Genomic DNA, 57,671 nt, shown 5'->3' with positions numbered 1-57,671 from the left:
CATCACGTAATCCTCGAAGGTGTCGGTCGCTGCTTGCGCGTGACCAGAAAAGAGGACGGTTTCAATAAACAGGGAGCACAACAATAATGACAACTTACTCTACCCGTTCGCGCGTACTGCTGAGTGTTGGCGGCATGACGCTGATGTTTCCGATGCTCGGCATGGCCGAAGGTTTCGTGGACGACACCAAGGCCACGCTGACCCTGCGTAATGCGTACTTCAATCGTAACTTCACCAACCCGTCGTTCCCCAGCAGCGCTGCGCCGCAGAGCAAGGCTGAAGAGTGGACACAAAGCTTCATTCTCGACGCCAAGTCGGGCTTTACCCAAGGCGTGGTCGGTTTCGGGGTGGATGTACTGGGCCTGTATTCGGTCAAGCTCGATGGCGGCAAAGGCACCGGAGGCACGCAGTTGCTGCCGATTCACAGCGACGGTCGCCCGGCGGATGATTTCGGACGCCTGGGCGTGGCGGGCAAGGCACGGTTTTCCAAGACCGAGCTGAAAGTCGGCGAATGGATGCCGGTGCTACCGATACTGCGCTCCGATGACGGACGTTCATTGCCGCAGACGTTTCGCGGCGGCCAGGTGACGTCCAAGGAGATCGACGGCCTGACGCTGTATGGCGGGCAGTTCCGTGGCAACAGCCCGCGCAATGACGCCAGCATGGAAGACATGTCGTTGAACGGACGAGGCGCATTCACGTCCGATCGTTTCAACTTCGGCGGCGGCGAATACGTCTTCAATGAAAAGCGCACTCAGGTCGGCGTCTGGTACTCGGAGTTGCAGGACATCTACCAGCAGCAGTTCTTCAATGTGCTGCACAGCCAGCCCATCGGCGACTGGACCCTGGGCGCCAATCTGGGTTTCTTCACCGGCAAGGAAGATGGCAACAAACTGGCTGGCGATCTGGACAACAAAACCACCTACGCACTGCTCTCGGCCCGCTACGGTGGCAGCACGTTCTATGTCGGCCTGCAAAAGCTCACCGGCGACACGGCGTGGATGCGCGTCAACGGCACCAGCGGCGGCACACTGGCCAACGACAGTTACAACGCCAGCTACGACAACGCCAAAGAGAAATCCTGGCAGCTGCGTCATGACTACAATTTTGCGGTGCTCGGCGTACCCGGCCTGACCATGATGAACCGCTATATCAGTGGCGATAACGTCCACACCGGCACCATCACGGACGGCAAGGAATGGGGGCGCGAGTCGGAACTGGCGTACACGGTACAAAGCGGCACGCTCAAGAACCTGAACGTCAAATGGCGCAACTCAAGCATCCGTCGCGATTTCAGCGCCAATGAATTCGATGAGAACCGCGTGTTCGTCAGCTACCCGATTTCGTTGCTCTGACCCCTGAGGCAAGGTCTGGCAGGCAGTCCAGACTTTGTCTTGCAACGCCCTGTACCGAGGTGTACGCGGTGGCCCGATATAGACGTTGGCCGCGTTGACAATAAGCGCAGGCGATGTTGATAATCGGGCAAGTCATACGACAACAGATGACAACAATAACAAATCAGGACTTTTCTCATGGCATCGGCTCATATCACCCAGACTCCCTTCAATCGCCTCCTGCTGACAGGTGCGGCAGGTGGCCTTGGAAAAGTATTGCGCGAGACTTTGCGCCCATACGCGAAGGTCCTGCGACTTTCCGACATTGCCGAGATGGCACCGCCTGTCGACGAGCATGAAGAAGTGCAGGTGTGCGATCTTTCCGACAAGAACGCGGTTCATCAACTGGTAAAAGATGTGGACGCCATCCTGCATTTTGGTGGCGTCTCGGTTGAAAGACCTTTCGAGGAAATCCTTGGCGCCAATATCTGCGGCGTTTTCCACATCTACGAAGCCGCTCGCCGGCATGGCGTGAAGCGAGTGATCTTCGCCAGTTCCAACCATGTGATCGGTTTCTACAAGCAGAACGAAACCATTGATGCACACTTCCCTCGCCGCCCGGACAGCTACTACGGCCTGTCCAAGTCCTACGGCGAAGACATGGCCAGCTTCTACTTTGATCGCTACGGCATCGAAACCGTCAGCATCCGCATCGGCTCGTCGTTCCAGGAGCCGCAGAATCGCAGAATGATGAGCACCTGGCTGAGCTTCGGCGACCTGACGCAACTGATCGAACGCGCCCTGTATACGCCGGATGTCGGCCACACCGTGGTGTATGGCGTCTCGGACAACAAGACAGTCTGGTGGGACAACCGGTTTGCCAGCAAACTGGATTACGCCCCCAAGGACAGCTCCGAAATCTTCCGCGAAGTGATCGAGGCCCAACTGATGCCGGCAGACGATGACCCGGCAATGGTTTATCAGGGCGGCGCATTTGTGGCGGCAGGGCCGTTCGACGATCAGTAAGGACCGCTTACTCCTCTCAGAAATCCGGAGACACGAATAGTCATGGACGCCGAACTGATTGCAGATGCACAGAACGCCACGGGCGAAAGTCCGGTCTGGAGCGTGCGTGACCAGGCGCTCTACTGGGTAGACATCCCGGCAGGCCGGCTGCACCGCTGGAACTGCGCGGACAGTACGACCGACAGTTGGGACGCCCCGCAAATGCTCGCCTGTATCGCTGCCGACAGTCGTGGCGGCTGGATTGCGGGCATGGAAACAGGGATTTTTCACCTGCAACCCTGTGACGACAACAGCCTGATCAGCACGCTTCTGGTCAGCGTTGAACACGCGCAGTCGGGTATGCGCTTCAATGATGGCCGCTGCGACCGACAAGGTCGTTTTTGGGCCGGCACCATGCTGATGGACATGGCGGCGGGCGCCGTGGTCGGCGCGGTGTATCGCTACAGCGCAGGCCAGAAAACCCTGGATGCGCAACTCAAGGACTTCATCGTCCCCAACGGTCTGGCCTTCAGCCCGGACGGCAAGACGATGTACCTGTCTGACTCGCACCCCAGCGTTCAGAAAATCTGGGCCTTCGACTACGACACCGACAACGGCACACCACACAATCGCCGTCTGTTCGTGGACATGAACAATCACCTGGGCCGTCCCGACGGCGCGGCAATCGACACCGATGGCTGTTACTGGATCTGCGGCAATGACGCTGGCCTGATCCATCGCTTCACACCCCAAGGCAAGCTCGACCGTTCGCTGGTCGTGCCGGTGAAAAAGCCGGCCATGTGTGCGTTTGGCGGCCCCGATCTGGACACCCTGTTCGTGACCTCCATTCGTCCGGGCGGCGATCTTGCCGACCAACCACTCGCTGGCGGTGTGTTCGCTTTGCGACCTGGCGTCAAAGGCCTGGAGGAACCCGCTTTTAAAGGCTGATTGCGCCTACCGAAAACCCCATAGCTCGACCAAAAATAACAATATTGGAGATATCCATGGATTTCAAACGCACGCTTCTCATCGCTGCACTTCCGTTGGCATTCTGCGTGTCGGGCCTGGCCCAGGCAGAAGTCAAAATCAAGTTCGCCGAAGTTCACCCAGCAGGCTACGCGCCGGTCGTGGCTGAGCAGAACATGGGCAAAAAACTCGAAGAGCAATCCAAGGGCGAGATCAGTTTCAAGATGTACGCGGGTGGCGTGCTCGGCTCCGAGAAGGAAGTCGTCGAGCAAGTCCAGAGTGGCGCGGTGCAGATGACTCGCGTCAGCCTGGGCATCGTCGGCCCGGTGGTGCCGGACGTCAATGTCTTCAACTTGCCGTTCGTGTTCCGCGATCAGGCGCACATGCGCACGATCATCGATGGCAAAATCGGTCAGGAAATTCTCGACAAGATCACCAACTCGCAATTCAACATGGTCGCGCTGGCCTGGATGGATGGCGGCACCCGCAACCTGTACACCAAGAAACCCGTGCGGCAGATCTCCGACCTCAAAGGCATGAAAATCCGCGTTCAGGGCAACCCGGTGTTCATCGAAACCATCAACGACATGGGCGGTAACGGCATCGCCATGGCCACCGGCGAAATTTTCAGCGCCCTGCAGACCGGCGTGATCGACGGTGCTGAAAACAACCCGCCTACTTATTTCCAGCACAACCACTATCAGAACGCCAAGTTCTTCACGATAACCGAGCACTTGATCCTGCCCGAGCCGATCGTGATGGCAAAAACCACCTGGAACAAGCTCAACCCCGATCAACAGGCACTGGTGAAAAAGCTCGCGCGCGAAGCCCAGATGGAAGAACGCGTGCTGTGGGACAAGTCGTCAGCCGACGCTGAAACCAAGCTCAAGGCTGCCGGCGTGGAGTTCATCACGCTGACGCCGGAGCAGAAGAAAGCCTTCTACGACGCGACCCAGCCGGTACGTGACAAGTTCGGCGCGCCTTACAAGGATCTAATCAGCCGTATCGAAGCGGTTAAGACCGATCCGGCGCTGGCTGCGGCCAGTACCCAAGCGGCCCAATAAGCCTGTCTGATTAGCGGCGGAAACGGGCGCAAGCCCGTTCGCCGTCGCAGTGGTGAGCCTTCATGAAAAATACGCTTTTGCGCATCAACGACACGGTCTATCGGATCTGTATCGGTATCGCGGGTCTGTCGGTGCTGATCATGACCCTGATCATTCCCTGGGGCATCTTCGCCCGCTACATGCTCGGCAGCGGCTCGAGCTGGCCGGAACCCACGGCCATTCTGCTGATGGTGGTGTTTACCTTCTTCGGGGCCGCCGCCAGTTACCGCGCCGGGGCGCACATGGCGGTTTCGATGGCTGTGGACCGCATGCCGCAGCGAGTACGCCGCATTACGGCTGTCGTGGTGCAGATTCTGATGGCGACAGTGGCCCTGTTCATGATTTTCAAGGGTTTCAAGCTGTGCGCCACCACCTGGAACCAATTTGTCGGCGAATTGCCGTTTCTGCGCGTCGGGATCTCTTACCTGCCGATTCCCGTTGGCGGCATCGTGACCCTGATTTTCGTGCTCGAAAGGCTGTTTCTGGGCGACCAGAGTCATCGCGCAGTGATGCGCTTCGACGTCATTGAAGAAAGCGAAGGTGCCGCATAAATGGACGCTTTTATACTGTTGGGCAGCTTCATCGCATTGATCCTAATCGGCATGCCGGTGGCTTACGCGCTGGGCCTGTCAGCCTTGATCGGCGCCTGGTGGATCGATATTCCCGCCGACGCCCTGATGATCCAGATCGCAGGCGGCGTGAACAAGTTCTCGCTGCTGGCGATCCCGTTCTTCGTGCTCGCCGGGGCAATCATGGCCGAAGGTGGCATGTCACGACGCCTGGTCGCGTTCGCGGCAGTACTGGTCGGTTTCGTGCGCGGCGGCCTGTCGCTGGTCAACATCGTGGCGTCGACCTTCTTCGGTGCAATCTCGGGCTCATCGGTGGCCGATACCGCCTCGGTCGGTTCGGTATTGATCCCGGAAATGGAGCGCAACGGCTACCCTCGGGACTTCTCGACCGCCGTGACCGTCAGCGGCTCGGTTCAGGCCCTGCTGACGCCTCCCAGCCACAACTCGGTGCTCTACTCGCTGGCGGCAGGCGGCACCGTATCGATCGCGTCCCTGTTCATGGCCGGCATCCTGCCAGGGCTGTTGCTCAGCGCCGTGATGATGGGCCTGTGCATGATCTTCGCGCGCAAGCGCAATTATCCCAAGGGTGAAGTGATCCCGCTGCGTCAGGCGCTTAAAATCGCCGGTGAAGCGCTTTGGGGCATGATGGCGATGGTCATCATTCTCGGCGGCATCCTGTCGGGCATCTTCACCGCCACCGAGTCGGCCGCCATCGCCGTACTCTGGGCGTTCTTCGTCACCATGTTTATCTACCGCGACTACAAATGGCGCGATCTGCCCAAACTGATGCACCGGGCCGCCCGCACCATTTCCATCGTGATGATTCTGATCGGGTTCGCCGCCAGCTTCGGTTACATCCTGACGCTGATGGAAATCCCGATGAAGATCACGACAGCGTTCCTCACGCTCTCGGACAACCGTTACGTGATCCTGATGTGCATCAACGTCATGTTGCTGCTGCTGGGCACCGTCATGGACATGGCGCCGCTGATTCTGATCCTGACCCCGATCCTGCTGCCGGTCATCGTCGGCGTCGGCATCGACCCGGTTCACTTCGGCATGATCATGCTGGTCAATCTGGGGATCGGACTGATCACACCACCCGTGGGCGCAGTGCTGTTCGTCGGTGCAGCGGTGGGTAAAGTCACCATCGAAGCCACCGTGAAAGCGCTGGTGCCGTTCTACGTCGCCCTCTTCCTGGTGCTGATGCTGGTCACCTACGTTCCGGCCATCTCGCTGTGGCTGCCGAGCGTCGTGCTTTAAGCCTGTCGTTGTAACGCTGCCGGCGCCTCTACTTGAGGCGCCGGCATGCGATCCCGCTGTTCCAGCCAAGGAGGCTGGTTGTGTATGCCCACCCCTGCTCTGTTTCCCCGTCACATCGCGGTGATGATTCTGGCGCTGCTGGCGTGTTCGTTTGCCGGCAACCATATTGCGGCGCGCATTGCCTTCGATCATGACACCGGCCTGCTGCTGGCCATTCTCTGTCGCTCCGGCGTGACCCTGCTGGTGCTGATCAGCCTGGTGTTATGGCAACGCGAAACGCTCAGTCTTCCCGCCAGCACCTGGCGCTGGCAACTGCTGCTCGGGCTGCTGATCGCGACCCAGAGTTTTTGCATTTATTCAGCGGTGGCACGTATCCCGGTGGCCCTGGCGCTTCTGGTGGTCAACGTTTCGCCGATTTTGCTCGCGCTGCTGACCTGGGCACTGGGCGGCGCCAGGCCCACGCGGCGTGCAGCGGGCCTGATGGGGCTGATTCTGATCGGCCTGACCCTGGCCCTGGACGTGCCGCAGAGACTGTCGAACCCCGGCAGCAGCGAGCCGCAGTGGCTGGAAGGCATCGCCTACGCTTTTACCGCCGCCGTGGTGTTTGCCTTTGCGCTGTGGATCACCGATAACAAGCTGGCCAGCATGCGCGGTACGGTGCGCAGCATGTTGACGATGGCCGTGGTCTTCATCGCCGCGGCAGTGGCAGGTGCCAGCGGCCTGCTGCCCGGCGGCGTGGACCTGCCGGCAAGCCGTATCGGCTGGACCGCACTGGCCAGCCTGGTGCTGCTGTACGGGCTGGGGTTTTCGCTGCTGTTCATCTGCATGGCGCGTCTGGACATCAGCCGCAATGCACCGGTGATGAACATAGAGCCGGTCGCCAGCCTGCTGTTCGGCTGGTTGATTCTGGATCAACTGCTCAGCAGTGGCCAGGTCATCGGTGGGTTGATCGTGGTCAGCGGGATTGTCCTGTTGACCTGGCGACGCGCGGCCCCGCCTGCCCCTCAACCGTTCAGCCAATCATCCAACAAGGTCCTGCACCATGCCCGCGAACGTTCTGACCCTTGAAGATGGCCTGACCCGATTGACGCTGGCGCCCGACATCGGCGGAAGTATCGTCAACTGGACCGCCCTGGCCAGCGGCCATCCACTGCTGCGCCCCAGCAGCGAAGAAACACTGGCCACCGGCATGCCTCGGCGACTGGCCTGCTACCCGCTGGCCCCTTGGTCAAACCGGATCGGCAACGGCGGTTTCGACACACCGGATGGCTGGCTGGCCCTGGCGCCCAACAGCGCTAACGACCCGCTGCCTATTCATGGCAGCGCCTGGCAGCAAGCCTGGACCGTCATCGAGCAGACGCCGCAACAGGCCTGCCTGCAACTCGATAGCCAGATACCCTTCGCCTATCGCGCTGAACTGCGCTACACCCTGCACGGCGGCAAGCTGAGCATCGAGCTGACCACCACTCACCGGGACAACCGCGCCGCCTGGCACGGCCTGGGCTTGCACCCTTACTTGCCGCGCACGGCCCACACACGCTTGCAGGCGAAGGCCGCACAGGTGTGGCTGTGCGACGAGGCAGGTTTACCCGACGTCTTGCAGGACCTGCCCGCTGAATGGGACTTTCGGCACAGCAGCACCCTGCCCGATACCCGCCTCGACAACGGGTTTACCGGTTGGGACGGCCACAGCATCATCAGCCAGCCTGACCTGGGCTATGAGTTGCACTGCCACGCCACCGGCAGCGAGTACTGTCTGGTGTTCTGCCCGCCGGGGCTGGACTTCTTCTGTTTCGAGCCGGTCAGCCACCCGGTCAACGCCCATCATTTGCCCGGTCATCCCGGGTTGAAGCTGCTGCGGCAAGGCGAGTCGGTGACGATGAAACTCACATTGCACTACCTGCCCGACTGAGGCAGCCGGGCTCAGCCGACGTCTACCGACCCCACCTCCTCGAACGGTGCAGACCCTAAGTGATCAAGATGCGCCTCAGGCCTTGCTGGATAAGTAATGCTAAAGGCACGGTGATATCATCCTCCATCCGTCTCGATATTGATCATGACGGTGATCCACGCCCTCTCCCTCTGCGTAACACTTCTGCACCGCGAACCAATACCGGACAACGGTGATCAGAAGGTGGATCATGCGCATAACTGCCAGTCTCAGGACCTTCTGTCACTTGTCCAGCCCGAACAGCGATTCGACGATAAACCGACTTTGGATTGATGAAGTCGCTGCCGTGGCCCGACAACGGGACCGCGACAGCTTCATGCGCATCTACGATCACTTCGCGCCGCGTTTATTACGCTACCTGACGGGGCTGAATGTGCCTGAAGGACAAGCGGAAGAGTTGGTTCAGGAAGTGCTGCTCAAGCTGTGGAACAAGGCTGAATCCTTTGATCCGGCCAAAGCCAGCCTGGGAACATGGCTGTTCCGCATCGCGCGCAATCTGTACATCGACAGCGTGCGCAAGGACCGGGGCTGGGTGCAGGTGCAAGACTCATTGGAACAACTCGAGCGTCTGGAGGCCCCGGCAGACAGAACGCTTGATTACAGCCAGCGCCAGGAGCAACAACTGAACATCGCCATTCAGAACCTTCCCGTTGATCAAGCCAAAGTGCTGCGAATGTCCTATTTCGAAGCGCTCAGCCACCGGGAAATTTCCGAACGCCTGGACATGCCGCTGGGCACGGTGAAGTCTTGCCTGCGACTGGCTTTTCAAAAGTTGCGCTCGCGGATCGAGGAGTCATGATGGGCCCACTGCATCACCCGGACGATGCAACCCTGGTCAGCTATGCATCAGGGGCGCTGTCGCAGGTTATCTCTCTGGTCACCGCCGCCCACCTGGAGCGCTGCGCTACATGCAGAGCACGCCTCAGGATGGCGGAGCAGATCGGCGGTGTGTTGATCGAGCAGCACACCAGTTCGGTGATCCCCCTGAAAGGTCGATCCGCCATGCTGGCGCGCCTGGATGAGCAGGAAAAGGGCTCGGCGCCCGACATGCACTCCATGCCAGCGGCCAATCAGGACCCGGACGTGCTGCCGATGTGCATGCAGGCGCATTTTGGCCAGCACCTGAGCACGCTGAAATGGAAGACCCTGCTCCCCGGCGTGCAACGGGTGCGCGCCACGGGCATCGAAGAGGGCAACCTCATGCTGCTGAAAATCGCCCCTGGCGTCAGCATGCCGGTCCACAGCCATGAAAGCAGCGAAATGACCATGGTCCTCAAGGGCGCCTATCACGATGTACAAGGCGCATTCGAGTTGGGTGATGTGGCCGACCTGGACAGCCATATCCAACATCAGCCGATTGCCTACCCGGACCGGGAATGCATCTGTGTGCTGGCAACCGATTCAAAGCTGCGCTTCCACGGCCTGTTCGCGCGGATGATGCAGCCGTTTTTCGGAATTTGAAAAACGGCCGCGACACGTTCTGTCAGCGCTGGATACTGACACCCAGCGAAGCCAGCGCATCCCAGTAGCCCGGGTAGGTCTTGCCGACGCAATCCGGGTCCTGGATGTGAATGCCTTTGATCTTCAGCCCGGCCAGTGCAAAGCACATGGCGATGCGGTGGTCGGCGTGGGTGTCTATCAGAGCATCGACGGTGGTGCCTGCCAAAGCAGGGTTGGCGTATACCACCAGATCGTCACCTTCTTCGACCGCCAGGCCCGGTGCGATGGCGCACAGGCCTTGGCACAGCGCTGAAATACGGTCGCATTCCTTGACCCGCAGATTGGCGATGCCGACAAAACGCACCGGCTGACGGTTGAATGCCGCCAGCACCGCCAGGGTTGGAATCGCGTCCTGCATTTGCGAGCCGTCGATTACTGCGGGCATGTTCGGAAAGCGGTCGATGATCTGGCTGGCAAGGGCATCAGGCTGAGTGAACGCATCGCTGGCCACGCCGAGGTCGATCTTACCGCCGGTCAAGGCTTGCGCGGCCCAAAGATAGGTGGCCGCCGATGCATCGGGCTCGATGTGGAAATCCGTGGCGCGGTAGCCTGTTGCCGAGACTTTCCAGGCAGCGTCGCCAATGGCCTGAACTTCAGCCCCGAACGCCTGCATGGCTGCCAGTGTCAGGTCGACATAACCCCGTGCGCCGATCTCGCTGCCGGTCAGTGCGACTTCGACCGGCCCTTTGCCGCAAGCCCCTGCCATCAGCAACGCCGATACGTACTGGCTGGACAGATTGCCGTCGATCTCGATACGGCCTGCTTCCAGCCCGCCCTTGCCTTTGATCGCCACGGGAGGGCAACCGCCGGTAGCGCTGACCTCAACGCCCATGCGCTGCAAGGCGTCGACCAGCGGGCCGATCGGGCGCTTGCGCATGTACTCGTCGCCATCCACCACGAAGTTGCCTTCGAAATTGGCCAGCGCAGCGGTCAGAAAGCGCGTTGCGGTTCCGGCATTGCCCAGAAACAGCGCTTGCTGCGGCGCTTGCCAGTGGCCGCTGCTGGTCACGACGAACGTGCTGTCGTCCGGTTCGTCGACCTGCACCCCCATCAGACGCAAGGCTTCGGACATCACGCGGGTGTCGTCGCTTTTCAGGGCGCCGGTCAGGCGGCTGGTGCCTTTGGCCAGCCCCGCCAGCAACAGCGCACGATTGGTGATCGACTTGGAACCCGGCGGGCTGACGCGCCCGACCAGCGGACGCTCGACAGGCAAAACAGTGAGAGTGGCTTGAGATCGCATGATGTCCCTGAGTGTCAGCGGAAAAATCGCGATCCTAGCACGAGGACGATCAAGCCCGCAGGGCGCTTTTGCCGGGAAAATACCCCGGCAGGCAGATTACGTTTGCTGGGCGTCGGACAGTTGCTGCAGCTTGTCGTTGGCGGCCAGCAACTGATTGCGGTTGGCCGCCACGTCGGTGACGTCGTAGATCACCAGGCACACGTGGCTGATTGCCCCGGTGGTCGAGCGCAGCGGGAACAGCGTGGTGTTCTGGTACATGAATTCTTCGTGCCCGGTGATCGGCTGGTAATTCTTGAAACGCACCAGGTACGGCCGCTGCTCCCATATCGTGAAAGCCGGCGTGCCAAGGGTGACGACGTTATCGACCTTCTTGCTGAACCACTTCGCGTTGACCTCGGGGAAAATCTCGAAGAAAGTCTTGTCGACGGCGACGTAAGGCACCACGCCTGAACGGTTCTCCATGAACGTGTTCCAGACCGTCACCCGGTAGTTCAGGTCCAGCACCACAATGCCCACGTCGATGTTCTGCGTGACGGCCAGCAACCAATGAAGTTCGTTGATCTCGATAGCGTTGCTCATGGGTCAGCTCATCATGTAGGCGAGTTTTTTGGTAAGCAGCTCGACCGAGTCTTCGGTGAACAGCATCAGCAGATCGAAGTGAATATTGTGGCCTTCCACGCTGTAACTGATCTCGACCGCCAGGGTCTTTTTCCAGCGTTGCTGATTGACGCGAATGAGCTCGTCGATCCCACCCTGCGCACCCAGCAACTGCGGATGGCCTTGCGAAAAGGCGATGTCTATCTGTTCGGCAATGCCGCTCAGGCAAGCGCCGATGAGAATCGTGGACAGGTCCAGCAGCATTTCCATGTTGGAGCTGTCGGAATGATCGCCGCCCATCAACTGTGACATGCCGGAAATTTCCGAATCATGAAAAATCAGCAGCGCTTCACCGGCGATACCGCCGCCGATGTAGCCCTGACAGACGGCCGTCAGCCGCTGGTCGCTGTGGGCGTCGGCCAGCGCCATGTGCAGCTCGCCGACTTCGAGCATGTTGACGTTGGGCACCGGCAACTGCACGAACACCCCTAGCACCTTGGCCAGCAACGCAGCGGCGCGGCCCATCGCGACGTTGATGGTTTCGCGGAATGCGTCCTGAAAGCTGATGACCCCGCCCTTGTTGTTGAGGGCCGGCAACGAAACAGGTGCTGCCGAAGGCTTGCCCAGCAGGCCAAGACGCTCCAGCGTGCTTTTGAGCTCGTCCGGATCGGCAGGTTTTTTCAGAAACGCCAGCGCGCCCAGCTCCATGACCCGGCGCACCGCCTCGTCCTGCACGTCGCCGGACACCACAATAACCTTGGCGTCCAGATTTTCCGCGCGGATTGCCGCGAGGGTCTGGTAACCGTCCATCACCGGCATGGTCAGGTCGAGCAGAACGATCTCACCCTGACCTTTGCGAATCGCCTCCAGGCCTTCCTGCCCCTGAGTGGCCAAGGTCACCGAGACATCCCAATCGGCAGGCAAGGCACGCAGCAACTGCTTTCGCGCCATGTTCGAGTCGTCGCATATCAATAGCGCAAGCGTGGACATCGTGTGGTTCTCACTACAGAAAAATCAGGCGGACAGTGGCGGACAGCACGTACAGGTTCGGCGGTTCTACAGAAGAAGCCTGATCCGAGACTAAACGCTCGATGCGCAGCATTCAAAGCGAAACTATAGCCTTAGTCGGCGATGTTTGAAGTTTCTGTAATTTATGTCGTTTTCTGTTGCTGCAGATCACTACCGCTGCCGCTCAAACACGCCTATTATCAAGTGATAGATTTAATAGCGATCACTCGATAGAGAGGTGTGACATGTCTCTGCCCATAGGCGACTACCATCCAGCCCTGCCACGGCAGGACGATTTCTGGCAGCACCTGGGCATTCCAGCGCGTGGTACCCGCCTCTATACGGCACTGCACAGCGGCCTGCCCTACGAAGTGTTCGAGCGACTGGCGAATTACACCGACCTGAACCGCTCGACGCTGGCCGAGCATCTGGGCATCGCACCGGCCACCTTGCAGCGTCGTCTCAAGGTGCGCCGTTTCAACGCCGAAGAAAGTGACCGTTTGTTTCGTCTGGCAGCCGTCTACAAGGCAGCGCTTGACCTGTTCGAGGGCGATACCGAGGCAACCCGGCTCTGGCTGGCGAATCCGGTCCACGGGCTGGGCAATCGCAGGCCACTGGAAATGCTCGCCACCTCAGCCGAAGCTCAGGCGGTGCTGGACCTGATCGGTCGGCTGGAGCACGGAGTCGTGGCGTGATCCTGGTCTACCGCCTGGTCAAACGCAAATGGCTGGCCCAAGCGTTCGATGGTGAGGGCGCCAAACTCTACGGCGGACGCTGGAACAGCAAAGGCAACGCCTGTGTGTATTGCGCCGGCAGTGAATCCCTTGCGTTACTGGAAATACTGGTCCACCTGAACAACAGCGGCGTGGCCCGGCATTACGCGATGCTGGAGTTGCAGATTGCCGAAGAACACATCCTCAACGCCCGCCCCGACACCCTGCCCCCTGACTGGCGCGAAGAACCTGCGCCACCGGCCACAGCCTCGTTCGGCGACGCCTGGCTGGCCTCCGGTCAGAGCCTGGCGCTGGCCGTGCCCAGCGTGATCATTCCGCGCGAGTGCAACTATTTGCTCAACGTCAGGCATCCGGCATTCGGGGCCGTTGTGGCAACCGCCAGAGAACTGGAATTCGAGGTAGACCCGCGCTTGAAATGAGCGGGCTGAATGGACAGCGCTATACCTGATACCGATAAGGCATAGCGCTGTTGGCAAAAAAACATCCGGCGTTTCGTCAGTGAGTGGCCGGCGCCTGGGCTGTTTCCACGGCCTGAGGCAACGCCATCCCCTTGGGCCACAACAGCCAGATATTGCCTTTCTGCTTCATGTCGCCCGCCAGTTTGCCAGCCTCTTCGCCGGTGCCCCAGAACAGGTCGGCGCGCACTTCACCGGCAATCGCGCCGCCGGTGTCCTGGGCTGCGACCGGGCGCACCACACTGCTGCCGTCCGGGCGCGTGGTGGACAGCCAGAGCAGACTGCCCAGTGGAATGACCTTGCGATCAATGGCTACGCTGTAGCCCGGTGTCAACGGCACGTTCAGCGAACCGCGAGGGCCTTCATTGCTGTCCGGATTGCGGGCGAAAAACACATAACTGGGGTTGCTGGCCAGCAAGTCGCTGACTCGCTCAGGATGAGCCTTGGCCCAGGCAGCAATGCTGCCCATCGTCACGTCTTCCTTCTTCAACTCGCCCTGCTCCACCAGCCAGCGGCCAATGGCACGATACGGGCGACCGTTCTGATCGGCATAGCCCAGACGCAGTTGCGAACCGTCCTCCAGGCTGACTCGCCCAGAACCCTGAATTTGCAGGAACTGCACATCCATCGGGTCGGTCAGCCAGGCAATGACCGGCGCATTCAGACCCTTTGCATTGATCGTTGCCGCATCGTCATAGGGCTTGAGCACACGCCCTTCAAGCCGGCCGCGCAAGCGCTTGCCTTTGAGCTCGGGATAAATGCTGTCCAGGCTGACCACGATCAGATCATCCGGAATGCCATACACCGGCACATTGGCGGTCGCTGTCCGGGTCAGGCTGCCCGGGTAGACGGGTTCGTAGTAACCGGTGATAAGGCCATCGGCACTGCCACCGTCGGCGCGCAGGCTGTAGACCTGCAACTGGCCCTGCAGAAACGTGCGTATCTGCGCCGCGTCGGGCGCCGCCGCCAGACTCGCCGCCGCCGCGCACGTCGGCCCCCATACCGCATCAGCCTTCAAGCGAACACACGCACTGCGCCAGGATGCAAAACCGGCCTGCAAGTCAGCGTCCGAAACCGCTGGCAAGGCTTCCCAGGTGGCCTGGGTGTAAGTGGTGTGCGGCGCCGCTGGAGGCGTCACCGGTTTATCGGACTTGTCACACGCCGTCAGCAAAACAGCCAATGGCACAGCCAGCGCCAGACTCCGGGACCATGGCTTGAAAGAGAAAATCATCAGCACCAATCCTTTAACAGCCCGCAGCAGGCTGGAGGGTAAAGGGCATCATTGTGGCTGATGCGGGCGCCGGGTCCTAGGGGTGGAATGAATTCGCCGCCCGGGCCGTGTGCGATTTTATTATTTCTGTACGCCTGCCGGAACCGCACCGTACTCAGTAGAGCGCCGCCATGCTGACAGCATCGACATATTCACCGTCCCGAAAAGCGTATTTCATGTGCATGCCCTCCACCACGAAACCATGTTTCTTATAAAGTTCGATGGCGGGCTCGTTATCACTGAAGACCGTCTGTTCCAAACGTTTGATGTTCAACCAGCGCGATGCGGTTTCCGTCAGTTCTTTCAGCATCAGCGCCCCGATACCTTGACGATGATGACTGTCGTCAACGCCCATCCAGAAGTCAGCTACGTGCTGCCTCCGGCCCTGAAACCGGTAAAGCATGGCGCATCCCACCACCACACCCTCCTGTTCAGCGACCAAAGACAATCCAGAAGATGGCCGCCCTTCCACAAGCCTCTTGATGTCGTTGGTTGACTGATAGGGCATGCGGAGCGTCCACCAACGAAACACTGGCTGCTGAAACAGCTGAGCCAGTGAAGACCAGTCACTGTCGGCCATCGCACGCACGGTCAGGCTCATTGCAAACGCCCCGGATGCGGTTCCGGGTAGTCGCGGTTGATGTCGAGGGGGTTGGCGTAGGGGCCATTCCACAGCTGTTCATGCAGTTGGCCGATGCGGCTGGCCATTGAGCTGTCGTGCATGACCACTTCGAGGTTGCGCGAGGTGTCGAGGTAGCCGCCGAGCCAGTTGCTGGTGCCGACCCAGGCAATCCGGTCGTCGATGTCCATCGTTTTGCTGTGGATCACCCGTGCGTAAGGAATGAAACCCTGAGCGGCCATTGGCAGTGTGACGATGCGCACCTGCACATTGGGCACCAGGGCCAGGCTTTTCAGGTAGGCCACTTCGGGCATGCCGGTGTTCCAGTCTGAAACCATGAGTTTGATGGAAACGCCGCGCGCCGCTGCACTGCGAATGGCGTTATCGATAACCGGGTAATACGGTCGCGTCTTGTCCGGCCCGTACGACAAGGGAGCGTAATCCAGCAACTGGATGCGGACTTCGTTTCTGGCTTCGCCCAGCAAGCGTGGCAGTTCTGCCTGAGAATCGACGACACCGGGCGGGTTGTAGCGCTGCGGGCTGGCGATCAGGTAGTTGCCATCGGGTGATGCAACGCTGCCAGTAGACGAAACAGGAACCGGGACAGGTTTGCCGTCGGCGATGGCGGCCTGCGCAAGCCAGTCCTGATCGAACACTGACTGCACCTGCTGCACGACACCCGGCTCATCGATCCGCAAGCCGGTTTCGTGAATGTGCTCCAGTGAGCGCCAGTCGAAATTCTGACTGCCGATGAAGGCCTGCTTGCCGTCCACAACGAAAAACTTGGCGTGGATGATGCCGTTGCCGGTGAGTCTGGCGTAAGGCAGCACCCTCAGCGTGAGATTGGGGATTGCCCGCAACCGCTCCAGGGTTTTGGGGTCGGACATCTTCAAGCCTTTTTCTTCCAGAAGAAAACGTATCTGCACCCCGCGTTGCCCGGCGGCTTGCAAGCTGGCAAGCACCTTGTCCATAACCGAATCTGGCTGATCGGCCACGTAGAACTGCTCGATATCGATGCGCTTGCTGGCCCCGTCGAACAGCTCGCGCCAGACATCGCCGGGCGCGCGCAGGTCCGGGGTCTGCAGGTTGGTCCCGACGGGTACGGTGTGAACCAGTTCAAAACCGGGAATAGCGAAATCCGCGTGTGCGAACGGGCTGCAAAACAGCAACGCGGCAATCACGCCGCGATAGCGCATGAACATCGGGCGAAACCGGATAGAGAAGGTCATGGAAGTCTCGTTGCCAGAACAGGCAAAAGGCGCACGTCAGAGACCTGCGCCAGTGTGTGGATCATGCCGTCCGGTAGGTGGGCTGAGGAACCATGACCGGGTGCGACATTTCATCCTGAACCCGCGCCCCGCTGGAGGCACGGATCAACAGGATCTTGAGCTGATCATTGATGCGCTCAAGGCGGTCTTGAAAGAAGTTATGAAAGACCACGCAGAACAGGGCGATTGCGATACCCAGCCCTGTCGCAAACAACGCCGTACCGATACCGGCAGAAATCTGCCCCGGATCGGACACCCCGGCGCTGGCCAGGGCTTTGAAGGTGTCGATGATGCCCAGAATCGTCCCCAGCAACCCCAGCAAGGGCGCTGCGGTGGTGATGGTCTCGATCAGCCAGAGGCTGCGGGACAGTGGCGCCCGCGTGCTCAGGTACTGGGTTTCGATGACGTCATCCAGGTCCCGGCGTGAACCGTGGGCATTTTTCTGTGCCAGCACCGGCAGCACCATGTCCAGGGGCAGGCTGGTCCGGCGGGTCAGCGCCTCCGGCAGGTCTTTTTCACTGTGTACCGAAGCATTAAGCGCAGCTTGCAGCGCCCGCGATTGGCGACGTACATAAGCGAAGTAGATGCCTCGCTCGATTGCGACAAAGAGTGCAATCGCGATGGCGGCATACATCACGTAGAACGTGATGTCGTGGAGCTGATTCATGTCCATGGCGCAGACCTCTGGTCAATGGAGGGTTAAAAATTGGCTTCCAGGGAAACCGTGACGGTACGCTCGACGCCGACGATGTAGGCCGGGTCGCCGTCGCGGAAACCGCTGTAAGTGCCTGCGTTGGTTTTGGTGGTGTACACGCCGTCCAGGTATTTCTTGTCGAACAGGTTGTCGACGTTCAGGCGCAAGGTCGCGTCCTTGACGATTTTCTTGTCCACCGGCAGATAGACACCGGCGCCCAGATTGAAGATGGTGCGCCCAGGAATGCTTTCGTCGTTGGTCAGGTCGCCATAGAGCTTGCTGGTGACCTTGCCCCCGAACGTGCCGTAATAACTGCCGTCGTCATACCCGATGTTGGCCGCCAGCATGTTCTTCGGCACGTTGGTGAACTGTTTGCCGCTGGTGGGCAACTCGATGGCTGCGCCGTTGTTGAACACGGTCAGGTCATCTTTCTGTTTGGCGCGGGTGTAGGTGTACGAGGTGTAGTAGTTGAAATGGTTGGGCAACAAGCCGCTCCACTCCAGCTCAAGACCGCTGTTGTCCACGGCGCCCGCGTTGATGTCGGCAAAGTCGCCGTTAATGTCCCGCGAGGAAACTTGTCGATTCTTGAACTGCAGATAGAACAGGGTGGCCGCCAGCGTCATGTCCTGGTCGGTGAAGCGCCAGCCCAGTTCGTGGTTCCAGCTGGTTTCCGGCTTGCTGTCGATGGAACCGGTGCCCGGGTCATACAGCACGTAGTTCTGCGGCACGCGCATGTTGCGTGACAGGCTGTAGAACAACTGGTCACGTTCATCCAGCTGATACTTGAGGCCCACGTTGGGCAGCAGCTTGTTGTAGGTCTGGCCACGCTTTTCCGGCCGCTCGGTCAGGCTGCCGTGGTTGTTACCTTCACGTTCCACGTTCATGAAGGCCAGGCCACCGACGAGCGTCCAGTCCGGAGCGAAATACCAGGTGTCCTGAGCCCAGACTTTCTGTGCCGGCGTTACGGTGTAGCGGTCCCGGCCCTGGATCTCATTGCCGTTGGCATCGACCATGTAATCCGAGTCAGGCTGGATGCTTTCCGGCTTGCCATTGCTCTTCAGACGGATGAAGGGCTGGGTCTGCAACTGACGCGCACGCTCATACCAGTAGCCGACTTGCACGCTGTGCTCGTCGTTGACATCCCAGTTCAGCTTGGTGGTGATGCCGGGACGCCAGGTCTGGGTACGCGAAGGCCGGTAGTAAACGCCCGTGGTCGATGAACCGTCAGCGTTGTAGGCCGCAGCCGTGGGCAGGTTGCTCAGGTCAAACACGCCGCCCTGATTCGAGCCGCGGTTGAGCGCGTAAGACGAGCTGTTGACCCCGCTGCCGTTACCCCAGAAGTAATAGGGGACGACTGAGAGGGCCAGATTGTCGGCCAGTTTGAATTGAGTATTGAGCACACCGGTGAAGGTCTGGAAGGGGTTCTGCGCCAGCTCGTAGTAACTGGAGAGCTTGCCGTTGCTGCCCACCGCAGGCGTCGAAGGGTAAGGGTCAAACTTGCGTCCGCCCTGCTCGAACTGGGTCTTGGTGAGCTGGCTGTAGCTGTTGTTGTCTTGTTCGTGATACTTCAGGATCAGGTTGGCGGTGTTGCCCGACCCCATGTCGAAAAAACTGTTCCATTCCACCTTGTCGGCACGCACCGCCCCATCACCGCGCCATTTCTGGCCTTCGGTGTGAGACATCGACAGCCAGTTGCTCAGCCCGTTGATCTCTCCGGTATTGAGCCGCGCGAAGGTCTTGTAAGTGCCATTGCTGCCCGCCACTTGCTTGACGAATGCGCCGGTTTCCTTGGTGGGCCGAATGGTGACAATGCCGATGTTGCCGCCGCTGGAACCGATGTGCGGGCCATCACTTTCGGCAGAACCCTGGGTCACGAAAATCTGATCGATGTTTTCCGGATCACCCAGCAGGTTGGAGTACAGCGCGTAGTTGCCGGAGTCGTTGATCGGCATGCCGTCCACCGACATCCCGACCTGATCGGAATTGAGCCCGCGCATGGTAAAGCGGAAGCCCGAAAGACCAGTGGCGTCTTCGCTGGAGATATTCAGGCCCGGTGTGTACTTGAGCTTGTCGATCGCGTTCCCGGTTGCGGTCTGCTTGTCGAGCGCCTCTTTGGTCACGGTGGAACGCGCCTTGATGCTTTCCTCCTGCACCATGTAACCACCACCGGCCGTTGCTTTGCCCTGTACGCCAATGGTGCCGACATCACTGGCAGTCTGGTCAGCCATGACCATGCCGTGGCTCATGCCAGCGGCGACCAACGCAAGGTGAATCCTGGAAAACTTCATCACATTGTTCCTTGTCAGTGCTATTGCACGCTGTAGTTGAAGGTGGCGGTGAAGCGCTGTTCGTTGCGCCCGCCGAAAGCTTGTTCGGGAAACGGTTTGACCTGTTTGAGGCGTCGCAGACTGTTGGTCGCGGCCCGGTTGAGCAGCATGCTGGAGGCCTGGGTCTGAATGCCGGAATCCAGCACTCGGCCCTGACGGTCGACCAACAACCACACCACCACTTCGCCACTCGGGCGTTCGAGCGATGCCTGACGTCCGGTTGGGTATTGTTTGTAGCCATCCAGCTCGTTACGCAGCCCTTTGAGGTAGCCGCCCTCAATGCCTTGGGTGTCCACTTTCGGCGGTGCGGGTGGCGCAGGCGGCGACGGTGGCGGAACCGGGGCACTGGCCACCGGCTTGCTGGGGGCCTGAACCGGCTCGGCAGGTTTGGCCACGGCAGGCTTGGGCATAGGTTTCGGGCGCGGCGGTGGTTTGAGCTCTGGCTTGGGTTCCGGCTTTGGCTTGGGAACGGGCTTGGGCGGCGGTGGCGGTGCAGGCTCGGCCTCTTCGCTCTCGACCACAGGTGGCGGAGGTGGCGGCTCTTCAGCCTGTACCGGAGGCGGCTCGGGTTGCGCCACGGGTTCAGGCGCGGGCGGCTCCGGCTCGATCAGTGCCAGCTCCACGGCAGATTCGTCGTAGACCGGCTCCATTTTCAGAGGACGGGTCTGCACTCCGATCACGATTGCGATCAGCGCGACCAGAGCAGGCAGGCCGCCGAGCCACTGACGCATGCGAAACAAGGCATACATGATCAGGATTTACGCGTAGCGATGGAAACGGATGTGAAGCCACCCAGACGCAACGTGTCCATAACCTCGACCAGGCGTGCGACCTCAACACCCTTGTCGCTGTTCACGATGATGGTGGTTTTGGTGTCTGGCTTTTCCAGTGCCTTCAAGGCAGGCACCAAGGCGTCCACGGTGGTGGCCTTGCCGTCGAGCTGCAATTCGCCATTGAGCCCCAGGGTCAGAATCGATTTGTTCTGCGGCTTCAGTTGCTGAGAACTGCTGGCACTGGGCAACTGGGTCTTCATGCCCAGAGCCGGAATCACGTTCAGGCTGACCAGCACGAAAAACACCAACAGGAACATCATCACGTCGATCATCGGAATCAACTCGATGTGCGCCTTGCGTTTCTTGGGTTCGTCCCACGTTCTCATGCAGCGTCTCCCTCTTCTTAGAGGCCGAGAATCTAGCAATCGAACATGACCGATCGGTTAGTTTTACAAGACCGATACATGACGGTTACATGGCTTTTACGCACACATTTCGTGGCACTTAAATGATTCTTGCACCTGTCACAGAAATGCCATCACAACGCGGCAGCGTTTGAGCATTTAACTCGATGGAAAACCCGGATGAGCCTCCCCCTGCCGACTGTCCGAACTTCGCGCCTGTTGCTCACTGCGTTGCAACCAGAACAGGCACCGACCTTGTCGCGGCTGGCCGACGAGCCGACGATTGCCGCCATGACCTCGGCGCTTCCCAGCCCCTATACGCTGGCGCATGCGCAGGCATTCATCGCGCAAGCCCATGAGCAGTTCGCAGCGGGTCAGACACTGAGCCTTGGGGTTCACGTAAAAGAAACCGGAGCGTTGGCAGGGGTCGCCTCGTTTCGCTTTTCGACATTGCATCAGCACGCAAACCTGGGCTATTGGATCGGTGTTGACTACCGAAACAACGGATACACCAGTGAGGCGGTGCGGGGGCTGATGACGTATGGCTTCACGCACATGAACTTCCACCGCATCGCCGGTCAGTGCTTCAGCGACAACCTGGCCAGCGCCAAGGTGCTGGAGAAATGCGGGTTGATGTATGAGGGCTGCATGAAAGGGGCCTTCCTGAAGAACGGTGTGTTCAAGGACATGCTGCTGTTCGGGCTGCTGCGCGCGCAGTACGAAGCGTCGGAGGCTGCGTCATGACCGACTTCAATCCAGACCGTCGGCGCATCATCACGGGTGTCGCCGGGGCAGCAATGTTGTCGATCCTCAGCCCGTTTGCCCGCAGCGCAGGTGTCGATTACCCGTTCACACTGGGCGTGGCGTCTGGTGATCCGTTGCCGGACGGCTTCGTGATCTGGACACGTCTGGCGCCGAAAGTGATCACCCCGGCAGGCGACGGTGGCTTGGGCAAACCCGTCGAAGTGCGCTGGAAAATCGCCAGCGACGCGGCCATGACGCGCATCGTTCGATCCGGCCAGGCCACCGCCCAGTCACGCTTTGCGCACTCGGTGCATGTCGAGGTCAGCGGGTTGCAGCCTGGGCGCCCCTATTGGTATCAGTTTGAAGGGCTGGGCGCACAAAGCCCTGTGGGGCAGGCCTGCACGGCACCGCCAGCAACGGCCATGACCGCGGCCCGGTTCGGCTTCGTTTCGTGTTCGCATTGGGAAGCCGGGTATTTCAGCGCCTACCGACACTTGGCTGCGGAGCGGCCGGATCTGGTGTTCTTTCTCGGTGACTACATCTATGAGATGAACGTTTCTCCCGCCAATATCCAGTTCCCACGCCGCCATGCCACATCAGACCCGATAGACCTGGCGGGTTATCGCAACCGATACGCACAGTACAAGACCGACCCTGACCTGCAAGCCTTGCATGCCTGCGCGCCGAGCATCGTTACCTGGGACGATCACGAAGTGCAGAATGACTATGCCGCGCAGTGGTCACAAGACCCGGGCGTTCCGGTAGAACGCTTTCTGCGCCGCAGAGCCGCCGCCTATCAGGCGTTTTACGAACACATGCCGTTGCGCGCCAGCAGCCTGCCCAAGGGTCCGGACATGCGCATTTACCGCAATATGGACTACGGCCGCCTGGCACGCTTCCATGTGCTGGACGGTCGGCAATACCGTTCCGAACAGCCCTGCGTGCCGGCCAGCGGCAGCCACAAAGGCCATGTCGCACGCAGCGATTGCCCAGACCTTGCCGACCCGAAACGCACCATGCTCGGCTGGGAACAGGAAGCCTGGCTGGACCGCAGCTTTGCTCAATCGCCAGGACAATGGAATGTCATTGCCCAGGATTTGCTGGTAGCGCCACTGATACAACGCAACGCGAGCACTCAGGAACTTGGCCACTGGACCGATGGCTGGGACGGCTACATGACCACCCGTGAGCGCATGCTCGGATCGTTGCAACGCCATCAGACCCGCAACCCGGTGTTCTGGGGCGGCGATATCCATTCATTCTGGACCACTGACTTGCATGCCGAGGCGGACAATCCGGATTCCAGCGTCATCGCCACCGAGTTCGTCGGCACCTCGGTCACGTCCAGTGGGCCGTCGTTCGAAGCCTTCAACAGCATTCTCGGGCTCAACCCACACGTGAAGTTCTTCGACAGTCGCCAGCGCGGCTACGTTTCTGTCGAACTGAGCGAAAAACAAATGCTCACACGCTTCCAGGTGGTGTCGGACGTGCTCGACCCTGCAGCCAGCGTGTCTACGCTCAAGCGCTTTGCAGTGGAAGCCGGAAAAGCAGGGGCTGTGGCGGGATAGCCCCTTCCTTTTCCAGACATTGTCCACCCCAAGGCGACAGTCAAACCCGTTTCAGGCGCTTTTTCCCTTTCTGGTGAGTCACTAATCTGAGCCCATGTTGCACGCCAGACCTCACCTACCAAACGAAAGGATTTGACCATGACCACCTACAACCGCCTGAACAAAGATGACGCCATCGTTCTGCTGATCGACCACCAGACAGGCCTGATCTCGCTAGTACAGGACTTCTCGCCAAACGAGTTCAAGAACAACGTGCTGGCGCTGGCCGATCTGGCCAGGTTTTTCAAGCTGCCGACCATCCTTACCACCAGTTTCGAACAAGGCCCTAACGGCCCGCTGGTTCCAGAACTCAAGGCCATGTTCCCTGATGCGCCGTACATTGCCCGCCCCGGCCAGATCAATGCCTGGGACAACGAAGACTTCGTCAAAGCGATCAAGGCGACCGGCCGCAAGCAGTTGATCATCGCCGGCGTTGTGACCGATGTGTGCGTGACCTTCCCGACCCTGTCGGCACTGGCTGAAGGTTTTGAAGTGTTCGTGGTCACCGATGCGTCCGGCACCTTCAACACCACCGTCCAGCAGGCCGCCTGGTCCCGCATGACTCAGGCAGGTGCGCAACTGATGAACTGGTTCTCGGTGGCCTGTGAGCTGCAAGGCGACTGGCGCAACGACATCGAAGGCCTGGGCAACCTGTTGTCCGAGCGCATCCCGAACTACCGCAACCTGATGAACAGCTATTCGGCGCTGACGGCTCGATAAGCTGCGCGCAGGCACATGAAGCCAGTGTCCAAAGGCTTCATGTGCCCGACATGCCTTTCCTCAAATCAACTCCCACGTCCCATTGGCCTGCCGGCAAAAGGTGTTCTCTTGCTTTTCGGCACCGCCGCTTGCGGTTTTCAAGCTGACCGTGACAGGCCGACAGGACGTCTCGGCCGCAGCTTTGCCGGAGGGCAAGGACGAGATCGAGCCGAGATCGAAGGCTTCGGTCTCTCGGCTGGCTGACACGTTCATGTCGTCAAGCCGAGCTGCAGTAAGGGTCTTTCTGGCGTCGGCCTCGGTTCTGGTCAGGACATAGTCCTTGTGAACGTAGCCCACCGTTACCCCCTTGCGCCCGACCAGAATCCAGTCACCGGTCGAGCCCACGGCAGTGAACTGCGTGTTGCCCGGCAGGCTGCCTACTTTGTCAGCGTTCATGTTCGGTGCCGAGCGCACGTTGAGGCCGGACCGGGTGACGTAAGGCTCGTTGATCAACTTCATCGACGGCACCGCCTGGATCCTGGGCAAGCGTTTGACGTCGACGGTTCGGGTCGCTCTGTATTCCTGACCCTGAGTGATCTGCGCGCTGGCATTGGAGTGGTCGGAACGCCAGGTGGCAGTGGATTGCGCCACGGTGGTAGCGGGCTGGTTCAGAATTTCCTGAGTGCGCAACGCCAACGCCTGTTGATCCCTGTCATCCAGCATCTGCCCGATACGGTTACCGATGTAGCCACCGATACCACCGACGATCAGCGCCGCAGCGATCTGGCCGTTGCCTTTGCCCATCGTCGCGCCCACTGCCAGGCCGGCGATACCCCCGATTACCGTACCCGCCTGTTCCTTGCTGATGCCCATCTGCGCGCATCCGGTGACTGAAGTGGCGAGGGTGACCGCCAGGATTGATGCAACGAATTTCTTGCGCACGGGTTTTGCTCCCTTTGAAAACGGCTCACTCCGCGTCAAGCAGAGGCTTGGTAAGGTTGTACAGCATGGATTCGGTATTCATTGCCCAATGAAAAGCCTCCGCCATAAGGGTCGGGCCTGTCTCGATGTTCTTGAAGGCTGTGCGGTAGCCTGGCGAATCAATGAGCGCGTTGCTGGCTGTCAGCGGAACGAACACGATCAAAACGAATGCCGTGATTCTGAGGCTCCACAGCCACTTTCGAATGGAAGCACGCCGCTCGATGGTCGACAGCATCAGGCCGACGATGTTGAGGGCGCCGCTGAAAAGACCGCTCAACAGCGACCAAGGCACAAACCACATGTTTTTGAGAACGCTCAGGCTTTGTTCGCCATGCATGTCAGTGATCGCCACCTCGCTGGCCATATTGCTGGCAATGCCCGGAAGGTAAGCGTTGAACTGGTCGCGGGTCGCGAGCAGGTTCATCCCCTCCACGTAGAACGGGCCAAGGACCTGACGTGCCATGTGGCGTACCTCGGGCGTGTTGGCCATCGCCCGCCGGGTGCGCAGATGTGCAGGCATTGCCAGCGCGTAGTCTTCAGCGCCCGGCAGGGTTTGCGGCTCGGCAGCACGGTCGGACGGGACCAGTGGTCTGCGTTTATGGCCCGGCGCACCAGCGCGGCGCAACGCCTCGATCCTGACGTACTCGCGGGCGATACCGTCAAAGGCTGGAATGACGTCCGTTTGCAGGCGTTGATAGATCACATCGGCATTGCGCCGGGTGTAGCCCTTGAATACAGCCTGGGCGAAACCCTGGAAGTTGCCGTCGATCTGCTCGACATAGGAACCCTGGACGCTCATCAGTACACCGAGGTTGGCGATGAAAGCCTTGCCTTCGCCTTTGTCGCGATAGTCCTCATAGGGAACGCCGGGAATCTGCACCGAGTCGTACAGCAGGCCTTTCTTCGTCACGTAGGCATACAGGCTGTAAACCCGCAGGTCGGACGGAAACTCTTCGGCAATAACGTCGGGAACCACGCCCTGAACCCACCAGGTCGTCGGCGCAAGAATCAGGGTGCTGAGCACGGTGGAGCGAATCAGGCGGTGCTGAGTGCCCCTTTTCTCATGAACCCAGACGCACAGGCGCCAGGCGATCAGGCACACGCTCACCGTTGCGAGGCTCTGCCCGTATATTTCAAGCGTCTGCAGGCTTTTGAGGGGGATGTCGGCGCCTGCCTTGTTCAACAACTCGGCGTTGAACAGCAAGCCGAAGATCAGGCAGACGGCATTGAGAACATTAAGTGCCACAGGCAGCATCCAACACATCCCTGTCAGAGAGGAACCAGCGTATCAACGCACTCCGGTGCGGCTGGAACCACTGAAAAACAAGCGGGTATTCTGCCCGGCGACCGGAAGGGATGCCAGCTATTTGGCGAAAGGCGGGTGCTCACGTGACAGGCTGATCGGGCCTTTCGAAACACCCGATCCGTTCAGCGGGCTGGCGGGTACTGCCGGTCATCCTTTACCGGCACACCCGAATCACCGCCGTACTACTTCAGTTGATTAGCAAACCGTCCAACGGCACCGACCACTTGTTTGGCCCCTTCCTGAATCTCGACAATCACCGCGCCGGCCTCGTTGGCCAGCAACAGGCCCTGCTCGGCCTGGTTGCGGCTGTTGGCCATGCCACGCACGGCTTCATCGGCCAGTGCCTGGTTCTGTTGCACCACGCTGACGATTTCTTCGGTTGCCGCGCTGGTGCGGCCCGCCAATTGACGCACCTCGTCGGCGACCACGGCAAAGCCTCTGCCCTGTTCACCGGCCCGGGCGGCTTCAATGGCGGCGTTGAGCGCCAGCAGGTTGGTCTGCTGGGCAATGCCGCCAATGGTTTGCACGATGGAGCTGATCAGCAGTGACTGCTTGCCAAGTGCTTCGATTCCGGAGGACGCCGTTTGCATCTCTTCGGAGATCTTGCGCATGGTTTGCACGGTGTTCTGCACCACATCCGCGCCGCGCTGGGCGCTGACGTCGGTCTGCTGGGAGATTTCGAACGCCACGCTGGCCGCCTGACTGACTTCATCTTCGCGCGCCACCTGATCGGTCACCAGCGTGGCGAACTTGACCACCTTGTAGAGTTTGCCCTGAGCATCGTGTACCGGGTTGTAGGTAGCTTCCAGCCAGACCTCACGGCCACTGCTGTCGATACGCTTGAAGCGCCCGGCCACGAACTCGCCACGGTTGAGCCTCGCCCAGAACTCCCGATACGGCGCCTGCGACGTTTCCTGCGGGTCACAGAACAGACTGTGGTGCTTGCCTTTGATCTGCCCCAGGTTGTACCCCATCCCGCGCAGGAACTGGTCATTGGCGGTCAGCACCTGACCACTCAGGTCGAACTCGATCACCGCCGTCGAACGCAACAGGGCCTGAATGAACGCGGAGTTTTCGGCAGCGGTCTCGACGGTCTGGGTGATGTCCGACCCGTAGCATTGCAACGTCACCAGCTTGCCCTGGTCATCCAGAACCGGCTGCCACATGGCGCGAATCCACACCAGGCTGCCGTCAGCATGCAGAAAACGGTAGTTGTCGATGACCGACTCCCCCTTCTGCACCGCCAGTTTGAGGTTACGGTAGCAATCGAGCTGTTTGACGTAAGTCGGCACCATCTGGTCCAGCTCTTTCCCCAGCAAATACTCGGCGCTATAGCCAAGTGCCCTGAGGAAGTTGTCATTGGCGTGGGCAATGCGGTTGTTGGCGTCCAGACTCAACGACACCATTCGCGCGTCTATGCCCTTCTGCATTTGCCGGTACATCGATAACTCGGCCTGCTGTGCCTGTAATTCCTTTTTCAAGCGAGTATTGAACATGTCTGCACCGATTGTGGGTTTGTACGTGGATATCGGCACAAGCGTAGACGCAGTAAAGGTATTTCGTCGGGTTGCAGGGGGACAAATGAGCGATTTTGTCCATCGTTGCTAACGGCAACCGGAAAGCCCCGAATGAGCTAGCCTGAATGGCGGAAACCATGCATCCAAGTCGATGTCTACGAGCAGCAGGCCACGCAGGCCTGGCCAACAGCGTCTGTTAAGCTCAATCGCTTGCAGCGCAGTCATTGAGGAAGCCCTGATGCATCGCATTCTGATCACTGGAGCCAACGGGTTTGTTGGCCAGAAGCTGTGCAATATGCTGCGACAGGCCGGGCACCATGTCATTGCTCTGGTTAGCGCCGAGTCGTCTCTGTCGGCCCATGCCAACGAGTCTGTGCGGTGTGATATCCGCGATGCCAGCGGTCTGGAACAGACGCTGTCGCGAACAGCGCCCTCTCACGTTGTGCATTTGGCAGCGGTCACTCACGTGCCTACCAGTTTCAAAGACCCGGTCCTGACCTGGCAAACCAACGTTATGGGCAGCGTGAACCTGTTACAGGCATTGCAGCGAAGCGCCCCCGAAGCCTTTACGTTGTTTGTGAGTTCGTCGGAGGTGTACGGCGAAAGTTTCAAACAGGGTTTTGCACTGGGCGAAGACAGCGTGTGCAAGCCCATGAACCCCTACGCAGCCAGCAAGCTCGCTGCGGAAGCGGCGTTCAACGAGTCCTTTCGCCAAGGCCTGAAAGGTGTGGTCGTACGCCCTTTCAATCATATCGGCGCCAGGCAATCGCCTGATTTTGCCACGGCCTCGTTTGCCCGGCAGATCGCCTTGATTGAAGCAGGGAAACAGGCCCCGGAGCTGAAAGTAGGCAATCTGAAGGCCGCGCGGGACTTTCTCGATGTGCATGATGTATGCGATGCCTACATCACGCTGCTGCAACGGGCCGACACGCTGGAAGACTGGCCACGGTGCCTGAACATCTGCAGCGGAGAACCCACCCGTCTCGAGACAATACTTGCGCATCTTATGGCACTGAGCACGAGCACCATCGAGGTGAAAGTCGACCCGGAGCGCATGCGTCCTTCAGACATACCCAGCGCGTTCGGCGACAACTCCGCCATACGGAACCTCACTGGCTGGAAACCCACCACACCACTGAACGAAACGCTTGCTGACCTGCTGAATGACTGGCGTCAGGCAGTGACGTCGACGGGATGACCCATCCGTCGCGCAGCCCGGGCAGGCGTCATGGTCAATGACGCCTCGAAACGCGCTTCACACTGCGCGCACGTCAGAACGAACGGCCCTGCTGATTGCGCTTCACATCAGCCTCCACCATCAACCGGCAAAGCTCCTCAAGCCCGGTTTTGGCTTCCCACCCGAGCACGTTTTTGGCTTTCTCGGGATTGCCGATCAGTAACTCGACTTCAGAGGGCCGGTAGAATCTCGGGTTGATCTGCACGAGCGCCTTGCCTGTGCTCGCATCGATACCCTGTTCATTCTCTGCACTGCCCACCCACTCAAGGTTGATGTGGACAGCCTTGAAGGCCATTGATACAAAATCACGAACTGTTTCGGATCGATGGGTTGCCAGAACGAAAGAGTCAGGCTCTTTGGCTTGCAGCATGCGCCACATGCCTTCGACGTACTCTTTGGCAAACCCCCAGTCACGGCGGGCGTCGAGGTTGCCCAGTTCCAGAACATGCGGCACGCCCAGTGAGATACGCGCGGCAGCGTCAGTGATCTTGCGGGTCACGAACTCTTTGCCGCGCAGGGGGGACTCGTGATTGAACAAAATACCGCTGGCGCCAAAGATGCCGTAGGACTCCCGATAATTTATCGTCATCCAGTGCGCATACAACTTGGCGACACCGTAAGGGCTGCGTGGATAAAACGACGTGGTTTCAACCTGCGGCACCTCCTGCACCTTGCCGAACATTTCAGAGGTGGACGCCTGATAAAAGCGTATTTTCGGATTCACGATCCGTATGGCTTCAAGCAGGTTGACCGCCCCCAGCCCGGTGATTTCGGCGGTCGTGATGGGCTGATCAAAGGAAACACCGACAAAGCTTAACGCCGCCAGGTTGTATATCTGGGTGGGATCGGCCTTTTGCAGCAAGCGAATACTGGCGCTCAAGTCGGTCAGGTCATGTTCGACCAGATGCAAATTCGAGTGGTCGGCGACACCAAGCTCTTCAAGCCGCCAGAAGTTGACGGAGCTGGTGCGACGAAAAGTACCGTAGACCTTATAGCCTTTTTCCAGCAGAAGCTGAGTAAGGTAGGCACCATCCTGGCCTGTGACACCAGTGATAATTACGGATTCTTGGGGTGTGGTCATAGTTGGATTCCGATCTGGGGCTGGCTCGGCTTATGTTTATTGTGCGGCGGTACATTCGTGAACGGCGCCATGCTCGCTTCGAAGGCAACCCACAGCGTTTGGATAGAAGCACCTGATCACTATAGATCCGGAATCTGAAGTGCAAGCAGTCAATTTCAGATACCCGTGCCTGCTTTCAGCCATCAAGGCCCGGCAATGTGGTTTCAGCGACAGACCTGGCGTCTTCAGGTCAAGGCCCCCGAGACCGCTGGTCGATATTATTAATTAGCATGCTGCAGTTTGGTGGCACTAAGACATCATACGTAATGTCTTACGTTTCTCGATGTTACTGTACCGGTGCAACATGCTCGTCTCACCCCTTGATCGCCCTAGCCCTGAAGATTCGCAAACCCTTGTCGAGGTCGAGCGAACGATTGCTTCAGGCGTAGGATCGCTGTGCTTCAGCCATGATCTCGAGCGACGCTACCAAGCGGAAACCCGGTTGGAAAGGCGTGAGTTTCTGACGGTAATGAGTATCGGCGGCAGCCTGATCTATAACCTGTTTCTGATCAGTGACTGGTTGATTTTGCGGGATGTATTTGTCTATGTAGCGCTGGGGCGTCTGTGCCTGATCACGCCGATGTTTATCATCCTGCTCGTGATGGCGCGGCGCTTCCCGTCGCGCTGGGCGATGGAAACGACCGCTGCGATCGCTACCGTGTTGTGCTCGCTCATGCCGATGGTGGTGATGATTTACAGTGAGAGCCCTTATCAGATCTTCTACCAGTTAGGCATGCTGCTGATCATGGTCTATTGCACCATGATCCAGCAGTTACCGCTGCGCCACGCCGCCGTCGCAATGTCATGCATGCTGATCATTCAACTGGTGACAACCTACATCGCCAACTTCGCAGACGCGCTCATCTGGCAGGCCAATGCCTTGTTGTTCATCTCCACGGTCATGCTGCTTTTGATGGCGTCCTATTTTCTGGAGCGAGGAAGCCGTCTGAGCTACCTTTTTGCGCTTCGCGGGCGCTTGCTGCAAGTCCAATTGCTGGAGTTTGCACGTACCGATTCGCTGACCCGCCTGTTCAACCGGCGCTATCAGGACGAAGTGCTGACCTCGGTCTGGGAGCGTGCCGGGAAAAGGCAGGCGAACGTGGCCATCATTCTGCTGGACATCGACCATTTCAAATCCTACAACGACAACTACGGCCATCCGCAGGGCGATGTCTGCCTGAAATTACTCTGCAAGGAGATCCAGCAGAGCGCAAACGACTATGGCGCAATGGCGTTCCGGTTCGGCGGTGAAGAGGTACTGGTATTGATGATTGGCGATGCAGTGCAGGCTATTAAACTGGCCGAGACGCTCAAGGCCTCGGTGGCCGCCCTCAAGCTGCCGCACCCGGCTCTGGGGGAAGGCGCACACGTCACCATCAGTCTTGGCGTCGCGTCTGCGCTTGCGCCCCTGACCACTTACGACACCTTGATCAGCGCTGCCGATAATGCGCTGTACGCCGCCAAGCGCGCCGGGCGAAATTGCGCCTGCCTGGCGCGCAATGACGCATTAGAGTGTCAGGTGTAGCTGCAGGCCGTCAGAGGGGTTCCCACAGGCAGCGTGTCTTGTGGACGTTTACTGGATAGGCCGCAGCGCTTTACCCACGCCTTCCCCCGCTTTAATCTCACCGGGCAATCACTTGGCTGGGAGCCATCGCATGGGCGTTCACATTGACATCAACACAAACCCGACTGAAGAAGATCGCCTGGCGATTCTTGAGCCGTTGAAGCGTTTCAACGCCGAGCAGGCGGGGGACGGGAAGTCCGAGAAAGTGGCGATGTTCATCCGCGATGACGAGACACAGGAGATTCTTGGGGGGCTGCACCTGCGCATTCTGTTCGAGTGGCTGTTCATCGAGTTGCTGGTCGTGCCGGAACAGGTCCGAGGCCAGGGAATGGGCTCACGCCTGATGCAGATGGCCGAAGACCTGGCCATCGAGAAAGGGTGTGTCGGGATCTGGCTGGACACGTTCGACTTCCAGGCACCCGACTTCTATCGCCGTCACGGTTACACCGAGTTTGGCCAGATCGATGACTACCCGCGTGGGCACAAGCGCTTCTTTTTCGAGAAGCGCCTGTCGAGCGGGCAGCCCTGACGCTTGCGTCAGACCTTGAATTTGCCCACCAGGTCATTGAACGAGATCGCCAGGCGCGACAGCTCCTGGCTGGAGGCGCTGGTCTGGTTCGCACCCGCGGCAGTCTGCGCCGACAGGTCCTGAATATTGACCAGGTTGCGGTCTACCTCGCGTGCGACATGGGACTGCTCTTCGGACGCAGTCGCAATCAGCATGTTGCGGTCGTTGATTTCCGCGATGCTCTTGGCAATGCGTTCCAGCGACTGGCCGGTGGCCTGCGCCAGCGTCTGGGTGTTACTCGCCAGCGTTCGGCTGTTGCCCATCGCGCGCACGGCCTGATCGGCACTGGCCTGAACGCTGCCGATCATGGTCTCGATTTCGCCCGTGGAGGCTTGGGTACGCGCAGCCAGCGCGCGCACTTCGTCGGCCACCACCGCAAAACCGCGGCCCTGCTCACCCGCTCTCGCGGCTTCAATGGCGGCGTTGAGCGCCAACAGGTTGGTCTGCTCGGCGATTCCGCGGATCACATCCAGCACTTTGCCAATGTCACGAACGCGTCCGGCGAGTTCTTCAACCATCGTGGTCGAGCTGCTGATTTCATTGCTGACGGTGTTGATGGCATTCACCGCGTCACGGGCCTGATCACGGCCGGTGGCGGCTTCGGTGCTGGTCTGCTTTGACGCATCGGAGGTGGACATGGCGTTGCGCGCCACTTCTTCGACCGCTGCGGTCATCTCGTTGACAGCGGTAGCGGCCTGCTGAATTTCATCATTCTGGCGCACTAGGCCACGGCTGCTTTCTTCAGTCACGGCATTCAGCTCTTCAGCGGCTGAGGCCAACTGGTCGGCAGCGCTGGAAATCTGCCCGATCGTGCTCTTGAGGTTATCCTGCATGCCGCTCAGCGCGGTCAGCATCAAGCCTGCTTCATCACGGTGAACACTGACAATCGGCTGGGTCAGATCGCCACCGGCAATGCGCTGCGCACTGACAAGCGCGGAAGCGATGGGCGAACTGATCACGCGGCTGATAAACAGTGCCAGAACAAAGGCGGCCACGAACGCTATGCCGATCCCGAGATACAGATTGAGATTGGCTGTTGCCTCCGTCTTTTCGGCCGCAACAGCGCCCTCGCCAATCTGACGGTTGTTGGAAGCGACCATGATGCTCAGCTCGTCCATTACCTCGAGATACGCAGCACGAACTTCGCCATCCACCAGCGCCCTTGCTGCGCCGAGATCTCCGGACATGGCAATGCCTGCGGCCCGATCAATCAGCGCCTGATAGAGCGGCCAGTCTTTGTCCATCTGATCGCCGGCAGCCCGTTCGTCATCTTCAAGCGGCGTGGCCCGATAGGTCGAGTACGCCTTTTCGGCTTCAGCACGATTTTTTCGCAGGCTGGCGACGACTTCATCTCTCACCGATTGCGGCGCATTGGCAGCCACCGTAGAAATCAGGCGGTACAAATCACGGTTCTGCTCGGCAGTGTTGGTGGTGGCCTCGTTGGTCTTGGACACCGATACCAGGTTATTGGAGAACACAAGTTTGAGATTCGTCGCAAGCTCGGTAATACCCCGGCTGGCAACCGTCCCCACCCCGAGTGTGATCACCGCGCACAAGGCGAACGAGATAAACAGCTTGGTGGACAGCTTGGCGTTATAGAACCAATTCATGAAGGCATCTCTCGTTAGAGCTACGGGCAAAGACTGACTATGGGTACACGAGGTATCGACAGTTTCAGGCTTCTTATCAGAGAAGCTATCGGCATGATCGGGAGCCTCTGAATAGGCGAGCGCCTGCGCTTCGTCCGGTTGGGACCCCGTACGCTGGCTGACAGGCTGCAACGCTTTGAAACAGCCTTGGGCCGGCGCACCCGCCGTGTAACAAGAACTTTCCAGGCCTGTTGCGTTACTATTTGCCGCCTACGGTCCACCAGAGCTTTTGATCAGGATGCCCTCTTCGTCCGCAGAACAACCTGCTTCGTTACCTTCCGTCCTCACAGGCCCGCTGTTACGTCGTCAGGAAGCCGGCCGCCTGGTGTTGTGGCTGGTGGGTTCGCGTCCATTGAGCCTCACGTTGCGCCTGCGCCATGCTGCTGCCGATAACGCCACGGACGGTTTCGTCGACTATCGGCTTGCCGATTCGCAATGCCAGGTCGTTGCGGTGGGCCGACACGCGTTTATTCATCTGATTGACCTGCAACTGGAAGCCGATCTGCCCCGAGACACCTGGATCGATTACGACCTGCAGGTAGACGGCGAGCCGGGCGGCATTGCCGATTGGGCGCCACACCTGCTGTACGAGGGCGCTCGTTACCCGAACTTCGTGGTGCGCAGCGGTATCGATCAACTGCTGCATGGCTCTTGCCGCAAGCCACATCATTGCGCCGCCGACGGTCTGCTTTGCGTGGACCGCTTGCTGGCCGAGACCCAGGACCCGCTGCAACGCCCGGCCTTGTTGATGATGAATGGCGATCAGATCTACGCCGACGACGTCGCCGGGCCGATGCTCCGCGCCGTTCATGCGCTGATCGAACGCCTGGGGCTGTTCGACGAGCAACTCGACGGCGCCGTGGTCGAGGACAGCGCCCGCCTCTACGTCCACCCGGCCAGCTATTACCAGCGTGCCGACCTGCTGCCGGCGCTGAAAAGCAACGACACCCTGCGCGAGCGATTCTTTGGCGGCGCCAGCAAGCCCGTGTTCACCAGCAGCACCGCGGACAACCATCTGGTGACGCTGGCCGAGGTCATGGCGATGTACCTGTTGGTCTGGTCGCCCGTTCCGTGGACCCTGATCGAGCCGGACAGGCCGCGTCTTGATGCCGAAGAACTCGAACGGTACGCCAAAGAACAGCACCTGATCGACGACTTCGTCGCGGGGCTTGGCGGCGTGGCGCGTGCAATGGCCCACCTGCCCTGCCTGATGATTTTCGATGACCACGACATCACCGATGACTGGAACCTGTCAGCGAACTGGGAGGAAACAGCCTACGGTCATCCGTTCTCGAAGCGCATCATCGGCAATGCCTTGCTGGCCTACCTGCTGTGCCAGGGCTGGGGCAATAACCCGGACGCGCTCAACGACCTGATCAGGCAGGCGCAATCCCTGAGCGACGAGGCTGTCCGGAACGATCACTGGCTGGACAGTCATTCCCAAAACGCCTTGATCGATCAATTGCTGAAATTTCAGCAGTGGCATTATGTGCTGCCGACCCGCCCGGCGCTGGTGGTGCTGGATACCCGGACCCGGCGCTGGCGCAGCGAGTCGAATTTCAACCACCCGTCGGGTCTGCTGGACTGGGAAGCGCTCTGCGAGCTGCAGCAAGAGCTGATAGACCACACCTCGGCGATCATCGTGTCACCTGCGCCGGTATTCGGCGTCAAGCTGATCGAAGCGATACAGCGGATTTTCAGCTGGTGCGGCTATCCGCTGCTGGTGGACGCTGAAAACTGGATGGCCCACCGGGGATCAGCCAACGTCATTCTGAACATCTTTCGCCACTCCAGAACGCCAGGCAACTACGTGATCCTGTCGGGCGACGTACATTACTCATTTGTCTACGAAATCCTGATTCGCCACCGCAGCGGCGGCCCGCATATCTGGCAGATCACCAGCAGTGGTATCAAGAATGAATTCCCCCGACGCTTACTGGATACTTTTGATCGACTGAATCGCTGGTTATACTCCCCTCGCTCACCGCTTAACTGGTTCACCAAGCGCCGCCTGATGAAGGTCATCCCGCGCACGCCCGAGCACAGCAAGGCCGGTGAACGTTTATGGAACTCGGCAGGTGTCGGTCAGGTTTTCTTCAATGAACAAGGCCAGCCGACCCTGATCAACCAACTCAATGCCAACGGTGAATCGCCTACCTGCTTCGTCGAACCGGAAGAATTCAAGGACGGAAGGCCTGGGACAGAACGCAGTTTTCTGGATAACAACCGGGAAACAAGGGATAGTCACCGCTAAACTTATCGGCGATTGCCGGGTCGATAGTTGCTAACAGTCAGGTTTGCGGCACACCCTGGCAAGCATTATTTCCTGGAGAGCGCCCCCGTGATAACCAATCAACGCATAGCCAGACTCAACGCCTGGGGCGCGCATGGCTTCACTGCCACCGGCGTGGTCCTTGCGTTCCTGGCTACGATTGCCTTGTTCAACAACGAACCCAAAGCCTGTCTGTTGTGGCTCGGTGCCGCCCTGATTGTAGATGGCGTGGACGGCTCGCTGGCGCGCAAGGTCAACACCACGTCGGTCCTGCCGCACTTCGATGGCTCGGTCCTGGACCTGGTCATCGACTACCTGACCTACGTATTCATCCCGGCACTGTTCATTTATCGATACATTCCAGTGCCAGACTACACGCTGCTGCTGAGCGTCTCGGTGATTCTGGTCTCGTCGCTGTTCTGTTTCTGCAACGTCGACATGAAAAGCAAGGACAACTACTTTCAGGGCTTCCCGGCGGCGTGGAACGTCGTTGCATTGTGCCTCTACATTCTTTCACCAGCGCCCTGGCTGACCTTCATCACCATCATTGTCCTGGCCTTGTTGACCCTGACCCGCATGAAGTTCCTGCACCCTTTCCGCGTGCGTCGCTTCATGCCGATCAACATTGCAGTGACCACCGTATGGCTGTTGTCCAGCGCCCTGCTGATCATCAACCATCCGCACAATGGCCCGATCGTCATGGGCCTGTGGCTGACGATGTCGGCTTACTTCCTCGGGATTTGCATCTGGAGAACGTCGCTGGAGTGGCTGGGCCGACTCAAAGCCTGACCAACAGCGTCAAAACAGAATTGCTCGGTCAAAACAGAATTGCTCGCTGACTGCCTTGCGCAGTCAGCGAGCTTTTTTGTGAGCGTTATTTGCTTTCGGCTTGCGCCTCGGCAGCAGGCAGGGCCTTGCCGAAGTGATAGGTCGTGAAGCAACACAGCCCCAGCCCGCTCAGGGCCAGCAGACCGCCGACGATGCCGACATTCGCCACCCCCAACTGACTGCTGACCACGCTGCCCAGCAACGCGCCGCCACCAATCCCGATGTTGAAGATGCCCGAAAACAGCGCCATTGCCACGTCAGTCGCATCCGGCGCCAGCGCCAGCACACGCGCTTGCAGCAGCAACCCGAAGCACATGATCGCCATCCCCCAGACCACGGTCAGCGTACCGAGCATGGTTGCATCGCCGGACAGCGGTAACAGCATCAGCAGGCACAAGGTCAGCGTGCCAATGGCGGTGATCAACAGCCCGTTCGGGAAGCGGTCACTGAACAGGCTGAAGATGATCGACCCCATGATCCCGGCGCCCCCAAAGACCAGCAGCAAGATCGTGGTCATTTCGCCACTGAGCCTTGAGACCATCTGCGTGAAAGGCTCGATGTAGCTGTAGGCCGTGAAATGAGCAGTCACCACGATGGCGGTCAGCAGATAAATCGCCATCAGGCGCGGACGCTTGAACAGGATCGGCAGGCTGCGCAAGGAGCCGGAGTTCTGACTGGGCAGCAACGGCAGCGCACGGGCCAGCAAAAACACGACCAGTGCAGCAACCCCGGCGATGCCCAGAAAAGTGGTGCGCCAGCCAAGGGCTTCACCCAGCACACGCCCCAGGGGAATGCCCAGGACCATCGCCAGCGAAGTGCCCGTCGCCAGCAAACCAAGTGCCTGGACCTGCTTGCCTGGCGGCGCGATGCGCACGGCCAGAGACGCGGTGACCGACCAGAACACCGCATGCGCAAACGCGATACCGACACGGCTCACCAGCAGGATCGCGAAGCTGGAGGCCATCGCCGAGATCACGTGGCTGACCACAAACAGGCCGAACACAAACATCAACAGTTTGCGCCGCTCGATATTGCGCGTCGCCAGCATCATGGGCAGCGACATCAGCGACACGACCCAGGCGTAGATGGTGAGCATCAGCCCGACCTGTGCCGGTGTCATGTCGAAACTCTGGCCGATATTGCTCAGCAGGCCAATCGGCACGAACTCGGTGGTGTTGAAAATGAAGGCCGCCAGGGCCAACGCGAATACGCCCAGCCAGCTGCCAGCGCCTTCGGTTTCAGTGGCGTTCGGAGGTGTCGTTATCAAGAATTTACAGCTCTCTAAAAATATTCCAACCCGTAGGCCGACCGCCACGCCTCACAACGTGCATGGCACCTGTACAGAAAACCACGGCTCGCCCACTGAAAAACCAACGCAAAAACGCTCCGCTCGGCTTTCAGAACCGGGCGCAGTGTGTGAGGTGGATTATTGTGAATATGGGGGATACAGCCAGATGAGGCGAATTCTACGGACCGCCAAGGTGGATCACAACCCGTGCAGGTGCATCAGACTTCACAAGTGACCGCCGGTCGTCAGCTACCCAGAAAGCGTTTCTGGTGATCAGGCGAAGGCAGCAGGCAATGATCGTAGCGGCCGAACAGACGGTAACGGTTGAGTGCGATGCGATTGTAAGCCCAGTCACGTAACACGCGCGGAAAGAAACGCAAGACGCCCAGCAGCGGCCAGGGTGCGGGCAGCAACCCCATGATGTGCAGAAAAGCATCCGAGCGGACAAACACCCGATTGTTGACGATGACCGCGATGGTATGAAAATCGTCCAGCGGCAGCCCGGCCCATTTCAGCAACGCCTGCCCCTCGTCCGATTGCACCGCCGCCAGGCGCAGGCGTCGGTGAGGATCGTGACGGATCAGAAACCTGACCACGCCATTGCATAGCTTGCAGACACCGTCGAACAGCACGACACATTCATCAGGCTTCAAATACCGTGCGGGCGTCGTCGACATGGATTCACCTGGTTTGGGAGAGTAGCCAACACCTGTTACAGCAGAACACAGGCAGGGCGCGCCCACAAACGCGAACGCCCCGTCTGTCGAGTGGCAGACGAGGCGTTCACGTTAAAGCGATTACCGACCTGGATCAAACTTTCCGGACGAACTCGGACTTCAGCTTCATCGCGCCAATGCCGTCGATCTTGCAGTCGATGTCGTGATCGCCCTCGACCAGGCGGATGTTCTTGACCTTGGTGCCGACCTTGACGACCAACGACGAGCCTTTGACTTTCAGGTCCTTGATCACAGTGACCGTATCGCCGTCCTGCAGCACGTTGCCGGTGGAGTCCTTGATGACTTTCACGTCATCAGAAGCGTCGGCGCTACCGGCGTCAGCGGACCACTCATGGGCGCATTCCGGGCAGATCAGCAGGCTGCCGTCTTCGTAGGTGTATTCGGAATTGCATTTCGGGCAGGACGGTAAGCTCACAGTGGTTCTCGCATCAGGGGGTAAAAACCATGAATTATAAAGGGCTTTTCCTGTTTCAGGGTGAGCGCAACCTGATGCGGGCTCAAACCGCAGCCCGCGACTGGACAGATGCGGGGACCTGAACTAAAAAATACAGGCGATTTACCCGATTTCCCGCCTGCCTCTCTTCACGCATTCCCGTCCTGCGCCCGGCGCTGGCGGTAGCTATTGCAGCCCTCGCCTTTCCCTCCTGCATCCCGAGAACACACCTCATGGGCATTCCTCATCACCCGACGCTCGGCTATCGTCCCGAGATCGATGGCCTGCGCGCGCTGGCGGTCATTCCCGTCATGCTGTATCACGCGGGGTTGCCGCTATTCAGCGGCGGCTTTGTCGGGGTCGATGTCTTTTTTGTGATTTCCGGCTACCTGATCACTTCGATCATCATCGCGGAGATGGCACGCGACAGCTTCTCGCTGATCAACTTCTACGAGCGCCGCGCACGACGAATCCTGCCTGCGCTGTTCGTGGTTATGCTCGTGTGTCTGCCTGTCGCCTGGATAACGCTCGATCCGCCTGACCTGAAATATTTCGCCAAGAGCCTGGTGGCTGTACCGACGTTTTCTTCCAATGTGTTGTTCTGGCTGGAGAGCGGTTACTTCGACGCGACGGCTGAACTCAAACCTCTGCTCCACACCTGGACGCTTGCGGTAGAGGAGCAGTACTACCTGTTTTTTCCGCTGTTGCTGATGCTGGGCTGGCGGATGGGCCGTAGCAGGCTCGTTTTGCTGCTGACAATCATTGCGCTGGGCAGCCTGACACTGGCGCAACTGGGCGTTCGGCATGACGCCAGCAGCACGTTTTACCTGCTGCCTGCGCGGGCTTGGGAATTACTGGCGGGGTCGTTCATTGCCTTCTACGTTGCCTGGAGGCCTCGAAAGATCGATTCCGTTGGCCTTGCGGGTCAAGCCGGAACGCTGCTGGGCGTGCTGCTGATCGCTTACGCCGTCGTGGCCTTCGACAGCAGCACACCCTTCCCCGGCGTCAATGCATTGGTGCCGGTTCTGGGCGCAGCGCTGATCATCGTTTTCGCCAGCGACAAGACTTGGGTCGGGCGTGTGCTGAGTGGTCGGGCGCTGGTCGTTGTCGGCATGATCAGCTACAGCGCTTACCTGTGGCATCAGCCGGTTTTTGCCTTCGCCCGCCAGCGCAGCCTGACGGAGCCCGGCCTGCCGCTCATGCTGGCGTTGACCCTGCTGTCGCTGGTACTGGCCTGGCTGAGCTGGCGGTTTGTCGAACAGCCGTTTCGCAGGGCGGGCGCCTTCAGCCGTCAGCAGGTATTCACCTCTGCCGGTGTGGCATCGGTGCTGTTTATCGCGCTGGGGCTGACCGGTTACCTGAATAACGGCTTTGAGCAGCGCTTTGATGTTGACCCGGCGGTCTATCAGCAGTTTGCCGACCCGCAGATACGTGACAACTGCGGCCAGAATGAAATTGAGTTCTGCCTGTTCGGCCAGCGCGACACCGCGTCACCGCCGACCATTGCCCTGTTCGGTGACAGCCACTCAGAGGCCCTGCTGTCGACCTTCGATGCCGTCGCTCGCGATCAGGGCCGCACCCTCGTCCACACGGGTCTGGGCGGCTGCCTGCCATTGCTGGGCGTGGACGTTGCCAGCGGCAACCATGCGCCGGGGGTGTGCGAGGCGTTGGCCCGTCGCGAATTTGAATACGTGAAAAGCCATCGGATCAAAAGGGTGGTACTGGTCGCACGCTGGACGCTGTACACCGATGGCGACTATGGCAAAAAGCAGACGGGCAAATACTTTCTGATTTCCGCCACCCGGCAGGCGCGTACCCGTGAAACGTCGCGGGTGGTTTTCAGGCAGGGTCTTGAGAGCACGCTTCAGGCTTATCGGGACATTGGCAGCGACGTGATTATCGTCGCGCAAGTGCCGCAACAGCTGGTCGACCCGAAAAACCTCTATTACCGGCTGGCTCGCGACAACGCTGAAAATGCAGCACAGAAGCGGCGGCTGATCAGCGAACTGTCGGTGCCTGTCGACACCCATGACCGCCTTCAGCACTTTACGCGCGCCCTGTTCGAAAATGCCCACGCACTGAACCAGATCCGCCTGATTGTGCCGGACACCGCGTTTTGCAGGAGCGGGCAGTGCCTGATAGGCGACTTGAAGTCGTACTACAAGGATTTCAATCACCTCAACGCCGAAGGCGCCGGGCTGCTTGCCGCACAGATCAGCCAGGCCATTGCCCCATGACAGGGTGGCGCGCTTCTGCATGCTTGCTTCAGCCCCCTGTTCAGGATGACCGCTCGCCTTAAGCCGCCTTTTGTTTTCGGATCATCCAGCAGATGTCACAAAGACATCACACAACTGCCCTATAAACGGCTCTCCGAGAAGGTCCGTGTGTTTATAGAGGTCGTGTGCCGTGAAAAGATTCATGCCTGGTTTTTTACGTCGGCGAACCACAACGACAACCATTCTGCGGCGCTTCAGGATCACTCCGCGCCTGGTGATCTGCTTCGGCATCACCTCCTTGCTGATGGTCGCTTTGGGCGCGTTCTGCCTGCTGCAAATGCAGGAAATCCGCAAACAGGGTGAAGCGGTCGAAAGTGGAGCACTGCCCAGTATTGCCGTGGCCGACGCCATCGCTATCGGCCTGGTCAAGCTGCGCAGCGAAACCACCCGCCTGATCGCCAATGCCGATGATCCAGGGGCGGTCATCAACAGCAAGATCAATGTCGAACAGCTCAAGAACGAGGTCGAGAAAGGTTTTTCGGACTACCTCGCACGCGTTCAATCCGGCACAGAACACGACTCCATCGTGGCGCTGCAGGAGGCCTACAAGGCCTTCATGCCGGGCCTGCAAAACCAGATCGCATTGATCGAGCAGAACAAGCTGGATGACGCCAGAATGCTGGCCAACACCATGCTCTCCCTGCAAGGCGATTTAATGGACATGCAGGTACAGCTGCTGCGGGAGTTGAACAAGCAGAGTGCCGCAACCGCAGTAGAGGCAGCCAGCGCCAGCTACGAGCAGACACGGATCATTGCCCTGAGCGCCATCGCGATTGCCCTTGCGTTGACCCTGTTGCTGGCCTGGCGCCTGAGTGTCAGCATCATTCATCCCGTTCGTCAGGCCCTGCACATCGCCAGCACCATTGCCGATGGAGACCTGACCGAGCACCCGATATCGGACGGCAAGGACGAAACCGCGCAATTGCTGATGACGCTGGCGCGCATGCGCAAAAACTTGCACAGCACGATTGATCAGATTTATGCAGCGGCGACGCAATTGTCGCACTCGGTGCAAGAGATGGGCACCATCGCCGAGGCCAGCGCGATCAACCTGCAACTGCAGAACGATGAAATCGAGCAAGCCGCTGTCGCGGTCAATCAGATGAGCCAGGCGGCCGTGGAAGTGGCAGGTAACGCCAGCAATACCGTGACCGAATCCGAGGCGTCGACTCAGGCGGCCGCGCAAGGAAAGGACAAGCTGTCGGCGACCATTATTTCGATCAAGGCCTTGACCGAAAACGTGCTCGACTCATCGCATCAGGCCGAAGGGCTGGCCGAGCGCACACAAAGCATCAGCAGCATTCTTGATGTGATTCGCGCCATCGCCAATCAGACCAACCTGCTGGCGCTCAATGCTGCCATCGAGGCTGCGCGGGCGGGCGAGGCGGGACGCGGATTTGCCGTGGTCGCCGATGAGGTGCGTTCGCTGGCGCAACGCACCAGTGCGTCCACAACGGAAATAGAGGGATTGATCAACGGCGTGCAGCAGAGCACTCAACAGACGGCGAGTTCGCTGCGGCATACCGCGACCCAGGCCAGCCTCACGCTCGAGCAGGCTGCGGCGACCGGAGAGGCGTTGAACGTCATCATCAGCTCGACGGCAGCCATCAATGATCGCAATCTGTTGATTGCCAGTGCGGCAGAACAGCAGGCGCAGGTGGCGAGTGAAGTGGACCGCAACCTGAGCAGCATTCGCGACCTGTCGAGCCAGACAGCATCGGGGGCGCAGCAAACGACTGTCGCGAGCAACGCACTGTCGATGCTGGCCAACGACCTGAACCTGATGGTGCAACGGTTCGTGCTTTGACGATCAGGCTGCCGTCAACCCGCCTGTTTGAAACAGGCGGGCTGACGGCAACGTCACGCAATGGCAGGTCGATCAGTCCTGTGGACGCAGGCGATATTGCGGCGGCAGTTGTTCAAAGCCGCTGATGGTCACGTCGAGGCTTTTCCAGCGACCATCCTTGATGCCGTAAATGCAGCCATGCACCGACAGGCTCTGCCCACGGTGCCAGGCGTTCTGCACGATGCTGGTATGGCCGACATTGGCCACCTGTTGAATGACGTTCAGTTCACACAAGCGGTCGACGCGTTCTTCTTCGGTTGGCAGCTTGGCCAGCACTTCGCGGTTTTCGTAATACAGATCTCGAATCGTACGCAGCCAGCCGTCGATCAGGCCGAACTGACGGTCCTGCATGGAGGCACGCACGCCGCCGCAGCCATAGTGGCCGGTGACCAGAATGTGTTTGACCTTCAGCACGTCTACTGCGTACTGGATCACGGACAGGCAGTTCAGGTCGGTGTGCAGCACAACATTGGCCACGTTGCGGTGTACGAACAGATCGCCAGGCAGCATGCCGACAATCTCGTTGGCCGGTACGCGTGCGTCCGAACAGCCGATCCACAGAAACTCCGGTGTTTGCTGGCGGGCCAGCTTGGCGAAAAACTCAGGGTCTTCCTGCTTTATCGCGTCGGCCCAGCGTGCATTGTTATCAATCAGGTCTTGTAGCTCGTTCATGCTTTGACGCCTCGATAATGATGCCCAGCCTTGGACTGGTGTCCGATCCTTCAAGTCACGCCTTGGTGCCACTACTTGCAATGCGCAGCCGGTCGGCAACTGTCGGTAAACAACCGTCCGTAAACAACCGCTGGTAAACAACCGCCCGTAAACAAAAGGGAATCTTCAAAGTCATGGCCGGTCCATTTTTTACGACCACCTGAAAAAGAGGACTTGTCATGACCGATTCACGCCGCCCGTTCGGAGCGACCGAACCAGAACCTATCGATGACAACGAAGACCGCATGGGCTCCATGGAAACACTCGATTTCGATGAGGAAGAACCGGCCCGTATCGGTGATCTTATCCCTGAAGGCGAACTGCAGCATGAAATTCCGGATCAACGCGTGCGAGAGGCCGGCCTGACCGGAGCATCGACGGATGACCACCACTCGACCGATGACGACCTGTCTCCGGAAATCCTGATCCGTGAAGACGGTGCGCGCTCTGCTTCCGAACAGGGCGAGGGCGACCCTGCCGACCTGGACCTGACCGTCGTTGATGAAGATGACATCGGCGGTGGCAACGGGCTGGACGAGGAAGAGTTGGCGATCATCGACCCGCTAGACGGTAATCAGCGCTGATACAGCGCTGTCAGTCCAGTAGCGTACAGGCCATGACCACCGCGTCTTCGCGGCCGCCGTCAGATGCCGGATAGTAGTCGCGACGCCGGCCTATCTCGTTGAAACCGTAGTTTTCATACAGACGATAGGCTGGCCGGTTGCTGTCGCGAAGCTCCAGAAAGCATTCCCGGGCATTGAGCTGGTAAGCGCGCTTCATCAGGTGATCCAGCAACAACAGCCCCAAGCCACGGCCCTGGTTTTCCGGTTTGACGGTGATGTTGAGCAGATGCGCTTCATCGATGATGACTTGAATCACACCGTGGCCGACCTGTTGCGCGCCTTCGAACATCAGCCAGATTTCGTAGGATTTAAGCCCGTCGAGAAAGATCCCGCGTGTCCACGGGTGGGTGAATGCCGCGTATTCGATTTTCAGCACCGCATCCATATCGGCTTCGGTCATGCGGCGGAAGGTTACGGCATCACTCATCGATCGATTTCCAGCGCGTCATCAGCCGACGCATGGCTTTCCAGAGGTCGGCCTTGCGTTGCGGCTCGTCCATCAACAGTTCAAGACCCGGAAGCGCCCAGGCAAAGCACAGACCTTCGACCTGAAGTTCTCGGTTGTACGATTCGGCATCGACTTCACCGGCGTATTTCATCGACGGTAACCCGATCAGCCACAGGCAGGCGCAGGCTTCTTCTTCCAGACGTGCGCCGACAAAGCCCTGCACAAAATCACGCGCCGCTTCCGGCCCCTGGTCCATCTGACCGCGCACCAGCAACGGCCAGCGCACCGGCTCGCCGATGATCTGCGGGCTGTCAGGCAGACCGGCGGCACGCAACATGTCCTTGAGCAACAGATAGGATGGATCGCGGCTCTGAAACGGCTGGCCGGTCGTCAGTTCGACCAGTAACAGGCAGCGCCCCGCCCGCAGCAATTGCAGGGAAAAGCGCGGTGGCGGAACGACCGGCGCTTTCGGCGGTGCCGGCTCTGTCTCTGCGGCAACCGGTGTGGCTGTGCGCGTGCTGGCCAGTGACGGACGCGGCACTTCGATTTTCGGCCGCTCGGGTTGTCGTGCAATCGGCACCACATTCGACGCTTCAGCCGGCGCGACCTGAGGTGCTGGCGCAGAGGCGGGCGCAACGCTCTGCACCTCGACCAGCGGCGGCATCGGCGCAAGCAGCTCCGGTCGCGAAGGTGCGGCGAATGGCAGTTCGGTGCGCGGCAGCCAGTTGACCACCTGCATGGCGGTCAAATAAGCGCGGCGACGGGACTCGTTGAGCAAGGGTCAGCCACCTGTGGATAAGTTAAGCGCGCAATTCTAGCGTTGTTCGCCTTTGCGCGCTGCAGCATATCGCCGTGAGGTGAAATATCAGGTGACTGATGCAGTACAATTGCCGCTTTTCACTTGCCAACAGCCGGCCTAACGATGATCGAACCCAAGCGCGTCCTGCGCGCCCTTGCCGAGCACTGGGCGCTACTCGAGCCCTTATGCGAACATTTCGACCAGGGTACGCTGAGCCTGAGCGAGCTGCGCCTGCAACTGGCCGCACAGCAACAGGACAGCACCCCGCAAGACATCACCAACCTGCTGGACGTGTGGATTCGTCTGGACATTCTGGTGCCTGTCGCAAAAAGCCCGAACCGCTTTGAGCTCAACGCGCAGATCCACGACTTCCTGTCCTACCTGCGCCGTGAGCACCGGCTGGGCCTGTGCCTGGAAATCGAAGCCTACCTGCGCCACCTTGAGCGACTGGCCGGTTACATTCAGGACGCCTTCGATGTTCGCGACGCCAACGACCTCGCCAGACAGCTGAGGCTGCTGGACATGCGCGTACGCGACGTGCTCAAGAAGCTGGCCAACGACGAACAGGCACTGGTTGCCGTGGCCGACCGGGCCAAGACCAGCGACCGACAGATCCCGTTGCGTCAGCGCTATGCAGAAGTGCTGGCCACCTGGGATGAATACGTCGAGCCGATGATTCAACTGGTCAACGCCGACGGAGCCTTCGAACAGGGCGTGCGCAAGGTCGAGAACGTGCTGTTGCGTTTGTTGACCGAGCAACAGCGTCTTGGCCATCTGGTCGACGACGACATGCTGCTGCGCACCCACGCACGCATCCTGGAAATGCAGACCAGCGCCCAACTGACCTTGCGCCATGCACGCGAGCTGCTGTTGCCGCTGCGTGAAGAGGCGCGTCGTCATAATGCGGTAACCCGTGGTGCTGCGCTGGCGTTGTCCGCCATCCGTCGCAAGGGCCTGGACGCCGTGCCGCAGGCCGCCATGACGATGTTCACCCGTCCGCAAAGTACCTTTCTGGGCAGCGCGAGCCAGGTCGAGGCGTATGTCTATGCGTTGGCGCGCTTTGAACCCAAGCCGGCGAAGTTCCCCAAGGCCAGTGGCACACGCAAGGGCGAGCCACCACGCGCACCGCGTACGGTCAAGGAAATGCTCGAGCGCTGCGAAGATGCCCTGCCGATGCCCGACTTGATGGTCTGGCTGCTGGAACAGGAGCCGACCGGCGAAACCGACGAGCTGTTGTATTGGTTCTCGCGGTTGTCGCGTGACAAACGTTTCGTCCGCGAACGCCTGGAACGCCGCGAATATTTCACCCGGGAGCACCGCGTCAGCCTGCGCTCCTTTGCCCTGCTCGCTCCGCAAGACGAGCAGCCAGAGAATTCCGAGAGCACTGTTCATGCATCTTGATCTATCCGAAATGTCCCAGCTTGCGCCGATCTTTCGCGAGCTGTTCAAGGGCTATCACATCAGCCGCCGCGATCCGGAGCTGTACGCCCAACTGTCCAATTGCCAGGACCAGTACCGCACGCTGTTCAAGGCCCTGGGCTACGAGCTGATCTGCGACACGCGCGGTTTCTATTATTTCGTGCCTGAACTGGCGGCCGCACAGGTCAACAAGACCGCTCAGCGTTTGGCACTGTTCACCTTCATCCTCGTCGAGCATCTGGCCGATCAGGGCCGTGACCCGATGTCCGTACTGGACGGCGGCAGCCTGGGCCGCGACGAGCTGCCCTCGATGCTGGAAAAGTACCGCGACCTGTTTCTCCAGGCGGAGGTACAGACTCAGGAGGAGCTGGAAGAGAAGATCATGCGCCGCATGACTCAACTGGGCTTCGCCAGTGAAGAAGTCGGCATCTACCGCTTTCTGCCGCCGATGCACCGGTTTCTCGACGTCTGCCTGTCGGTGCAGCAGGACCGCGATCTGGCGGCCAGTCTGCACAGCGCCCTGCCACTGCCGACGCCCGTGCTTATCGATGACGACAGCGACGAAAAGCTGCTGGAAACCGATGACCCGCTGGACCTCGCCGAATTCGGTGAAGAGACCGAAGAAGAAGCACTGGCCCGGGCAATCGCCGAAGAGCAACGACAGGAGATGGACACATGAGCCAGGAACGTTATGGCATCCGCCGTTTTGCCCTGTTGAATACTGCCGGTTACAGCCTCGGCCTGTTCCCGCTGGAAAACCCGCTGTCGGTGTACGGCGCGAACAACCTGGGCAAAAGCGCCTCGATCAACGCCCTGCAATTCCCGATTCTGGCGCGCATCTCAGACATTAGCTTCGGAAAATACAGCCTGGAACAATCCCGGCGTTTTTACTTCGCGTCAGACACCAGCTACATCCTGGTGGAAGTCTCGCTGCCCCACGGCCCGCATGTGATAGGCGTCGTAGGGCGAGGTCCGGGCGGTGGTTTCGGCCATCAGTTCTTCGCCTACGCCGGTGAGCTGGACCTGGGTCATTACCAGAAAAACGACACCTGCCTGCGCCAGAAAGAGCTGTTCAGCAACCTGGAAAGCCAAGGCCTGAAAGCCTACGAACTCAAGCCCGATGAGCTGCGCCGTTTGCTGGTTGGCGGTCATACCTCCATTCCGCTGGACCTGACACTGATCCCGCTGCGTTCCACCAGCGAACAGAGCCTGAAAACCTTCCGCGCGCTGTTCATCAACCTTCTGCACATGCGCGAGATCACCGCCGCCAAACTCAAGCAGCTGTTTCTGGATGCGTTCGAGCACAGCTTGCGCTCGGGCAGCGTCGATTACATCGCGGCCTGCGAAGAAGCCTTCCGCGACGTGCGGCGCATGGAACAGGACTACAACTCGCTGGTGCTGGCCGGTCCGCTGGTCGAAGCGCTGGCTGCCGGCGTCAAACAACGCGACCTGCTGCGCGGCAAGCTGCATCGCCTGTCCCCCATCCTTGATTCGCTGTTGGGTACCTGGTCGGACTATTCGGGTGCGCGCAAAGAGGAATTGGTCATCCAGGCCGAGCATTACCGTGCCCAGCAGGATGAAATGCAGAACGACCAGCGCAGCAGCACGCAAGAGCTGATGCGTCTGGAGCGCGAGATCAGCAGCATTCAGCGTTGGGTCGGCGAGCTGTCCGTGCTCAAGAATCGCTTCGCGCTGGTCGATGACGTCAAGGTTCTGGAGCAGCAGTTGCTTGCCGCCAAGGACGCTCACGATGAACTCGCCGGTGCGCTGGCTCAGTCCCGCCAGTTCAGCGCCGAGGATCTGGACGAACGCCTGCGGGATCTGGAAAAACGCCTTAAGTCGGTCAAGCAGCAGCTTGATCATGCCGACAACAACAGCTATGCCCGCCTGCGTGAAGAGTTCTCTCAACCAGACGTCGAGAGGCTGATGCGCCTGTTCAACAGCGCGCTGTTCAGCCTGCCACTGGGTGAGCATGGCATCGCGCTGGACGATGACGGTGCCTGGGTCAAGTCGCTGGAAGCCATTCTGGACGGCTTTAAAGGCGAGCAGTTTGCAGTTCCGGGACTGAACATCAACCTGTCGACTATCGAGCCTCCGGCCCTGCAAGCGCTGGCCGACCGTGCGGCGCTGCGTGACCAGAAAGAACGCCTCGAGAAAGAACTCAAGCAACTGAAAACCCAACAGGCGGTGGCTGCCGACCGCTCGGCGAGCAAGGTCCAGACCGAAGCGTTGTATCAGCAAGTGCTGGATGCTCAGAAAGCGCTGGAAGACTTCCGTCGCTGCCAGACATTGAGCGCTGAAGAAACCGGAAAGCTGGAAGAACTGGCACAGATGGAAGCGGCTCAGGACGAACTGAAGCGCTCCAGCGACGCTTTCACCGAACGCGTTCAGCAACTGTCAGCCAAGCTGCAACTGATCGCGCGCCAGATCGGTGACATGGAGTCCAAGCAGCGCACGCTGGATGATGCCTTGCGCCGCCGGCAATTGTTACCTGCGGACCTGCCGTTCGGCACGCCGTTCATGGACCCGATTGACGATTCCATGGATAACCTGCTGCCGCTGCTCAATGATTATCAGGACAGTTGGCAAGGCTTGCTGCGCAGCGATGGGCAAATCGAAGCGCTTTATGCACAGGTGCGTTTGAAAGGGGTGGCGAAGTTCGACAGCGAGGACGACATGGAGCGCCGTCTGCAATTACTGATCAACGCCTATGCGCACCGCAGCGAGGAAGCGCTGACGCTTGGCAAGGCTCGTCGCGCGGCGGTTACCGACATCGCCCGCACCCTGCGTAATATCCGTAGCGACTACGACAGCCTTGAACATCAACTGGCGTTGTTCAACCGGGAGATCAACAAGCGTCAGGTGTCGAACCTGGCCAGCTTCCGTATCGTGCTTGCCCCCAACAAGGAAGCACTCAAGCACATCGACCAGATCATCCACAGTGCCGGGCAATACGAAGAAGGCGAAACACTGTCGGTCTTTGATCTGAGCCAGAGTGCCGAGCAGGACAATAAGAATGAAGAAGCCAAGGAATACCTGGCGCGGCTGGTGGCTGCCAACCATAACCAGTTGGGCCTGAAAGACCTGTTTGAGCTGGCGTTCGAGATCACCAAGGTCAACGGTCAGCCGGTTATCCACACCGACATTGATGGCGCGGCGTCCAACGGCACCACGATGACCATCAAGGCACTGACCAACATGTACCTGTTGCTGCACTTGATGGATCGCGACCAGGCCGGGCGTGTACGCCTGCCTTACTACCTGGACGAGGCGGCGGATATCGACGAAAAGAATCAGGCAGCCTTGTTGGAAACAAGCCTGCAATTGGGCTTTGTTCCGATCCTGGCAAGTGTCAAACCTCAGGTCTCTGCTCACGTGGCCATCGACCTTGAGGGCGGTAGCGGACCTAACGGGATCTACATCGACGAGGCGGACTGGAAATATATTCAGCGTCGTGATGAAGTGAAGCCACCGGTCCCGGAAGTCGCGTCTTAAGGACTGACAGTCTGTGATCAGAAGGCCGCATGAGAATGCGGCCTTTTTTATGCTTCCAAAATGGAGCGAGGCTGTATTGCGGGCCTTCGGCGAGCGGGCTCTTTGTTCATCGAATTCATAATGAGGCGCAGTGAACAGGCCTACGATTGCGAGGGGCAGGCCTGGAGTAACCTCATGAAAACAATACTGATGACGGTGTTGTTGACCGTTTCTGCAACAGCGCATGCGACTGACTACTACGTAGCGCCCAACGGCGATGATCACGCTGCCGGTACAAAAGCCGCGCCGCTACACTCCATCATACGCGCGCAACAAACCGCACAAGCCGGCGACACCGTGTACTTTCGCGGCGGTGTTTATGCCTACACGGCAGGCGTCAACAGCTGCGCTACCCGTACCGATACCGTCAATGCCATCACGCTGAACAACAGCGGCAGCGAAAACAGGCCTATCCGTTACTGGGCCTATCCGGGCGAAACACCGGTTTTCGATTTTTCGGCCATGAAAGACGATTGTCGCGTCAAAGGCTTCAACGTTACCGGCAGTTGGCTACACCTGAAGGGGCTGGAGGTAAGAGGCGTCCCACAGCAGCCGGACAACCATCTGAATCACGAGTCTTGGGGGATCTGGAACAGCGGCAGCCACAACACCTTTGAGCAACTCAATCTGCATCACAACATGGGGCCGGGTCTGTTCATTCAAAACGGCGGCTACAACCTGGTGCTAAACACTGACTCCCACCACAACTACGACCCTTACACCTCAAACGGCGCAGGCCAAAGTGCGGATGGCTTCGGGGCGCATATCAAAGCAGGTCATCCGGGCAATATATTCCGCGGCTGCCGTGCCTGGGCCAACTCAGACGATGGCTTCGACCTGATCAATGCCTTCTCTCCCGTCATCATCGAAAACTCATGGGCGTGGCAGCAAGGCTACCTGCCTGGCACACGTACCAAACTTGAGGCCGGTAACGGCAATGGCATCAAGGCGGGCGGGTACGGCGGTCATTATGTACCGAACGGCGTCAAACACATCGTGCGCCACTCAGTCGCCTTCGAAAACAAGTCCGCAGGCTTCTACGCGAACCACCACACGGTGGCACTGGACTTCATCAACAACACTGCGTTTTCGAATGGTGCAAATTACAACATGCTGGGCATTGCACCCGATGGTTCACCGATCGCCCTTGGCAGTTTGCTCAACAACGTTGCCTACGAGGGAAGGTTGACGGTCAACACTGAGGGGCTGGACATGGCGCACAACTCGTGGACATTACCGACGCCAATTACAGCCGTAGACTTTGAAGATGTCTCGCACCTTGGCTGGGACGCTCCGCGACAGCCAGACGGAAGCCTGCCAGTGCTGCGCAGCTTCCATCCACGCCCTGGCAGCAAGCTGGCCGGGATGGGGGCGTTCAACTGAAATGTGTTTCAAAGCGGGGATGGCGAACGCCATAAAAACAAAAACCCTCAACGCGTCAGCGATGAGGGTTTTCGGAATTTAATCTTGACGATGACCTACTCTCACATGGGGAAACCCCACACTACCATCGGCGATACATCGTTTCACTGCTGAGTTCGGGATGGGATCAGGTGGTTCCAATGTTCTATGGTCGTCAAGAAATTCGGGTACCGAGTCGTGCCTTGCGGCGCGCTTCAGCAAATCGGGTATGTGATAGTCAGTGTGGTGTCGTTCGTGACGCAAACCTTCGGTTCGTGTCATCTTCACAGTCACCGCAATCTGGTCATTCGACGCAAATTGCTTGGGTGTTATATGGTCAAGCCTCACGGGCAATTAGTATTGGTTAGCTCAACGCCTCACAGCGCTTACACACCCAACCTATCAACGTCGTAGTCTTCGACGGCCCTTCAGGGAACTCAAGGTTCCAGTGAGATCTCATCTTGAGGCAAGTTTCCCGCTTAGATGCTTTCAGCGGTTATCTTTTCCGAACATAGCTACCCGGCAATGCCACTGGCGTGACAACCGGAACACCAGAGGTTCGTCCACTCCGGTCCTCTCGTACTAGGAGCAGCCCCTCTCAAATCTCAAACGTCCACGGCAGATAGGGACCGAACTGTCTCACGACGTTCTAAACCCAGCTCGCGTACCACTTTAAATGGCGAACAGCCATACCCTTGGGACCGGCTTCAGCCCCAGGATGTGATGAGCCGACATCGAGGTGCCAAACACCGCCGTCGATATGAACTCTTGGGCGGTATCAGCCTGTTATCCCCGGAGTACCTTTTATCCGTTGAGCGATGGCCCTTCCATACAGAACCACCGGATCACTAAGACCTACTTTCGTACCTGCTCGACGTGTCTGTCTCGCAGTCAAGCGCGCTTTTGCCTTTATACTCTACGACCGATTTCCGACCGGTCTGAGCGCACCTTCGTACTCCTCCGTTACTCTTTAGGAGGAGACCGCCCCAGTCAAACTACCCACCATACACTGTCCTCGATCCGGATAACGGAACTGAGTTAGAACCTCAAAGTTGCCAGGGTGGTATTTCAAGGTTGGCTCCACGCAGACTGGCGTCCACGCTTCAAAGCCTCCCACCTATCCTACACAAGCAAATTCAAAGTCCAGTGCAAAGCTATAGTAAAGGTTCACGGGGTCTTTCCGTCTAGCCGCGGATACACTGCATCTTCACAGCGATTTCAATTTCACTGAGTCTCGGGTGGAGACAGCGCCGCCATCGTTACGCCATTCGTGCAGGTCGGAACTTACCCGACAAGGAATTTCGCTACCTTAGGACCGTTATAGTTACGGCCGCCGTTTACCGGGGCTTCGATCAAGAGCTTCGCTTGCGCTAACCCCATCAATTAACCTTCCGGCACCGGGCAGGCGTCACACCCTATACGTCCACTTTCGTGTTTGCAGAGTGCTGTGTTTTTAATAAACAGTCGCAGCGGCCTGGTATCTTCGACCGGCGTGGGCTTACGCAGTAAATGCTTCACCCTCACCGGCGCACCTTCTCCCGAAGTTACGGTGCCATTTTGCCTAGTTCCTTCACCCGAGTTCTCTCAAGCGCCTTGGTATTCTCTACCCAACCACCTGTGTCGGTTTGGGGTACGGTTCCTGGTTACCTGAAGCTTAGAAGCTTTTCTTGGAAGCATGGCATCAACCACGTCGTGTTCTAAAGAACACTCGTCATCAGCTCTCGGCCTTAAGATCCCGGATTTACCTAAGATCTCAGCCTACCACCTTAAACCTGGACAACCAACGCCAGGCTGGCCTAGCCTTCTCCGTCCCTCCATCGCAATAACCAGAAGTACAGGAATATTAACCTGTTTTCCATCGACTACGCTTTTCAGCCTCGCCTTAGGGACCGACTAACCCTGCGTCGATTAACGTTGCGCAGGAAACCTTGGTCTTTCGGCGTGGGTGTTTTTCACACCCATTGTCGTTACTCATGTCAGCATTCGCACTTCTGATACCTCCAGCAAGCTTCTCAACTCACCTTCACAGGCTTACAGAACGCTCCTCTACCGCATCACCAAAGGTGATACCCGTAGCTTCGGTGCATGGTTTGAGCCCCGTTACATCTTCCGCGCAGGCCGACTCGACTAGTGAGCTATTACGCTTTCTTTAAAGGGTGGCTGCTTCTAAGCCAACCTCCTAGCTGTCTAAGCCTTCCCACATCGTTTCCCACTTAACCATGACTTTGGGACCTTAGCTGACGGTCTGGGTTGTTTCCCTTTTCACGACGGACGTTAGCACCCGCCGTGTGTCTCCCATGCTCGGCACTTGTAGGTATTCGGAGTTTGCATCGGTTTGGTAAGTCGGGATGACCCCCTAGCCGAAACAGTGCTCTACCCCCTACAGTGATACATGAGGCGCTACCTAAATAGCTTTCGAGGAGAACCAGCTATCTCCGAGCTTGATTAGCCTTTCACTCCGATCCACAGGTCATCCGCTAACTTTTCAACGGTAGTCGGTTCGGTCCTCCAGTTAGTGTTACCCAACCTTCAACCTGCCCATGGATAGATCGCCCGGTTTCGGGTCTATTCCCAGCGACTAGACGCCCTATTAAGACTCGCTTTCGCTACGCCTCCCCTATTCGGTTAAGCTCGCCACTGAAAATAAGTCGCTGACCCATTATACAAAAGGTACGCAGTCACCCAACAAAGTGGGCTCCCACTGCTTGTACGCATACGGTTTCAGGATCTATTTCACTCCGCTCTCCGCGGTTCTTTTCGCCTTTCCCTCACGGTACTGGTTCACTATCGGTCAGTCAGTAGTATTTAGCCTTGGAGGATGGTCCCCCCATATTCAGACAAGGTTTCTCGTGCCCCGTCCTACTCGATTTCATTGCAAAGGGATTTTCGCGTACAGGGCTATCACCCACTATGGCCGTCCTTTCCAGAACGTTCCGCTAATCTCAATACAACTTAAGGGCTGGTCCCCGTTCGCTCGCCACTACTAAGGGAATCTCGGTTGATTTCTTTTCCTCAGGGTACTTAGATGTTTCAGTTCCCCTGGTTCGCCTCTTACACCTATGTATTCAGTGTAAGATAACCATCTTATGATGGCTGGGTTCCCCCATTCAGACATCTCCGGATCACAGTCTGTTTGCCGACTCCCCGAAGCTTTTCGCAGGCTACCACGTCTTTCATCGCCTCTGACTGCCAAGGCATCCACCGTATGCGCTTCTTCACTTGACCATATAACCCCAAGCAATCTGGTTATACTGTGAAGACGACATTCGCCGAAAGTTTGCATTTCACAAACTTTACCTTAGCCCGGACACGCACCAGTGAAAGAGGTGCCCGGTCTATATTTCTTTCTATCACATACCCAAATTTTTAAAGAACGATCTAATCAAAGACTAGAAATCAACATTCACGCACCCTTCAACCATCAGGGTGGAATGCTCATTTCTAAGCTTTCAAACAGAAGCAGTAAGTGGTGGAGCCAAGCGGGATCGAACCGCTGACCTCCTGCGTGCAAGGCAGGCGCTCTCCCAGCTGAGCTATGGCCCCGTATTTCTACATACCGTGGAGGCGTCTCTCTGACCAGCTATCTCACCAGTAAACTGGTGGGTCTGGGCAGATTCGAACTGCCGACCTCACCCTTATCAGGGGTGCGCTCTAACCAACTGAGCTACAGACCCGAACTCGGGCTGCTTCTAATCGTCTTCTTCAATGAATCAAGCAATTCGTGTGGGTGCTTATGGTGCAGCTGAGTCGTCGATTAAGGAGGTGATCCAGCCGCAGGTTCCCCTACGGCTACCTTGTTACGACTTCACCCCAGTCATGAATCACACCGTGGTAACCGTCCCCCCGAAGGTTAGACTAGCTACTTCTGGTGCAACCCACTCCCATGGTGTGACGGGCGGTGTGTACAAGGCCCGGGAACGTATTCACCGCGACATTCTGATTCGCGATTACTAGCGATTCCGACTTCACGCAGTCGAGTTGCAGACTGCGATCCGGACTACGATCGGTTTTGTGAGATTAGCTCCACCTCGCGGCTTGGCAACCCTCTGTACCGACCATTGTAGCACGTGTGTAGCCCAGGCCGTAAGGGCCATGATGACTTGACGTCATCCCCACCTTCCTCCGGTTTGTCACCGGCAGTCTCCTTAGAGTGCCCACCTTAACGTGCTGGTAACTAAGGACAAGGGTTGCGCTCGTTACGGGACTTAACCCAACATCTCACGACACGAGCTGACGACAGCCATGCAGCACCTGTCTCAATGCTCCCGAAGGCACTCCTCTATCTCTAAAGGATTCATTGGATGTCAAGGCCTGGTAAGGTTCTTCGCGTTGCTTCGAATTAAACCACATGCTCCACCGCTTGTGCGGGCCCCCGTCAATTCATTTGAGTTTTAACCTTGCGGCCGTACTCCCCAGGCGGTCAACTTAATGCGTTAGCTGCGCCACTAAGAGCTCAAGGCTCCCAACGGCTAGTTGACATCGTTTACGGCGTGGACTACCAGGGTATCTAATCCTGTTTGCTCCCCACGCTTTCGCACCTCAGTGTCAGTATCAGTCCAGGTGGTCGCCTTCGCCACTGGTGTTCCTTCCTATATCTACGCATTTCACCGCTACACAGGAAATTCCACCACCCTCTACCATACTCTAGCTTGCCAGTTTTGGATGCAGTTCCCAGGTTGAGCCCGGGGATTTCACATCCAACTTAACAAACCACCTACGCGCGCTTTACGCCCAGTAATTCCGATTAACGCTTGCACCCTCTGTATTACCGCGGCTGCTGGCACAGAGTTAGCCGGTGCTTATTCTGTCGGTAACGTCAAAACACTTACGTATTAGGTAAATGCCCTTCCTCCCAACTTAAAGTGCTTTACAATCCGAAGACCTTCTTCACACACGCGGCATGGCTGGATCAGGCTTTCGCCCATTGTCCAATATTCCCCACTGCTGCCTCCCGTAGGAGTCTGGACCGTGTCTCAGTTCCAGT

The 57,671-nt window shown here is 58.8% G+C and carries 45 protein-coding genes, 2 tRNA genes, 3 rRNA genes and 6 pseudogenes; 28 read left to right on the top strand and 28 right to left on the bottom strand.

Annotated features, from left to right (window positions below):
* Positions 1-86 precede the first annotated feature (86 nt).
* The 10 genes from BW686_RS10375 (at position 87) to BW686_RS10330 (ending at position 9,652) form a co-directional block, all read left to right on the top strand.
* The gene (locus tag BW686_RS10375; protein WP_084916216.1) at positions 87-1,355 is read left to right on the top strand and encodes an OprD family porin; all 1,269 of its coding nucleotides are present in this window, start codon (positions 87-89) and stop codon (positions 1,353-1,355) included.
* A gap of 177 nt (positions 1,356-1,532) precedes the next feature.
* Positions 1,533-2,360, top strand: a complete 828-nt coding sequence (locus BW686_RS10370) for an NAD-dependent epimerase/dehydratase family protein (protein WP_084916215.1) — start codon at positions 1,533-1,535, stop codon at positions 2,358-2,360.
* A 42-nt stretch (positions 2,361-2,402) separates the two neighbouring features.
* Positions 2,403-3,287: a glucurono-1,5-lactonase gene (locus BW686_RS10365; RefSeq protein ID WP_084916214.1), complete on the top strand. Its 885-nt coding sequence runs from the start codon at positions 2,403-2,405 to the stop codon at positions 3,285-3,287.
* A gap of 56 nt (positions 3,288-3,343) precedes the next feature.
* A complete protein-coding gene (locus BW686_RS10360) occupies positions 3,344-4,369 on the top strand; it encodes a TRAP transporter substrate-binding protein (protein WP_084916213.1) in 1,026 nt (341 codons plus the stop codon).
* Positions 4,370-4,431: 62 nt separating this feature from the next.
* Positions 4,432-4,959 carry a TRAP transporter small permease gene (locus BW686_RS10355; RefSeq protein ID WP_084916212.1) on the top strand — a complete coding sequence of 176 codons (528 nt, stop codon included), beginning with the start codon at positions 4,432-4,434 and terminating at the stop codon, positions 4,957-4,959.
* Positions 4,960-6,240 carry a TRAP transporter large permease gene (locus tag BW686_RS10350; protein WP_084916211.1) on the top strand — a complete coding sequence of 427 codons (1,281 nt, stop codon included), beginning with the start codon at positions 4,960-4,962 and terminating at the stop codon, positions 6,238-6,240.
* A gap of 84 nt (positions 6,241-6,324) precedes the next feature.
* Positions 6,325-7,308 (top strand): EamA family transporter, encoded by a 984-nt coding sequence (locus BW686_RS10345; protein WP_084916210.1) that lies wholly within the window; start codon positions 6,325-6,327, stop codon positions 7,306-7,308.
* Positions 7,283-8,152: an aldose 1-epimerase gene (locus BW686_RS10340; RefSeq protein ID WP_084916209.1), complete on the top strand. Its 870-nt coding sequence runs from the start codon at positions 7,283-7,285 to the stop codon at positions 8,150-8,152. Before BW686_RS10345 ends, BW686_RS10340 begins: the two co-directional genes overlap by 26 nt.
* Before the next feature lie 325 nt (positions 8,153-8,477).
* Positions 8,478-8,990, top strand: a complete 513-nt coding sequence (locus BW686_RS10335; RefSeq protein WP_179149233.1) for a sigma-70 family RNA polymerase sigma factor — start codon at positions 8,478-8,480, stop codon at positions 8,988-8,990.
* Positions 8,990-9,652, top strand: a complete 663-nt coding sequence (locus tag BW686_RS10330; protein WP_084916207.1) for a ChrR family anti-sigma-E factor — start codon at positions 8,990-8,992, stop codon at positions 9,650-9,652. The genes BW686_RS10335 and BW686_RS10330 overlap by 1 nt, the downstream gene beginning before the upstream one ends.
* A gap of 22 nt (positions 9,653-9,674) precedes the next feature.
* Here the strand turns inward: BW686_RS10330 and aroA are convergent, their stop codons facing one another.
* The 3 genes from aroA to BW686_RS10315 all read right to left on the bottom strand — a co-directional run bounded on the left by aroA (position 9,675) and on the right by BW686_RS10315 (position 12,518).
* Entirely contained in the window at positions 9,675-10,931 is a 1,257-nt protein-coding gene (aroA, locus tag BW686_RS10325; protein ID WP_084916206.1) for a 3-phosphoshikimate 1-carboxyvinyltransferase, read from the bottom strand.
* Between the two features lie 96 nt (positions 10,932-11,027).
* A complete protein-coding gene (locus BW686_RS10320) occupies positions 11,028-11,510 on the bottom strand; it encodes a PAS domain-containing protein (protein WP_084916205.1) in 483 nt (160 codons plus the stop codon).
* 3 nt (positions 11,511-11,513) lie between these two features.
* On the bottom strand, positions 11,514-12,518 hold the full coding sequence (locus BW686_RS10315) for a response regulator (protein ID WP_084916204.1): 1,005 nt from the start codon (positions 12,516-12,518) through the stop codon (positions 11,514-11,516).
* A 263-nt stretch (positions 12,519-12,781) separates the two neighbouring features.
* On the opposite strand from BW686_RS10315, the gene BW686_RS10310 reads away from it, so the two are divergent.
* Together BW686_RS10310 and BW686_RS10305 are read left to right on the top strand one after the other, a co-directional pair.
* Positions 12,782-13,231 carry a DUF2384 domain-containing protein gene (locus BW686_RS10310; RefSeq protein WP_084916203.1) on the top strand — a complete coding sequence of 150 codons (450 nt, stop codon included), beginning with the start codon at positions 12,782-12,784 and terminating at the stop codon, positions 13,229-13,231.
* Positions 13,228-13,689 carry an RES family NAD+ phosphorylase gene (locus tag BW686_RS10305; protein ID WP_084916202.1) on the top strand — a complete coding sequence of 154 codons (462 nt, stop codon included), beginning with the start codon at positions 13,228-13,230 and terminating at the stop codon, positions 13,687-13,689. The genes BW686_RS10310 and BW686_RS10305 overlap by 4 nt, the downstream gene beginning before the upstream one ends.
* 76 nt (positions 13,690-13,765) lie before the next feature.
* Here BW686_RS10305 and mltA read toward each other — a convergent pair whose 3' ends face one another.
* The 7 genes from mltA to BW686_RS10270 all read right to left on the bottom strand — a co-directional run bounded on the left by mltA (position 13,766) and on the right by BW686_RS10270 (position 21,062).
* Positions 13,766-14,956 carry a murein transglycosylase A gene (gene mltA / locus BW686_RS10300; protein WP_084916201.1) on the bottom strand — a complete coding sequence of 397 codons (1,191 nt, stop codon included), beginning with the start codon at positions 14,954-14,956 and terminating at the stop codon, positions 13,766-13,768.
* Between the two features lie 154 nt (positions 14,957-15,110).
* On the bottom strand, positions 15,111-15,596 hold the full coding sequence (locus BW686_RS10295) for a GNAT family N-acetyltransferase (RefSeq protein ID WP_084916200.1): 486 nt from the start codon (positions 15,594-15,596) through the stop codon (positions 15,111-15,113).
* Positions 15,593-16,843, bottom strand: a complete 1,251-nt coding sequence (locus tag BW686_RS10290; protein ID WP_084916199.1) for a phospholipase D-like domain-containing protein — start codon at positions 16,841-16,843, stop codon at positions 15,593-15,595. Before BW686_RS10290 ends, BW686_RS10295 begins: the two co-directional genes overlap by 4 nt.
* 61 nt (positions 16,844-16,904) lie before the next feature.
* The gene (locus BW686_RS10285) at positions 16,905-17,555 is read right to left on the bottom strand and encodes a MotA/TolQ/ExbB proton channel family protein (protein ID WP_084916198.1); all 651 of its coding nucleotides are present in this window, start codon (positions 17,553-17,555) and stop codon (positions 16,905-16,907) included.
* Between the two features lie 26 nt (positions 17,556-17,581).
* Entirely contained in the window at positions 17,582-19,864 is a 2,283-nt protein-coding gene (locus BW686_RS10280) for a TonB-dependent receptor (RefSeq protein WP_084916197.1), read from the bottom strand.
* Positions 19,865-19,884: 20 nt separating this feature from the next.
* On the bottom strand, positions 19,885-20,652 hold the full coding sequence (locus tag BW686_RS10275; RefSeq protein WP_084916196.1) for an energy transducer TonB family protein: 768 nt from the start codon (positions 20,650-20,652) through the stop codon (positions 19,885-19,887).
* A gap of 2 nt (positions 20,653-20,654) precedes the next feature.
* Positions 20,655-21,062: an ExbD/TolR family protein gene (locus BW686_RS10270; RefSeq protein ID WP_005898009.1), complete on the bottom strand. Its 408-nt coding sequence runs from the start codon at positions 21,060-21,062 to the stop codon at positions 20,655-20,657.
* 198 nt (positions 21,063-21,260) lie between these two features.
* On the opposite strand from BW686_RS10270, the gene BW686_RS10265 reads away from it, so the two are divergent.
* From BW686_RS10265 to ycaC, 3 genes are all read left to right on the top strand, one after another.
* The gene (locus tag BW686_RS10265) at positions 21,261-21,824 is read left to right on the top strand and encodes a GNAT family N-acetyltransferase (protein WP_084916195.1); all 564 of its coding nucleotides are present in this window, start codon (positions 21,261-21,263) and stop codon (positions 21,822-21,824) included.
* Positions 21,821-23,392: an alkaline phosphatase D family protein gene (locus BW686_RS10260; protein WP_084916194.1), complete on the top strand. Its 1,572-nt coding sequence runs from the start codon at positions 21,821-21,823 to the stop codon at positions 23,390-23,392. The genes BW686_RS10265 and BW686_RS10260 overlap by 4 nt, the downstream gene beginning before the upstream one ends.
* A gap of 138 nt (positions 23,393-23,530) precedes the next feature.
* A complete protein-coding gene (gene ycaC / locus BW686_RS10255; RefSeq protein WP_179149232.1) occupies positions 23,531-24,151 on the top strand; it encodes an isochorismate family cysteine hydrolase YcaC in 621 nt (206 codons plus the stop codon).
* 60 nt (positions 24,152-24,211) lie between these two features.
* Here ycaC and BW686_RS10250 read toward each other — a convergent pair whose 3' ends face one another.
* From BW686_RS10250 to BW686_RS27465, 4 genes and pseudogenes are all read right to left on the bottom strand, one after another.
* Positions 24,212-25,072, bottom strand: coding sequence for an SH3 domain-containing protein (locus BW686_RS10250; RefSeq protein ID WP_084916192.1), 861 nt, complete (start codon positions 25,070-25,072; stop codon positions 24,212-24,214).
* 25 nt (positions 25,073-25,097) lie between these two features.
* Positions 25,098-26,366, bottom strand: a complete 1,269-nt coding sequence (locus BW686_RS10245; RefSeq protein ID WP_084916191.1) for a hypothetical protein — start codon at positions 26,364-26,366, stop codon at positions 25,098-25,100.
* A gap of 233 nt (positions 26,367-26,599) precedes the next feature.
* Positions 26,600-27,034: pseudogene (locus BW686_RS27470) on the bottom strand (methyl-accepting chemotaxis protein); the annotation flags it as partial.
* A 162-nt stretch (positions 27,035-27,196) separates the two neighbouring features.
* Positions 27,197-27,823 (bottom strand): annotated as a pseudogene (locus BW686_RS27465) (PAS domain-containing protein); the annotation flags it as partial.
* A gap of 349 nt (positions 27,824-28,172) precedes the next feature.
* On the opposite strand from BW686_RS27465, the gene BW686_RS10235 reads away from it, so the two are divergent.
* Positions 28,173-29,132, top strand: coding sequence for a GDP-mannose 4,6-dehydratase (locus BW686_RS10235; protein ID WP_084916189.1), 960 nt, complete (start codon positions 28,173-28,175; stop codon positions 29,130-29,132).
* A 73-nt stretch (positions 29,133-29,205) separates the two neighbouring features.
* Here the strand turns inward: BW686_RS10235 and gmd are convergent, their stop codons facing one another.
* A complete protein-coding gene (gmd, locus tag BW686_RS10230) occupies positions 29,206-30,252 on the bottom strand; it encodes a GDP-mannose 4,6-dehydratase (protein ID WP_084916188.1) in 1,047 nt (348 codons plus the stop codon).
* Positions 30,253-30,595: 343 nt separating this feature from the next.
* Here gmd and BW686_RS10225 point away from each other — a divergent pair, with 343 nt between their 5' ends.
* Positions 30,596-31,816: a GGDEF domain-containing protein gene (locus BW686_RS10225; RefSeq protein ID WP_084916187.1), complete on the top strand. Its 1,221-nt coding sequence runs from the start codon at positions 30,596-30,598 to the stop codon at positions 31,814-31,816.
* A 130-nt stretch (positions 31,817-31,946) separates the two neighbouring features.
* Complete coding sequence (locus BW686_RS10220) at positions 31,947-32,384, top strand: GNAT family N-acetyltransferase (RefSeq protein WP_084916186.1); 438 nt, start codon at positions 31,947-31,949, stop codon at positions 32,382-32,384.
* 8 nt (positions 32,385-32,392) lie between these two features.
* Here BW686_RS10220 and BW686_RS27680 read toward each other — a convergent pair.
* Both BW686_RS27680 and BW686_RS27675 read right to left on the bottom strand, forming a co-directional pair.
* Positions 32,393-32,992, bottom strand: a pseudogene (locus tag BW686_RS27680) (methyl-accepting chemotaxis protein); the annotation flags it as partial.
* A gap of 258 nt (positions 32,993-33,250) precedes the next feature.
* Positions 33,251-34,033: pseudogene (locus BW686_RS27675) on the bottom strand (MCP four helix bundle domain-containing protein); the annotation flags it as partial.
* A gap of 277 nt (positions 34,034-34,310) precedes the next feature.
* On the opposite strand from BW686_RS27675, the gene BW686_RS10210 reads away from it, so the two are divergent.
* Complete coding sequence (locus BW686_RS10210) at positions 34,311-36,326, top strand: alkaline phosphatase D family protein (RefSeq protein ID WP_084916184.1); 2,016 nt, start codon at positions 34,311-34,313, stop codon at positions 36,324-36,326.
* An 87-nt stretch (positions 36,327-36,413) separates the two neighbouring features.
* Positions 36,414-37,133 (top strand): phosphatidylcholine synthase, encoded by a 720-nt coding sequence (gene pcsA, locus BW686_RS10205; protein ID WP_084916183.1) that lies wholly within the window; start codon positions 36,414-36,416, stop codon positions 37,131-37,133.
* An 85-nt stretch (positions 37,134-37,218) separates the two neighbouring features.
* On the opposite strand, the gene BW686_RS10200 is transcribed toward pcsA, so the two are convergent.
* From BW686_RS10200 to BW686_RS10190, 3 genes are all read right to left on the bottom strand, one after another.
* Positions 37,219-38,439, bottom strand: coding sequence for a sugar transporter (locus tag BW686_RS10200; protein ID WP_084916182.1), 1,221 nt, complete (start codon positions 38,437-38,439; stop codon positions 37,219-37,221).
* A gap of 266 nt (positions 38,440-38,705) precedes the next feature.
* The gene (locus BW686_RS10195) at positions 38,706-39,137 is read right to left on the bottom strand and encodes a thiol-disulfide oxidoreductase DCC family protein (RefSeq protein WP_084916181.1); all 432 of its coding nucleotides are present in this window, start codon (positions 39,135-39,137) and stop codon (positions 38,706-38,708) included.
* Positions 39,138-39,270: 133 nt separating this feature from the next.
* Positions 39,271-39,612 carry a zinc ribbon domain-containing protein YjdM gene (locus tag BW686_RS10190; protein ID WP_084916180.1) on the bottom strand — a complete coding sequence of 114 codons (342 nt, stop codon included), beginning with the start codon at positions 39,610-39,612 and terminating at the stop codon, positions 39,271-39,273.
* A 251-nt stretch (positions 39,613-39,863) separates the two neighbouring features.
* On the opposite strand from BW686_RS10190, the gene BW686_RS10180 reads away from it, so the two are divergent.
* The 3 genes and pseudogenes from BW686_RS10180 to BW686_RS27670 form a co-directional block, all read left to right on the top strand.
* Positions 39,864-41,867: an acyltransferase family protein gene (locus BW686_RS10180; RefSeq protein WP_084916179.1), complete on the top strand. Its 2,004-nt coding sequence runs from the start codon at positions 39,864-39,866 to the stop codon at positions 41,865-41,867.
* 181 nt (positions 41,868-42,048) lie between these two features.
* Positions 42,049-42,855: pseudogene (locus BW686_RS27460) on the top strand (MCP four helix bundle domain-containing protein); the annotation flags it as partial.
* 342 nt (positions 42,856-43,197) lie between these two features.
* Positions 43,198-43,713, top strand: a pseudogene (locus BW686_RS27670) (methyl-accepting chemotaxis protein); the annotation flags it as partial.
* Between the two features lie 72 nt (positions 43,714-43,785).
* On the opposite strand, the gene can reads toward BW686_RS27670, so the two are convergent.
* Complete coding sequence (gene can, locus BW686_RS10170; RefSeq protein WP_002552086.1) at positions 43,786-44,424, bottom strand: carbonate dehydratase; 639 nt, start codon at positions 44,422-44,424, stop codon at positions 43,786-43,788.
* 218 nt (positions 44,425-44,642) lie between these two features.
* Here can and BW686_RS10165 point away from each other — a divergent pair, with 218 nt between their 5' ends.
* Positions 44,643-45,047 (top strand): serine kinase/phosphatase, encoded by a 405-nt coding sequence (locus tag BW686_RS10165; RefSeq protein WP_084916177.1) that lies wholly within the window; start codon positions 44,643-44,645, stop codon positions 45,045-45,047.
* Between the two features lie 10 nt (positions 45,048-45,057).
* Here the strand turns inward: BW686_RS10165 and rimI are convergent, their stop codons facing one another.
* Together rimI and BW686_RS10155 are read right to left on the bottom strand one after the other, a co-directional pair.
* The gene (gene rimI / locus BW686_RS10160; protein WP_084916176.1) at positions 45,058-45,513 is read right to left on the bottom strand and encodes a ribosomal protein S18-alanine N-acetyltransferase; all 456 of its coding nucleotides are present in this window, start codon (positions 45,511-45,513) and stop codon (positions 45,058-45,060) included.
* Positions 45,506-46,312: an energy transducer TonB gene (locus tag BW686_RS10155; RefSeq protein WP_084916175.1), complete on the bottom strand. Its 807-nt coding sequence runs from the start codon at positions 46,310-46,312 to the stop codon at positions 45,506-45,508. Before BW686_RS10155 ends, rimI begins: the two co-directional genes overlap by 8 nt.
* A 144-nt stretch (positions 46,313-46,456) precedes the next feature.
* Here BW686_RS10155 and mksB point away from each other — a divergent pair, with 144 nt between their 5' ends.
* The 4 genes from mksB to BW686_RS10135 all read left to right on the top strand — a co-directional run bounded on the left by mksB (position 46,457) and on the right by BW686_RS10135 (position 52,669).
* The gene (gene mksB / locus BW686_RS10150; protein WP_084916174.1) at positions 46,457-47,734 is read left to right on the top strand and encodes an Mks condensin complex protein MksB; all 1,278 of its coding nucleotides are present in this window, start codon (positions 46,457-46,459) and stop codon (positions 47,732-47,734) included.
* A complete protein-coding gene (gene mksE, locus BW686_RS10145; RefSeq protein ID WP_084916173.1) occupies positions 47,724-48,431 on the top strand; it encodes an Mks condensin complex protein MksE in 708 nt (235 codons plus the stop codon). The genes mksB and mksE overlap by 11 nt, the downstream gene beginning before the upstream one ends.
* Positions 48,428-51,247 (top strand): Mks condensin complex protein MksF, encoded by a 2,820-nt coding sequence (mksF, locus tag BW686_RS10140; protein ID WP_084916172.1) that lies wholly within the window; start codon positions 48,428-48,430, stop codon positions 51,245-51,247. The genes mksE and mksF overlap by 4 nt, the downstream gene beginning before the upstream one ends.
* 174 nt (positions 51,248-51,421) lie before the next feature.
* Complete coding sequence (locus BW686_RS10135; RefSeq protein ID WP_084916171.1) at positions 51,422-52,669, top strand: right-handed parallel beta-helix repeat-containing protein; 1,248 nt, start codon at positions 51,422-51,424, stop codon at positions 52,667-52,669.
* An 82-nt stretch (positions 52,670-52,751) separates the two neighbouring features.
* Here the strand turns inward: BW686_RS10135 and rrf are convergent.
* From rrf to BW686_RS10110, 5 genes are all read right to left on the bottom strand, one after another.
* Positions 52,752-52,867, bottom strand: a 5S ribosomal RNA gene (gene rrf / locus BW686_RS10130).
* A gap of 153 nt (positions 52,868-53,020) precedes the next feature.
* Positions 53,021-55,912 (bottom strand): 23S ribosomal RNA (locus BW686_RS10125).
* 242 nt (positions 55,913-56,154) lie between these two features.
* A tRNA-Ala gene (locus BW686_RS10120) sits at positions 56,155-56,230 on the bottom strand.
* A 54-nt stretch (positions 56,231-56,284) separates the two neighbouring features.
* A tRNA-Ile gene (locus tag BW686_RS10115) sits at positions 56,285-56,361 on the bottom strand.
* 81 nt (positions 56,362-56,442) lie between these two features.
* A 16S ribosomal RNA gene (locus tag BW686_RS10110) occupies positions 56,443-57,671 on the bottom strand; the annotation flags it as partial.

Source organism: Pseudomonas syringae (genome assembly GCF_002157375.1).
Classification (GTDB): Bacteria; Pseudomonadota; Gammaproteobacteria; order Pseudomonadales; family Pseudomonadaceae; genus Aquipseudomonas; species Aquipseudomonas syringae_T.
The sequence above is the reverse complement of the archived record's forward strand: the minus strand, read 5'-3'. Positions and strand labels throughout refer to the sequence as shown.

Bases quoted from the DNA above. Each gene is read 5' to 3' on its own strand.
- BW686_RS10235 (WP_084916189.1), top strand. From the start codon at position 28,173: ATGCATCGCATTCTGATCACTGGAGCCAACGGGTTTGTTGGCCAGAAG.
- BW686_RS10375 (WP_084916216.1), top strand. From the start codon at position 87: ATGACAACTTACTCTACCCGTTCGCGCGTACTGCTGAGTGTTGGCGGC.
- rimI (WP_084916176.1), bottom strand. From the start codon at position 45,513: ATGAGTGATGCCGTAACCTTCCGCCGCATGACCGAAGCCGATATGGAT.
- BW686_RS10290 (WP_084916199.1), bottom strand. From the start codon at position 16,843: ATGACCTTCTCTATCCGGTTTCGCCCGATGTTCATGCGCTATCGCGGC.
- BW686_RS10360 (WP_084916213.1), top strand. From the start codon at position 3,344: ATGGATTTCAAACGCACGCTTCTCATCGCTGCACTTCCGTTGGCATTC.
- BW686_RS10285 (WP_084916198.1), bottom strand. From the start codon at position 17,555: ATGGACATGAATCAGCTCCACGACATCACGTTCTACGTGATGTATGCC.
- BW686_RS10310 (WP_084916203.1), top strand. From the start codon at position 12,782: ATGTCTCTGCCCATAGGCGACTACCATCCAGCCCTGCCACGGCAGGAC.
- BW686_RS10355 (WP_084916212.1), top strand. From the start codon at position 4,432: ATGAAAAATACGCTTTTGCGCATCAACGACACGGTCTATCGGATCTGT.
- BW686_RS10275 (WP_084916196.1), bottom strand. From the start codon at position 20,652: ATGTATGCCTTGTTTCGCATGCGTCAGTGGCTCGGCGGCCTGCCTGCT.
- BW686_RS10370 (WP_084916215.1), top strand. From the start codon at position 1,533: ATGGCATCGGCTCATATCACCCAGACTCCCTTCAATCGCCTCCTGCTG.
- BW686_RS10165 (WP_084916177.1), top strand. From the start codon at position 44,643: ATGACCGATTCACGCCGCCCGTTCGGAGCGACCGAACCAGAACCTATC.
- BW686_RS10330 (WP_084916207.1), top strand. From the start codon at position 8,990: ATGGGCCCACTGCATCACCCGGACGATGCAACCCTGGTCAGCTATGCA.
- mksF (WP_084916172.1), top strand. From the start codon at position 48,428: ATGAGCCAGGAACGTTATGGCATCCGCCGTTTTGCCCTGTTGAATACT.
- BW686_RS10260 (WP_084916194.1), top strand. From the start codon at position 21,821: ATGACCGACTTCAATCCAGACCGTCGGCGCATCATCACGGGTGTCGCC.
- BW686_RS10350 (WP_084916211.1), top strand. From the start codon at position 4,960: ATGGACGCTTTTATACTGTTGGGCAGCTTCATCGCATTGATCCTAATC.
- can (WP_002552086.1), bottom strand. From the start codon at position 44,424: ATGAACGAGCTACAAGACCTGATTGATAACAATGCACGCTGGGCCGAC.
- ycaC (WP_179149232.1), top strand. From the start codon at position 23,531: ATGACCACCTACAACCGCCTGAACAAAGATGACGCCATCGTTCTGCTG.
- BW686_RS10315 (WP_084916204.1), bottom strand. From the start codon at position 12,518: ATGTCCACGCTTGCGCTATTGATATGCGACGACTCGAACATGGCGCGA.
- BW686_RS10295 (WP_084916200.1), bottom strand. From the start codon at position 15,596: ATGAGCCTGACCGTGCGTGCGATGGCCGACAGTGACTGGTCTTCACTG.
- BW686_RS10135 (WP_084916171.1), top strand. From the start codon at position 51,422: ATGAAAACAATACTGATGACGGTGTTGTTGACCGTTTCTGCAACAGCG.
- aroA (WP_084916206.1), bottom strand. From the start codon at position 10,931: ATGCGATCTCAAGCCACTCTCACTGTTTTGCCTGTCGAGCGTCCGCTG.
- BW686_RS10245 (WP_084916191.1), bottom strand. From the start codon at position 26,366: ATGCTGCCTGTGGCACTTAATGTTCTCAATGCCGTCTGCCTGATCTTC.
- BW686_RS10270 (WP_005898009.1), bottom strand. From the start codon at position 21,062: ATGAGAACGTGGGACGAACCCAAGAAACGCAAGGCGCACATCGAGTTG.
- BW686_RS10265 (WP_084916195.1), top strand. From the start codon at position 21,261: ATGAGCCTCCCCCTGCCGACTGTCCGAACTTCGCGCCTGTTGCTCACT.
- mksB (WP_084916174.1), top strand. From the start codon at position 46,457: ATGATCGAACCCAAGCGCGTCCTGCGCGCCCTTGCCGAGCACTGGGCG.
- BW686_RS10225 (WP_084916187.1), top strand. From the start codon at position 30,596: ATGCTCGTCTCACCCCTTGATCGCCCTAGCCCTGAAGATTCGCAAACC.
- BW686_RS10345 (WP_084916210.1), top strand. From the start codon at position 6,325: ATGCCCACCCCTGCTCTGTTTCCCCGTCACATCGCGGTGATGATTCTG.
- BW686_RS10195 (WP_084916181.1), bottom strand. From the start codon at position 39,137: ATGTCGACGACGCCCGCACGGTATTTGAAGCCTGATGAATGTGTCGTG.
- BW686_RS10365 (WP_084916214.1), top strand. From the start codon at position 2,403: ATGGACGCCGAACTGATTGCAGATGCACAGAACGCCACGGGCGAAAGT.
- BW686_RS10280 (WP_084916197.1), bottom strand. From the start codon at position 19,864: ATGAAGTTTTCCAGGATTCACCTTGCGTTGGTCGCCGCTGGCATGAGC.
- BW686_RS10180 (WP_084916179.1), top strand. From the start codon at position 39,864: ATGGGCATTCCTCATCACCCGACGCTCGGCTATCGTCCCGAGATCGAT.
- BW686_RS10220 (WP_084916186.1), top strand. From the start codon at position 31,947: ATGGGCGTTCACATTGACATCAACACAAACCCGACTGAAGAAGATCGC.
- BW686_RS10320 (WP_084916205.1), bottom strand. From the start codon at position 11,510: ATGAGCAACGCTATCGAGATCAACGAACTTCATTGGTTGCTGGCCGTC.
- gmd (WP_084916188.1), bottom strand. From the start codon at position 30,252: ATGACCACACCCCAAGAATCCGTAATTATCACTGGTGTCACAGGCCAG.
- mltA (WP_084916201.1), bottom strand. From the start codon at position 14,956: ATGATTTTCTCTTTCAAGCCATGGTCCCGGAGTCTGGCGCTGGCTGTG.
- BW686_RS10340 (WP_084916209.1), top strand. From the start codon at position 7,283: ATGCCCGCGAACGTTCTGACCCTTGAAGATGGCCTGACCCGATTGACG.
- mksE (WP_084916173.1), top strand. From the start codon at position 47,724: ATGCATCTTGATCTATCCGAAATGTCCCAGCTTGCGCCGATCTTTCGC.
- BW686_RS10210 (WP_084916184.1), top strand. From the start codon at position 34,311: ATGCCCTCTTCGTCCGCAGAACAACCTGCTTCGTTACCTTCCGTCCTC.